Genomic DNA, 55,973 nt, shown 5'->3' on the forward strand with positions numbered 1-55,973 from the left:
CAGTCTTTGTCACTGGGGGGTCCTTGATCGATTGGGATGCGTTGACTTGGTCAGTATATGCATAAACGTAGTCACTACGTAAACGAATCAGGCGCAGTTTCGCTATTACTCCGTATTTGGTCTATTATGGCTTCATGGCAGTTACCGGTGGATTGCGGGAGCGCAAACGAGCACAGACCAGGCATGCGCTGCAGAGCGCAGCGACCAGACTCTTCCTCGAGCGTGGATTCGATCAGGTCACGGTTGCTGAGATCGCCGACGAAGCGAATGTCGCGCTGACGACACTCTTCACGTACTACCCCGACGGGAAAGTCGCCCTCGTCTTCGATCGCGAAGAAGACAGGGGCGCAGCACTCGTCCAGGCAATCGAGCAACGCCCTGCGGACACTGACCCATTGAGCGCCGTCGAAGCATTCATGATCAGTCGGTTGCCGTTCGCCACCGAGAGCGGCAAACGGAACGAGTTGTTGGAACTCATCTTCTCCACCCCGCAACTCCGCGCGCACGTTCGCCAGAAATGGACCGACTGCGAAGATTCACTAGCGGCCAAGCTGACTAAGCCCGGAGTGCTCGACGCCCCGGGCGCTCGGGCATTGGCCCGATTCATCCTTGAAAGCCCCGACGTCGCCGCCCGAGAAACCTCACCCAGCGCAGCGCTTCAAACGATCTTCGCCAACCTACGCCGGGGCTGGGGTCTCTAGAACGTTCCGGAGATGCGACCAAACTCGAGCATTTAATCGGCGCGCCTTTTACTTGCGATCCCCCCGCTGGAAATCAGTTTCGCGCCGTCAGCTCAGCCGTGCCAGACAGAACTTGCGTTGAACAACTCGACGTGTGGGTCGGCCGGCCTTCCAACATCCGGAACTGATTGTCTGGCCCGTCGCACGCATGGCCAATGACAACTGGAACCAGCAGCACTAGGCTCCGGAATATGCCAAAGCGAACGTTCCTCCGGAATGATTTTCCCCGCGTCACGTACGTGGTGCTCGGAGCTCTCATAGGAACGAATGCGTTGTTCAACCCTGTCTCACAACCGGTATGGGTGACGCTCAATGTGCTGGTTATTGTCGTCAGCTATGGCCTCGCCATCGCCAACGCAGTGGGATTAGTCCTACGTCGACGTCGCCGGACGCACACGGTCGATGAGTCTCCTGGCCAGTGAATACGTCCAGCTTTGCGCCCATTGTGGTGCGCTGCCAGTTTTCGGCCGGTGAGGGATCCCTCACCGGACGCTTGTCTGACGTCTCATCTTCGGGCGGCGGCTCGGACGCTCTCGAGCCGGCCTTTCGCTTCATCGAATTCAGCGCCAGCCAGGATTGAGACGTCGTCTGCGCAAAGGTACAGCTCAAGGCGATCCGAAAGGTAGCTTTCCCGGGCGTCCAACTCGAGAGTGAGCACCTTCGTTCCAGACTTGTCGCCCGATGCCCTGTTGGCGGGGATGTCACCGATGGACCGCACAAGGTCCCACGGCAACTGTCCGACGAGGACGTACCCCTTCAGGAATTGCGTCTTGTACACAGCTAAGTGCTGTTCATCTGCCACGAGAAGGAAGCCGATGTACCCGGCGTTTTTAATGGGCTTGTACGGCCATGAGCGCAGCGGTGGCACCATGAACCAGGCCCAGCCTGCTGGCAGGACAAGCAGGCCAGGAAAGGCTGCGCGCGTCCGCGCCATGTGCGACCTGTTGAAGCGCTTTGTCCCGACTGCCAGCGCCCAGCAAAGGACAGGGAGGAAGACGAACACTGCAATTCCGAAGATGTTCGACCCCGTCAGACCCTCGTGCAAGATGTCGTGTACGAGCCGGTAGAGCATGAACCCTGCATAGACCAAGAAGATGGCCCCGAACGTGACAATCTTTCCCCAGCTCTTCATCGTCCTCCCTTGCGGCCGACGAGAGCATCTCGTCGTACACGAGTCAGCCTATGAGAAACCAAGAAGGCGCCGTTCGTCTGCGGTGCAGACATGCGGTGGCGAGCTTCTGCCTGATTTGTCGCGGTGAAGGATCGGCGGATTCAGGCGGTCATTGCAACAGGAGTCCTTCGATCAATTCGATCGGCTTTCTGAACTCTAGTCTTTTGCGTGGCCGGTCGTTGAGTTCCTGTGCAACCCAGTCGAGGTCTTCGGCGCTGTGGATGCTCAGGTCCGTGCCTTTCGGGAAGTACTGGCGCAGCAGGCCATTCGTGTTTTCGTTGATGCCGCGCTGCCAGGGTGAGTGCGGGTCGCAGAAGTAGATGTCGATGCCGGCGTCTACTTTCACGCTCTTCCAGTCCTGCATTTCGATGCCCTGGTCCCAGGTGAGGGAATGCCTCAGCGCCTCGGGGAGCGTCTTGATCTTAGTGGCCAAGGCGTCGCGCATTTGTTCTGCCTTGTATCCATCCGGCAGATGAACGAGCATCGTGTAGTTGGTGGTTCTCTCCACGAGGGTCCCGATCGCGGACTGGTTGCCTTTGCCGATGATGAGGTCGCCTTCCCAGTGCCCTGGCACCGCACGGTCCTGAACCTCGGGGGGACGCTCGGAGATATTGATCATCCCGGGGATCCGGTTCTTCCGCTGGCCGGCCTTCCTGCAGGGCTGCCTGAGTGCACGTCCGGTGCGTAAACACGCGGCCAGATCGCGGTTCAGTGCTCCGCGGGACTGAACGTAGAGGGACTGGTAAATGGTCTCAGGTGACACCCGCATCTCCGGCTCATCGGGAAACTCAACCTGGAGGCGTCCTGTGATCTGCTCAGGCGAGTACTTCTTTTTCAGGTCCTCTTCCACCTTCGCACGCAGCACCGTGTTGGTGTGCAGTTTCGCCGGCTTCGGCCGCGAAGCCCGCTCATACGCCAGCGCGTGGGCCGACGTCGCCCGGTAGGGCAACCCGGCCACCGAATTCCGCCGAAGCTCCCTGGACACAGTCGAGGCAGACCGGTCGATCAGGGCCCCGATCCGGCGCAGCGAGTGTCCCTGGGCGCGCATCACCGCGATCTCTTCGCGCTGGTCGAAGGTCAGGCACCTGCCCTTCAGATCCCGGCCGCGGCGTGGCCTGACACCCCCGGCCTCGGCCAGGACCCGGCGCCCGGTCCGCCTGCTCGTATTGATCGGCACAACGGCATCAGTAATGAAATCACCGGCCTGCATCCCGGCCCAAAACAGCTGCAGAAGATCCGGTCTCACATAAATTGAATACCTCGACATGACAACACCCATCCGCTAAGTGTTGCAATCACCGCAAGAACCCAAGGATCCCTCAACGTGCATGCTGCACGTGGGCTGGTGTGAGCCAGGTGGAACGCAATGAGCCACCACTTACAGTTTGCGAGACTCGGCAGCGTGCGTCAGAGACTCTGGGGATTGCTGCCCGGAATCCGAGCTTCCGGGTTAGGCTCGCGGAATGAAGCTCCGGGGGGCTACTTCTGATCGTGTTTGGGGTGCTGGCCGTTGTCCTGGCCGTGGCCGTGTTTATCCGTGGGGGTGTCAGCACCGTCTGTCCCGCGGTCGGGCACATCTCCACAGGCGATGTGGAGTTGGTGTTTGCACACGAGCCGACGTCGGTTTCGGCATGCTTCGGGGAGGGCTGCACTCCGGCCCCGGTAACCAGGAACCCGGACGGCAGGTGGCTGGTGCCGCAGTCTGCGCCTTACCTGATGCCGCCCGTCAGCGTCACCTCTGTCTTTGTGGACGCGGTGGACTCTTCAGGTGTCCGTGTTGCTCGCGTGCTGCCGATAGAAACAGAGCCGACCGGGGAGCACCCTGACGGCCCCGAATGCGGCGGGCCGGTGCGGTTCAAGCCAGTACAGGTGCCGCCCGGGTGAAAACAAATGGCCCCACCGCCGCCCGACCTCAAGGCTTCCGGACCTGCAACGCGTTCTTCAGCAGGCTGGTCCTGGGTCGAGCAGCGAATACGTCCACTATGGGTCCGCAAAGAGGACCTCCGAACCGCCAATTTAACTTTCACTTATCCGCCAAGCAAGTTAACAGTCACAACTGTTAGGCCGACCGTTTTGCGAGCGGGCACCGCCTCAACTCGACGAAGGATTTCGTCCGCGACGCGCGCGAGCGGTGCGGTGGCGTCGATCCTGATGCCACCGTGTGGAATTTCTTCTCTTGTTCGGTGCAAGCGTTCGATCAGTTTCCGTTCCGCTTGTCGCCCTCCCCATTCGTCGTCCGGCCGCTCGCCAAGCCGTCGGTTCAACGTGTAGAGGTCGACCTCGAGAACGAAGACGCCATCAAACAGATCGATGAACTTCGCGAGGTTTCTCGAGCCACCGCAGAAGAACGTCACCGCCTCGCGCTTGTCTCCGATCAGGGCCTTCACTTTGTCCACGCTCCAGATGTGGTGATCGTGCACGGAGACGCCGGTGATGCCCGCCAGTGGTTCGCCAGTCTCCGGATCGCCCTGATAGGCCAGCTCACGGTCGCCGTTGATGGCGTGGTAACCGCGCCGCCGCAATTCGTCGCAGACCGAGGTTTTGCCGGTGCCGGAACCGCCTTCGACGAGGTAGTTCTTTCTGCCCATGCCTGATAGTACCGAAGCGATACGCGAGACGAGCGCTGCGGTGTAGGCGCCGTCGCCTGCTGCTGGGAACGGCAGCGGAGAAAAACGTTCGTTTTCGTGCACGGACACAGCCGGTTCCTGCAAGCTCCCAACTCCCTGTCTGTGAGTCGCAGAGTTATATGGCTCTCTTTTCGCAGCGCTATTTGGCGTGCTCGCCTATCCCAGCCGTCCCGTTGGCAGATCCTTCACAGGTCGGGGTCGCCGAGGATTCGGGCGAGGGTGCTGCGGCCGAGGGCGCTCATTCCCGGGTTGGTTCTCTGGTAGTACCAGACCAGTCCCATCGACTGCTCGAAAGCCCACGCAGCGCCCCGACGCCACTCCACGGGGTCGCAGTCGAGGTCGCGGCGCAGGGACTCTCGCGCGTCCTGGTCTAGGAGGTGCCAGGCCGCGACGAGATCAAGCGCAGGATCGGCGGGCGCGAAGCCCCCGCCGTCGAGGACTCCGGCGAGGCGATCGTCTTTCACGAGAAGATTTGCCGGGATGAGGTCCCCGTGGGTCATCAGCTCCCGTCCCGCGGGCGGGAGTTCGCAGAATCGCGCCCACAGGAGGCGGAGCGGGGCCACATCGAGGATGCCTTCGCTCTTGGTGAAGCAGACGTCCATCCATTCGCTGTGATCGGGGAGGTGACCTCCGCGGCCGGTGCCGGTGAAGAGTCGTCCGCGGGTGTCGGCTGTCCGAAGTGCCCGGATCAGTGAGGCGAGATCGTGAGCGAACGGGGTCGAGTCCGCGAGGCCGGTTGGCGTTGCGGCCTCCCCAGGAATCCACGTCTGCACTGCCCACGGGAGCGGGTAGCCGCGATCCGGCCGGCCGACGGCCACAGGCCTGGGCGTGGGGACGGGAATGTTCGCGCTCAGCTCGAGCATCGTGTCGGCCTCGGCTTTCAGTTTCGCCTCGGTCTCGTCGGGGTCGGCGGCGCGGAGAGGGAAGCGGGCAGCCAGTTCGGTGCCGATGCGGAAAATCGCATTGACAGTGCCATCGGACCTGACAGCGGTGACCGGCTCGCTTCGCCACTTCGGGAACTGGTCGTAGATGATCTGACAGGCGAGATCGGCATCGATAGCCAACTGGTCATCGTGCATGCTCAGCCTCCGTAAGCCGATCGCCCATCCGGCACAAGCCTGCCGGACGTTCGGCGCTCTCGCCGGCCAAGCACCGAATCCGCAATCTGCTGCGCGGCTTGGTCCGCTGTGATGTGTGTGGTGTCGATGACCTCGGCTTCATCGTGGAGCCAGGTATGAGCTGCCTCGGCGTACGGTTCCAAGTACGCGAAGCGGAACGTCGAGGGGCCGAGGTCTTTGTCGTTCTGTATGCGTTCGCGGAGCGTGGCCTGGTCGGCGTGGAGCACGAAATGCTGGATAGGTATGCCGTGTGCGGTAAGACCATCGCTGATCTCCCCCCCAGTAGCTCTCGACCAAGACCGTCATCGGCATCACGAGTGTGCCTCCGGTGTACTCGAGCACGCGCCGAGCGGTTTCGACAACGAGCGGTCGCCACGGCTCCCAGTGCTGGAAGTTGTCCGTTGCAGGAAGTCCCGGCCTGATGTCCATGAGCACCTCACCGACCTTCTCAGCGTCGAGGACGCGCGCGTCGGGCAGCAATTGCTGCAAGAGCGCGCTCGTCGTCGTCTTTCCCGCCCCGTGGGTGCCGTTGAGCCAAACGATCATGGACCGAACTCTAGCGCCAAGAAGTGTCCTTCATGGGGCGCCCGTAAGCCGGTCGTCCACCGGTCGGTCCAAGACTATCTGCGGGCTCTTCCAAATGCCGGTGGTCCCCTGTTTTCCAGATTCCCGTATGAGGCGCCCGCAAAACTGCCCGGTGAACGTGCCCTAAACGCTCCACTCCAAGTCGTCTCGCAACCCTAGAGATCGGTGGCGTCTCGTCGATCCGCGACGATTCCCGTACCTACGTCTCGAAATCTCTCGACTGAATCGGTGAGCTCACACTCAGTTACAGGACATATCGGAGCAGCCCACTACAAAACTGATCGGGCACGCACACTGTTCCTAGGCGACCCGCCCCATCACTGATGTCCCGGACTGTCCTGGCCTCCTGACGACAGGGACAGGTAGGGCCAGAAATCGCAATTGTTCACCATCGGCGGTGCGGCAGGGGAACTCTTCGGGAACGCGAGATGGCACCATCTTTGGATCAGAACTGGTCCCCGTCCACGTCGCCACTGCCAGGGATCGGGCTGTTTCAAACTCTTGGTCCTCGGCCATTCCTCAAGGACGTTCTATGGTTTCCGGGAGATCCTCAAGCCATTCCACCGGGTCCTTACCGAGCCCGGCCGCGATGGCTGCTGCAGTTTCACGCCAGGCCCTGAGCTCCGCAATGGCCAAATGTGGCTGGTTGGTGGCGAAAGACGCACGCGCGGCAGCCAGGACAGTTTTTGCACAGGCATCCTGATCAGCCGGGCTCAGAGCAAGCATCCAGGGAAAGCGGTCGCTCATGCGAGCGGCAAGCGTTCCATCCGTGCTTGACGTGACCGCGACAAGGTGTGCAGCCAGTTCCAACAGCGAGGCCCTCGCCCGATCGGCGCTCTCGGTCATCAGCACAAGGGACTCTCCGTCGCGGCGCGTGATCTGGACAGCGTGGTCCGCCGCTGCCGCAAAAACGTCAGCGGCAGAGCGGCTCAGTTCAGATGACTGAAACGTTGTCCGGGATCTGCTTGGCGGTTTCATGCACCAACACTAACTCAGAACGTGTTCTGAGTTAGTGTTGGCAGTCTTCTCGGGGAGGGCCGAACTTTGACTTCCACGCCCACAACATAACGGTCATTATGTTGTCGATTAGAGGGGCGTTCAGACACGGGGACGACGCCCGACAAACTTGATCGTTACCAGGGCTCTGAGCTGCTGCGGGGATTTCGGACAGCGGGCCCTCTTAAAATGAGGGTCTACCGAAAGTAGAGATCAGCATGACCGCATCACGCAGACGATTCACCCAGGAGTTCAAGGACGAGCTGTGCCGCGAGGTGATTAACACGTCCAGGCCGATCAAGGACGTGGCCACCTCGTACGGTGTCGGCCCCGAGACGCTCCGCAACTGGCTCATCAAGTACCGCGAGGCGAACGGTGGCACGGAGGCGGATCTGACGGTGACGGAACGGGCCCGGCTGAAGGAGCTCGAGCGTGAAGTTCAAGAGCTGCGGGCAGAGACTGCCTTCTTGAAAAAAGCCAGCGCTTACTTCGCGCGGGAGCAGCGGTAGTGAGCAAGTATGAATTCATCGATTCCCAAAAAGCCGAGCCTGCCAATCTGAATTCGGTGGTGAAAATGTGCCTGTGGTTGGCCGTCTCGACGTCCGGTTTCTATCACTGGGCCACGCGTCCGCAATCGGCCACGTCGGCGCGCCGCGAGGCTCTGACGGCCCGGATCCGGCACTACTTCGAGGAGTCCGAGGGCACCTACGGGTACCGGCGCATCCACGCTGATCTCGCCGTGGAAAAGACCGAGTGCTCTCCGGAGTTGGTGCGGCAGATCATGCGATACCAGGGCCTGGTGGCCTGTCAGCCACGCCCGTTCCGCATTACCACCGAGGCTGATGCTGAGGCAGCGGCGGGTATGCCCGACCTCGTCAGGCGGGACTTCACCGCTGACCGCCCCGGGGTGAAGTTCGTCGGCGACATCACCTACATCCACACCTGGCAAGGGTTCGTCTACCTCGCCACCGTCATCGACTGTTACTCGAAGAAGGTCGTCGGTTGGTCCATCGCCGATCACATGCGCACCGAGCTCGTCGCAGATGCGCTCAGGAACGCCGCCGCCACGACCCTGATCGAGCCTGCCGCGATCTGGCACTCCGATCGGGGCAGCGTCTACACCTCGACGGAGTTCAGGGCCCTGGTGACCGGTCTGGGCATGCGCTCCTCGATGGGACGCACGGGGGTGTGCTGGGACAACAGCATGGCCGAATCGTTCTTCTCAGCCCTGAAAAACGAGCGTGTCTATCGGACCGTTTACGCGACTAAATCACAGGCTCGGCGCGACGTCATTCGCTACATCGAGGGGTTTTACAGCCGGCGCCGTCACTCCGCGCTCGGTTACCGGCGTCCTAACGAAGTCCACTATGGTTATCAACAGCCAGCCTTGGCAGCGTAGAAGAATCCACTAATTCCGCTGTCCGAAATCCCCGCAGCAGCCCACTCTTGGCCCTCGTAAACTGGGGCCGCCACTGTATCGACAGGGCGTTTCGGGCGGGTGTCGTTGCCAGGATGGGCCCGCCGGCATAGACACTTGGTTCAGGCCACGAGGAGCGCGAAGGCGTTGGCATCGGATTCGCGACCTGCGCGGGACACAGCGGAGCTTCGGCCATTGGTTCAGCCGGGTTCAACCACCGCAGCTATGCCAAGCTATAGGAGTTATTGGATTTTTCCTATAACCGGGTATAACTACCAATAGATCGCAATAGTTGGACTTGTAATGTCTCCGCGCGGTGTCGGTTTCGCTGACGACGACAGGATTTGGACTGCCCGTCGGACGAGATGTGGAAGCTGAACAACGCGCGAGCCCGTCCAAGATCCGGTCGCCGAAGCCCCAGCGATCGGCTCCTTCGTGGCAAGCCTTAGGCGGCTTTGACGAGGGGTAGTTCGTCCCAGTGGGTGGTGTACCGGGGTGAGAGCATGTCGCGTTTCATGGTCCAGTCCGCGCCGCCCTTGATGCCAGCGTGCCCGAGCCCGATGGAGCCTCGCCCGTATTTCCCGGCCACTTGTTCCAGCAGCGGGCCGATGCCGCGTTCCTCGTGGACGTTCCCGAACAGCTCCAAGGGTTTTTGGTTCCCGCTGGGGCGCAGGTCGGTGACCATGATGCCGGCGCGGACGTATTTCACGCCGTCGTTGATCCTGGGAATGAGGGCGTGGGCCGCTTTGGTGAGGATCACCGGGTCGGCGGTGGGCATCGGGAGCGCGACGCACACGGACGGGTACGTGAAATCTGACGTGGGACGTGGTGGAACTTGGAACTATAAGGTTTCCATTGGGCTCTGGATGGATATCGGCGTCGACAAGACCCCAGAAGCCATTGAGGTTTTACATTCTCTCAAGGCCGTCCCCGAACGGAAGCGCCGACATTCGTGAACCTTAGAAATGGCCGCCGGGGGTCGGGGAATCCCGTTTGAACGGCATTCGAGGCGTAGTTTCCCGCGATAGATGCTCCAGCAAGGCTCCCGGTGATTGCAGCGAGAGCAGCGATGATCGCTGATCCGTGTCGCTTCCACTTCAGCGCTTTCGACCATCTTTCCCACGAGGAACTGCTTGCTAGATCGGGTAGGCGTGATCAATTCCGCGGTTTCGCTACCAGACAGAAGTTCGCTATCGAGAGGAGTTGCCGTTTCGTCCCCAGCCGAACTTACTCATCTGCATGTCTGGTTATCCTATCCGCATTCATTCTCGATCAACCACGCTGCGGCGTCTCCGTAAGATCCGCATCATGGTCCCGGTGACCACGGGCGCGGGCGCCCAGCACATTGTCGATTGGTATGGCATGGGCGGCTATGGGCGCTCGTTGAACGCCGTGCTGGACGCCACTCTGGAGGCCGTGGCGGGATGACTGAGAAGGCGCGCGTCTTTGAGCCTTACTTGACAAAGTGTCGATCAACCCTCAGCAGTCCCTTCTCCCCACTATCGGCCATGATGCACTCCTTCAACTCGCCGCCCGCCGGGGCAACCGAACCGGCTATGGCCACCCCAACCTCAACCGCGACGCTCAAACAGCTCGATTAGGACCAACGAGCCAAGAGGAAGCGATGGCGTGATCGTCGTTAGAGTTCTGATTCCCGGCCGATCGGGTTCCGCTGGTACGCGACAACGGTGTGATCGCCGCGGTATGTCCGAGCAGACGGCGGGGCCTTGAACGTGTTGTAGGCAGCCATATCGCTACGTCGAGCCACGAAAACACGGGTCCATTCGTTGGACTCGGCGGTGATCGCGCACACCTGCCGGCCAACTAGTCCTTTGTTGCGGAGGTGCACGCCGATGGCCGGTTGCGCGTCAACCCAGTCCTGGTAGCGCTCGAAGATGAAACTGAAGGTCACGAAGGGCGTGAAGTCATGAGCGTGGGTCAACCAGAACCGCCGGATGTTCTCGTTAACCGGATAGTTCACTGACGGTCTCGGCAGCGCAACGATGTGATTGGGAGGTGTCGACGGTCTCGTCACCGCGTGCGAGCCTTCCTCCACGTCCTGATCGTTTCGACAGCACGGAATGAGGCTGACCGCGTCCGACCGGACGACGTAACGGAACGTTGTGACCGAGGAACCACCATCCAGCAGCTCCAGGATGCCGTGAGCGGTTGTCCGGTGGATAGACGCTGCAATAATCACGATTACCTGAGACTCATTCACTGTCTCTGGTAGCGGGCGGCCGAAGTGCCGTTGGAAGGCCTCCACCAGGTCGAACCTAAGATCACCGGCAGCGACGACGCGAATGATCTCCGCTCGGTTCAGCCGCTTGATCGAGCTACGATAGCCGAGAACCTGGGCGATTATGGAGGGGCGGGCTTTGTCCCGTTTCAGCTCGATGATGTAGATGACACCAGTCGAATCGATCGCGAGCAGATCGATGATTCCTCCGACCACCTTCACCTGCCGGCCAATGATCAGCAGATCCTGCCCGGTAAGCAAGGGATGGGCCTCAAGGTAGTCCTCCAGGTCCTTCTCGGACCGGATCGGGAACTTGGGGGCTCTGGTTTCCGCGGTCACCGCCAGTCGTCCGTTCCTCCGATGAGTGCCGGGCCAAGTGCGGGTGTGGAGTGATTCATAAGCAACGAGAATCGGGGCAAGCGGTGTGCTGCTGGCGCCACCGACGATCCCCTTGAATGCCGGCGCTTGTAGAAGACCTGAAGCAAGCATTTCCCGGCGTGCGCATTAGGCACCCCAGTTCAATGCATTCAGGGGCCACAACCTCGTCCTCTTCTCCAATAAGGCCCAACATAGGGGCAGGCTACGACCTACAAAGTCGGAAGCTCCATCTCCGCCAGTCTCTTCACGGCTTCGGGAGTCGGCCGGCCCAGTTCCTCGTCCAGGACAACCCTCAATTGCGCGGCCCGAATGTTACGGCGCACATACAGAGCCATTTCTCTCCGTGATGCCGGATCCGTACGAAGCTTCCCGTCCGACGATCTCAAAGTATCAAACGGCGACGGCAGCTGCGGCATCGTCAGCTGCGCCAGTCGCACCACCGCCTCCGGCGTCGGTCGTGCCCGGGCCCCGTCCAGGACGACCCGGAGTTGGGCCGCCCGGATATTCCTTCGTATCCGTCGAATGGTTCGTTCCCTGGAGGTCTGGTTCTCGTCATCATCGGCGGACATTGGCTCGCCCCTCTCTGCACGTTGCGTTCATCATTTCAGAGCGTTCCGCAGCCGCCAAGGGCTCAACGACGACTCGCATTCGCTGCATCCGGCCACGACATCAGGGCCCGCCCGTGGTCCCGGCGCAGCGAACTCTTGGAGGAACTCGCCAGGAATTGGGTTCCCCGAGGCAGGGCCTTTCGTCATCCCCTGCGCCTGATTCGGGCAGGCCCGGAGTTGGACCCGGACGAGGTGCAGATTCCCGGCTTTCTCTCCCACGATTGACCTCTGCAATGTCCCCGCGGCTAGAGCTGCCTATCCAGGAACATGGGGATCGCTTCGTCGATCGCATGAGTGTCGAAATTTCCGACATTGAGGCGTCCGGGTACAGGCACAACCTTCTTTCCAAGGAGGCCTTGCATGATCGGCGCCCAACGCTCGCCCTGTGCTTTGTACTCATCTGCCAGAGCATTGTCAGGGCCGTTGTGCATGTGTCGGGGCTTCCAGGTGTAGCGGCTGTCCCACTTGCCAACACCATAGCGTCCTGCCTCGGCGGCTTCGACTTTGGCCACGCACGCCTTCAATGCAAGAAGTGCCTCTGCCTGGTCGAACCGCTCCTCGTAGTCTTCGTCGTCGGGGATCAGGTCGACGAACAGAGGCCTGAGTGTCGTGAAGAGGTAGGTGGGTACAGGCGTAAACCGAGGCATCTGCTGTCTGGTTCTGAAGCCTTCGATTACCGCAGACGTCACGGGCTGTCCCTCGGCCTTCATGGTGACGGCAGTGGGCACCCACGCCTCGGCGTGTTGGAACATGTAGTGAGGATGCAGCAGCGCGATCATCGGATCGGGCCCTTGAATGGTGCGGATGGGTGCATCCAAGAGCGCTTCCAGGCTGTAGAAATTCGACTTGTCCGTGGATGCAATCGCTGACACGTATGACAAGTACATGGGAACGAATTGCTGAAGGGCCACCAGCCTGGTGTGCCCGCCGTCGGAGTGCGCGTTGAGGATAAGTTTTGCCGCCCGGCGCCAGAGCTCTGCGTGCTTTTCCTCTCCCCATGCTCCGGCCACGACGAGGATTTTAGCGAACGGTTCCAGTACATGCTGGTAGGCGGTCAGGCGCTCCACGATCTGCTCGACGACACCTACACTGTCAGGTTCGGTTCCACTGACAACCACGGAGAACTGTGGATCATCGGTGAGCTCCTTACGGATCTTCGACGCGACCCCCATTACGAAGTCGTCGAGGTCGATGTCACGGCTCGGGTCACGGAGCATTCCTTTGACCACGCGCCCCGGATCCTCCTGGGAGGGCTCACTCCCTGTGCCTGACCCTGTCGTCAAGGAACGGGAGTCGCCTGGATGCGGGCCAAGCAGCCTGGCAACGGCGTTCGCTAACTTCACGAGCTCGCCCACGTGTTGGGGGCCGAAGTAGTCGGTTCTGTGGATGTCGTCGAGGGTCTTTCCACCGCCCAGACTGTACTCCGGCAGGGAGACGTCATCGAATCTAACAGGGAAAAGCCATGACTTGGCGGGCGGACGCTGTCGGTACTGGTCGACTGCTAGAACCAACTCTTCGAACTGATAGGAAATCTCACGAGCTGCACTCGCCTCTGAGAAACACGCGATGAAGGCCAAGCTACCCTGCGTGATGGCTTTCTGGATCTCGGTCTTCCAGTCAGCTCCGGGAAACAAGTCTTTCTTGTCGCGCCAGACCTTCACTCCCACTGCTTCGAGGACTTGCTGCAATTGGTCGACGCGCTCTGAATCCTCGTGCACATACGAAATGAAGGCGTGCTTCTCAACCTGCGAATGTGGTGCACCGTCAAATGTCATGTGCTCAGTATCCCGTCTCGCTCTCCTCTTCTCAGAAACACGCCAGCCTGGCCGCAAGAATCCGGCGGAATGACCTAAAGCATCCCTCGTCGAGATGTTGCGTGGGTCACAGTTCGTGCCTAAGCTTGCGTGGGCGGTCGCAGCGTCGCGGCCGCCCGTCAACGGCAGGAGCACGATGACAGACAAGCTCAACGTCCTGGTCCGTGTGGACATCGATTGCGCCCGCGCCAAGATCGCGCCCCAAGGCCGCATGACAACGCAAAGCCTCCAGGCCCTCTATGTGGTCGTGAAACGCGCCAACGCCCTGATGGAAGGCCTGAGCCTGGAGATCGACGTGACACGCGCCAGGGTCGAGCCCGAGGCTCTGGAGCAGCTGCGCGTCTGTTCGCAGTCCCATCACCTGCCCGCCCACATCGATCCGTTCCAGGCCGACTGCAGACTAAGCATCCTGGCACCCGAGGGTGCCTCCACAACCGTGAGGAAGGTAAGTCTGGCGGCCTGACCCGTCCATTTCCAGCCCCTGATCGGGCGCACGTGCACTGCAGACCTCTGCCGGCCACGACCTGTGCCGTTCCGGACGCACGTTCGAACGGATCTACATCCAGATCTACATCCAGATCGGATTCGCCCAGGAAAAACCTGACGAACTCACCGCACCGGGCGCTTCCCCGACCATGAATCTTGGTTGCCGGTCCCCCGTCAACTCAGGGTGACTTTGACCTGTCCACGGCGCTGGGAATTGGGAGCCGTTGGGGTAGCCCCCCGGTTCGGATGCGGCGCCGCATGGTCGTAAGAGCTGCCGTCCTATAAACTATTTGTTAGTATGTCAGGACAAATAGACGAAGGAGAATTCATGCCGCTTGTTCGTATCGATGTAAATGAAGGCCGCAGCCCGGAGCAGCTTGGCGAGCTTAGTCGCCGAATCCACGATGCGATCCTGGCTGAATATTGGATTCCCGAGCGCGACTACTTCCACATCATCACCGAGCATCCTTCCGGCCAGATTGTTGCCCAGGATGCCGGTCTTGGTTTTGAACGGAGTTCCGGCGTGGTCATGATCCAGATCTTCACCCAGGGCGGCCGCAGCCGCGAGGCCAAGCAGTCGCTGTTTGCTGCCATTGCCGCCCGGCTCGGCGAGATTGGGGTGGCCGGCGAAGATGTGTTCCTGGGCTACGTGGAAAACAGCGCCGAAGACTGGTCCTTCGGCTTCGGCCGGGCCCAGTATGTCACCGGCGAGCTGGACGTTCCCCGCAAGTAGAGGCAACCCTTTGGGGGTCCGAATCTGCCCGTGCTCAGGCCCGCAATCCGGGCAATTTCCACGGACTACGGTTTGTTGTAAATATGTCAGTACAAATCTTTGACAGGACATGAATTCTGGTGCCATAAGGACAAAGCAGGAGCGGCGGCGAAATCCCACAGCACGAAGGAGACCTTGTGAAACTTGGACTCGTTGGATACGGCTTCGGCGGCCGGATCTTCCACGCTCCGTACATCGCAGCCGCGGACGGGGTGGAGTTCGCGGGCATCGTCACCCGCTCCCCGGTCCGCCGCGCGGAGGCCGCGGCGGACTACCCGGGCATGCCGCTCTACGGCACCTTGACGGAACTGCTCGCCGCCGGAGTGGATGCTGTGGTCATCACGACGCCGCCTGAAACGCGCCGCGAGCTGGTGCTCGAGGCAATCGCGGCCGGGGTCCATGTGGTGGCGGACAAACCGTTCGCCCCGAGCGCCGCGGTGGGGCGAGAACTGGTCCAGGCAGCCGCGGACGCCGGCGTCATCCTCAACGTCTTCCACAACCGCCGCTGGGACACGGATATCCGCACGCTGCGCGCGGTGCTGGACTCCGGCCGGGTGGGGAAGGTGACCCGATTTGAGTCCCGCATGGATTTCGACGATCCGGAAACCCTCGAGGCCGGTCCGGCCGGTGGCCTGTTGCGGGACCTCGGCAGCCATCTGGTTGACCAGGCCCTGTGGCTCTTCGGCCCGGCCGCCAGCGTCTACGCCACCCTCGACTGGGCGGACCTGGACGCCGGCCGCACCGACTCCGGCTTCTTTCTCACCGTCACGCACCGCAGCGGCGTGCGGTCCCACCTCTCGGCCACCAAGATCAACCGGCTCACCGCGCGGGAGCTGCGGCTGCTCGGCGCCGGCGGAAGCTACGTCTCGCAACAAACTGACGTGCAGGCCCAGGCCGCCATTGCCGGCAGACGCCCCGTGGACGGTCCGGCTTCGTGGGGGTATGAGGAAGAATCCCGCTGGGGAACGCTGACGACGGCGGCCGGCGCCACCCGCGTGCCGTCCGAACAGGGCGCCTATCACCACTACTACGAGCAGTTCGCCCTGGCCGTTGCCGGGCACGGACCCCAGCCGGTCCCCGGCATCGAGGCGGTGCACACACTCGAAGTCCTGGACGCTGCCCGGCTCAGCGATGCCGAGTCCCGCACAGTGGACATCTCGGCCTAATCGCCTAAAAAACGTCCGGCGGGGAGCCGGCACCGTTTGCCGGCTCCCCGCCGACGTCCCTTAAGCGTCACCCCCGAATCGGAAGTGGTACCTATGTCCGGCATGCAAGACCCTGAACCCGTTCCGGACCGACCCAGCCCCCGCTTCGGAGGAACGCGAAATGATCGGGAATTCGGCGGTAGTGCCGGGTGCAGCCGAGCCCGGTGGGATACTGCCCGCCGGGCTCCTTCAGAATGCTTCTAGGCCGTGACGTTCAGCGACTCGGTGAGTGCGGCATCGGCATCGCGAAGGACCTTGGATGCCACTTCGAGCCCTTCGATCCGGCCGAGGGAGGTATCTTCGTGCTCGATGTTGACGAGCATGTTCGGGTCAGCTTCGTGCAGGGCGCGCAGGAACTCGGTCCAGTAAGCGGTGTCGTGCCCGCGGCCGAGGGCAACGAAGTCCCACGCCGAGTTCTTGGGCCACTCGTTGGCCCATTCGTCGCCGCCGAGGTTGGTCCGGTTTTCCTCGGCGGAGAGCCGGCGGAAGCTGTTGTCGAGGACACCGTAAAGGGCGGCGTTCTCCGTGTTCACGCGGACGTCCTTCGCGGCAGCCTGGAAAACCAGCGGGCCGAGTTCGCGGACCACGGCCACCGGATCCATCTGCTGCCAGAACAGGTGTGAAGCATCCAGTTCGACGCCCACGTGGGTGGCTCCCGTGAGTTCGATGAGCTTGTGGACATCGGCAGTGTTGAACACGATGTTCTGCGGGTGCAGTTCAAGGGCTACCTTGACGCCGTGGTCGGCGGCCAGACGGTCTGTCTCGCGCCAGAACTTCGCCGCGATGTCCCACTGGTAGTCGAGGACGTCGAGCGCGGCGGAGTTCCAGGCGTTCACGATCCAGTTGGTCACGGTCGCGCCGGGCTCACCGCCGGGCAGCCCCGACATGGTCACGACCCGGTTCTGCCCGAGGCGCTCCGCGAGCCGGATGGAGCGGCGGATGTCCTCGGCATGCTTCTCGCCGATTTCGCGCTTCGGGTGCAGCGGGTTGCCGTTGCAGTTCAGGCCTGCGATCGCAACGCCGGTCCCCTCGAAGATCCCGAGGTAGTCGTCGCGGGCCGCGTCGCTCTCCAGGATCTGGTCCATGGTGGGGACATGGACGGCGGGCAGGAATCCGCCCGTGTTGATTTCGATGCCGGTGAGCCCGAGGTCGGCGATGACCTTGAGCGCTTCGGGGAGCGGCCGGTCGTGCAGGATTGCGTTGTAGACGCCGAGTTTCATAGCTTGATTTTCTTTCCGTTGTTGTTAGTGGTGGATTCCTTGACCGTGGCCAAGGCCTCCGTGGTGTGGACCCGCTCGTCGAAGGCGAAACGGCGCTGCAGGGCCTCGGATTCAGGAAGGTCCGTGATTTCTTCCAGGAAATCGCGCGCAGGGGTTGATGAACAAAGCGAACCCTTTCATTTGCCTTCGTCGCCCGATACCCAATTTTCTACGACGACACTGCCGCTGCAGTGTCCAAGGAGCTGGCCGCCGATCACCGAATGAAGGTGCCACTCTTTTGGGTTCGGACCAGCATGCCTTTGTCCTCAAGGTATGACCAGGCACTGCGCACCGTCGAAACGGCGAGCCTGAGTTCGTGTGCCATTTCCGACTCGGGAAGGAGCCTGGCTCCGTGGGGGATTTCCCCGGAGGCGACCGCCTCCTCGACGCTCTGGGCGAGTTGGTAGTACAAGGGCTCGGGTCCGTACCGCCTGAACCGCAGTACCTGCGCGAAGGAAACCGCGGGCTCTGCGGGAGCCCCTTCCAGGTCTTGAGAGCTGCGCGGGTCCGGCGCCTTCCCATCCACGATTGAAACCACAATGCCTCCTTCCCGTTTGTAGAAGCGGGTCCCTTGGACTGATGCGCATGTCTGCAGGGGCATGCCGGTCCAAGAGACCTGCTTCAGCGATGCCGGGGCCATCCGTCCCCGGGTGGAGGGACAGTTGGCCCCGGGATTCAGTTCGAGGGTGTCGCGGCGGCTGTTTCCGCCAGCCATTCACCCATGTGTTCGAGTAGCGTTGGGCCCGATTCAAGGACCGCGACCCGTGGGTCGGGGCCGAAAACGCCCCACAGCGGGTTCTGGGGTTCGTGGCGATGCAGCCCGTAGGGGTCCCCGTCCGGATCCACGGCTGGGTGGGTGTCTGCCGGGGGCAGACGCTCCAGGTGCACCAGTTCGGGGGCTATTCCGGCCAGCAGGGTCGTCTCGAATTCTCCTGCGTGATCGGCAGGGAGCGGAGCGGTCGGGCACCTGTTCACCGCGGTCGCTGTGACTTTGAGGGTGCCGTTTTCGCGGTCATTCCATTTCGCTGAGACCTGGTCGATCATGTCCAGTTGTTCGGGGGCAAAGTGTCCACTGAATATCACTGCAGTGGTCACTCCGAAGTCCTCCAGCCGGGTCAATGTCGCATTCAGGTGCTTGCTGATCCCGTCTCCCCCGTTCATCATGATCGTCCACGGGTATTGGCCGTGACCGCCGCCGAACCCTTGGTAGACCGTCGGGAGCACGATCCCACCGCTGCGGTGGGCTGCGGAGACGCACACGCCGTGGGCGGTCAGGGCGTCCAGCCCGATCGGCAAGTGGGGTCCGTGGAACTCCAAGGTGCCCAACGGTAGGTAGGCGATCGAGTGGTCAGCCAAGCGCGCGTTAAGTTCCTCCGGGCTGAGAAGCTCGGCCTGAACCTGATCGGTGCGGCTCATTTGTAGTAGTTCCTGATCCATCCGTGCTCGGCAAGCTGCCCACGCAGCTCCTCCGGGAACGCTTGTCCGTCGGAGTAGCCGACGTTCCGGGCGATGTTGCGGGAGCTGCTCATGCCGGCGATCACGGTGGAAACCTCCGGGGAGGCCAACACGTATTTGATCGCTGCTTCTGCAAGCGTGGAGTAATAGGGGGCGACAAGCTTCTTCAACGCCTCTACCCGGCGAAGAGTCTCGCCGAACCGCTCTCCGCGGAACATCTCCCGCTGCTGCGATCCTTCCTCCCAGCCGTCGTAGGTCTCGGGTGTCCAGAGACCTGACAAAGATCCCGAGTCGAAGGCGACCCTGTCGATGATTGCGGTATCGGTTTTCGCTGCCGCGGGGAACAAGGTGTCCACGGGGCGCTGCTCGAACATGTTGAAGATCACCTGGATTGAATCGACCAGCCCAAGCTCCGCAAGCTGAACACCTTCATCGGGACGATAGTCGCGGATGGAGACGCCGATCTTGTCGATCTTTCCCTCGGCACGCAGCTCGTTGAGCGTTTCAAGCCAGTCCAGCTCGCCGATTCCTGATCGCAGCCAGCAATGAAGCTGAAGCAGGTCCAGGCGTTCGACCCCGAGACGCTTCAGGGAAGCTTCGACGTTTTCACGCAGGTACCAAGCCGGATAGCGGCCGCGCATCTGCGGATCGTCCTGATCCGGGTTCGGCCACTGGATTGGCCGGGTCTTGGTCCCGACATAGATTTTGTCCCCGTCCCACCGACGAAGCGATTCCCCGATGACCTCCTCGCTGTGCCCGAACCCGTAGAATTCGGCGGTGTCGACGAAGTTAATGCCCTGCTCGTAGGCCGTCAGCAGTGCACGGACGGATTGTTCGTCGTCCACCGTGCCCCATTGCCCTCCAAGCTGCCAGGCGCCGAAGGAAATCTCACTGACCTTCCAGCCGGTGCGACCGAAGTTGCGATACTGCATGTTGTCCTCTCTGGTTCCACGCGTCAGGGCGCGGAACGGATCGTCAGGGGCGCAAGTGAAGCGCCCAGGGTGTAGACGCCGCCGAGGACGGCGGCACCATCGTCAGTAAGGCTCACGAACTCTGAGTGAAGGACGGCGCCGTCGCGGACTTCCACGTTCATCAGCTCCGCAATGGGAATACTTACGCCGGATACCTCGGCGGACAGAACCAGCCGCCGAGCGGAGCTTTCGAGTCTGAACTCATCGAGGGTCACGTCCAGAACACCGTGATGCCCGTAGAAATGGATGGTTCCGATAAATCGGAAGCTGTCCACGTCCACCCGCTGGCCAGGAAGAACGAAGACACCTGCGCGTCGCGCGGCCCCATTGCGTGCTTCGATGAGTCCGTCAGGGAGCGCCTCAACGTAGGCGATGAAGCTCTCCTTGACGCCCCACTCGAGGGCAAGGTGTCCGGCGGTCATCGGCCGAACGCGACCGGCAGCTTGGCGAAGCCGCGGATGAGCTGCTTCGAGAAGCGCTCCGGCAGGCCGACGATCCGCACGGATGGACCCTCCACGAGCTCCTCGACGAGCACGCGCGCGCACAGCCGGAGGAAGGGAGCCCCCATGCAGGCGTGCGCACCCTCGCCAAACGACATGATGCGGCTCGCCGGTGTGATCTCACGGGTGATGTCGAACACGTCGGGATTCTCGTACACCCGTTCGTCGCGGTTGGCCGATCCCTGCAGGAACGTCACCCGCGAGTTCGCGGGGATCACGGTACCCGCGATCTCGACGTCCTCGGTCGTTTGTCGCGAGACATTCTGGCCCGGGGTGTCGTAGCGCAGGCACTCCTCGATGAACGCCGGGATCATCGAGGGGTTCTCGCGCAGGAACGGCTGCAGATTCGGGAAGCGGTCGAGCACCATGATGACCTGGCTCAGAAACGCGGCGGGTGCGTCGCTCGCCGCGGCGAGCACGAGGTGGGCCAGGCCGACCTGTTCCTCCGGCTTCACTTTGCCGGCGTGCACAGCGAGCGTGATCTGGGTCATGGCATCGGTCGCGGCGGGATCGACGCCGGCCTCGATCTCCGCCTTGCGCGCTTCGAAACGCTCGGCGATCATCTCCTCTGTCTCAACGACCGCTACGTTGGCGTCCTCTGGCACGCCGGGGGCACCGACGACGCGCACAAGTTCTCGCTCGATATGGTCGACGAACGCCGGCACGTCGCTCATCGGCCGGCCGAGCAGCATCACGGCCATGCCAACGCCGGTGGGGAAGCCAACCTCGCCAGTGAAGTCTCCGCCGCCCTGCTCCCAGAAGGGCTTGAGCAGCGCACGGATGTACTCGCGCATTCCGTCCTCCTTCGCCAGGATCTCGCGCACAGAGAAGGTACGGCGGATGGCTGCACGCAACGCGGTATGGCGCGGAGGGTCGATCGTTACAAGGAATCCCTCGCCGAACGAGTCGTGCGTGCCGTCTATGTCGTTGCCCCGCGCGCTTGAGAAGCGCTTGGTGTCGGCGAGGCCGGCGCGAACGTCAGCGTACCTGGAGACGAAGTAGACGTCCCGCTCCACGTTGTAGTACACCGGCGCCTCATCACGCAAACGCTTGAACAGGTCATACGGGTAGTCGTAGTCGGCGTACGAGAAAGGATCGTAGTGAAGTGTCAGGCCCCTCGGCGTCAGGCTGCTGTCGACATGCACCGCCGTCGTGATGCCGACGGTTTTCGCGGGCTCCGCCGCGGTCACCGCTTCGGAGACCGCTTGCAATGTAGCCGCCTGGGCCCCGGCGGGCGCGCCGGCGCTTGATCCGGTCGAGGCACCCGCGATCGTCGCGCGCGCCCACTCGAGGGCGTCTTCGTTTGGGAGCGTGCCGTCGACTGCGTCATGGCGCCCGTACTCGCCGACGCGTGTCGCGCCGAGCGCCGCGAGGCGGGCATCGATGTGCTCGCTGCCGCGGCTGTAGAACTCGTACGAGCTGTCGCCGAGGCCGAACATCGCGTACCTGATCCCCGTGAGGTCCGGCTTCCTGGCATCGAGCAGTTCGGCGAACGGCACGGCGCTCGACGGCATGGCGCCCTCACCGTGGGTCGAACAGATGACCAGCGTCAAGTTCTCGGGCCGCAGGTCGGCGATCGTCGCGTCGGTCATGTCGATGGCGCGGATCCCGAGTTCGTCCGACAACTCGTCGACCAGCATGTCGACGACCGTCTCGGCGTTGCCCGACTCGGTTCCGTACAGCACGACGACTTCTCCCGGCCCGCTCGCACCCTCCTGCTGACCGGTCAAGGTCTCGTCCGATCCGGGTTCGGTCCGGCCTTCGACGTCCGCGATGATGGCGTCGGCTACGGTTCGCGCGTCGCTGCGGTTCGCGGGGATGGTCCCGACGGGGCCCCGCCGGAACCAACCGACGCAGTAGATCCCGTTGCCCAGCAGGCCGCGGTCGAGGTCTGTGGTTTCGGACTCCAGGGTGCTGCGGAGAAGAACGTCGTCGGCGGCCTCGGTGAACCCGACGGCGGTACACACCGAGTCGGTGTCCAGCATCAGCTGCTCACGGCGGCCCGCGGTGTCGCGGAATACCGCGCGGTCGACGCGCTCCTCGCCTTCCAGGTGCGAAGGTGTCCAACCGAAGTGGAAACGTACCTCGCGGGTTGCGGCCACTGGGGAGCCATCGACCAAGTCGGTGATCGCGCCGGTCTTTTCGTCGCTGTCTTCCGCGCGGTCTATGTCCGTGGTGAACCTGACATCGGCGAGCTTTCCCAGCTCGCGCACCATGGCGGGATCGAACTTTGCATGGGCGACACCAGAACGCCCGACGACGTCGATGTGTTCCACTGGTCCGCTGGACACAGCTTCGATGGCGTCATAGGGAACTCCGAGTTCGACCAACTCTGCCGGCGGGGTGAGCATCAGCCGCACGAGATCAATGGCGACGTTGCCGTTCCCGACGATCACCGGGCGGCGGCCGATGCTGATGCGGGTGGAGTCCCGGTCCGGGTGACCGTTGATCATTCGGGTCAGTTCGCCCGATCCATAGACTCCGGCGTGGGTGGCGTGCCCTCCTGCCCGGTGGAACCCGTCGATCGTCCGGTCTGCCCACAGACCTGTAGCGAGTACCACGACGTCGAAGTCGGCACGCAGGTCTTCGATCGAAATATCCCGGCCGACTTCCACTCCGCCGATGAACTGGACCCGATCCCGGGTAAATAGCCGCTCGAACTGCTTCGCGATCGCCTTGGTTCCCAGGTGATCCGGGGCGACACCGTAGCGGATCAGCCCATACGGGGTGTCCAGACGATCGAATATCACAATGTCCGATTCTGCCCAGTGCTTGCGAAGGAACTGCGCCGTATAGCATCCTGACGGCCCGCTTCCGACGATCGCGATTCGTGGATGCCCGACCTGAACTGGCTCTGCGCGCTCCATTGGTACCGTGCTCCTTTGCGACCAGATGATTCTTACGCTTCGAGACTACGAGCCGAACACCAGGCTGGCGTCGCCAGGCGAGGAATATCCGTCCTGCTGTTCGTCAAGACAGTCGGGTCTACCAGAATTGGTCTACTGAACTAGACAAGTCGCTCCGGCCACGAAACTGTAGCGGTCCCCCTTCGATGAAAAATGGGGCCTCCCGAGCATGGGCTTTACGTCCGCCAGGCGATAGCAACCACATGCCGGGATGACATACTTGGGGATATGGAGCCGTTCGTCGTGGAGCAGGATTCGCCGCTGAGCGTATGGGGACAGATCGAGAGGGATCTCCATCGTCGAATCGAACTCCTCGAGTTTCGCCCCGGGATGCGTCTGCCATCAGAGAACGAACTTGCTGCCCACTACGGGGTGAGCCGGATGACGGTGCGCCGGGCCATCGAGAGCCTGGTGACAGACGGGTATCTGCGCTCCAAACGCGGTTCCGGTACTTTCGTGACCGAAAGCACCGGCACTTTCGATGTGGACTTGCTCCGGCCGTGGCGCGAACAACTTCTCGCAACCGGGCATGTGGCCCGTTCCCGCCTCACGGAATACTCAAAGGACACAGGGGTCGCCATCGAGCTTCTCGGCCTCATCGAGCACGACGAGGCGCAACGGTTCGTTTTCGGCCTCCATATTCAGGAGGTCGACGGCGTCGCAATCGCGATGACGGAATCATGGCTTCCCGCGACGAACCGGGCGATTCTTTCGCAGAAACCGCGCTCGGCACTGGCCACCGCCTCCGGTTCCATCCGCATCTCGTTCGCCAGTCGCCGCCAGGCGGGTCTTCTGAACTCACCAAAAGACGTCCCGCTGCTTGAAGTCACGACTTGCAGCAGATTGCGGGAAACGGGGGAGTTGGTTGAGCTTGCCCGCACGTCCTGGATCGCCGGCCGGGTGCGGCTCAATTACGGTCGAACCCTCACGATCGGCCAGATAGATATGTCGGAACTGATGTCGCCTGAACTGCAGCGCGAAGGACTCAAATCCCGCTGACTGCTGGCCCTGCAGATTCCGTCGGGCCCCGACCGCCGCAAGGCATGACGGGCAGCACCTCACTGGATGCGTCAGGGTGGTCTTCCGCATCGGACGACGACCCCGCCAAGGGCTGGAGGTTCGGAGGACGCGCTAGGGTCAAAAGGCGGGCGGCGCCGGGATGCTCATCAACGTGCCAGCGCCGCCCGCCTTTTGACCCTAAGGACGCATCTATTTCTTGTGGACGAGGTAGATGGCCCCCGTTGTCACATCCTCTTCGAGCGCCTCGAGGGTGCGGCCGCGTGTCTCCGGCACTTGGGTGATGGCGAAGATCAATGCCACGACGTTGATGGCGGCGAAGAGGAAGAACGAGCCGGTGATGCCCACGGCACTGACGAGCGATGGGAAGAAGAGCGAGAGGAACCCGTTCGTCACCCACAGGACGAACACCGAGATTCCGATGCCGATGCCGCGCATGTGCAGCGGGAACACCTCGGAGAGATACACCCAGACGGCGATGTTGAGGAACAGTTGTACCGATCCGACGAATACGACGACGAGTGCAAGGATCACGAAGGGACGTGCGGGGTTGCCAACCGGAAGCGCCATCGATGCGACGCCGATGAGCAGGTGCGAGACGGTCGTCAGGGCGAGGCCGAGGATGAAGTTCTTGCGCCGGTCGATGCGGTCCATGAGGAGGAGGGCGGCCGAGCCGGCTACGACGGCGATAATGCCGGGAGCGATGTTGGCGATGAGCGCGCCGCTCTCGCTGAACCCGGACTCGACGAGTACGGTCTGGCCGTAGTACATGATCGAGTTGATGCCTGTGAGCTGCTGAGCCATTCCAAGGCCGATGGCCACGAGCAGGATGCGGAGCAGGTTCTTGTTGGAGAAGATTGCGCGCCAGCCGATCTGGTGGCTCTCCAGTTCTTCCTTGGCGATGTGTTCGACGTCCGCGAGCTCAGCGGACGCGCGGTCCTCGGAGCGGACAGTCCGCAGGACCGTGAGTGCCTCCTCATGCCGGCCCTTCTCCACCAGCCAGCGCGGGGACTCGGGCATCCGTAGCATGCCGAAGAACAGGGCGACCGCGGGCAGGGCGCAGATCGCGAACATGACGCGCCAGACGCCCTCGATGTGGCCGAAGACGCTGCCGATGACCGCGTTGACGACGAACGCGGCCAGCTGGCCGATCACGATCGCGAGCTCATTCCGACCGGCGAGGGAGCCGCGGATCTCGTATGGGGCGAGTTCCGCGAGGAACACGGGCACGACGGTCGAGGCGCCGCCGACCGCCAGGCCGAGGAGGACGCGGCCGACTACGAGGACCTCGAAGTTCGGTGTGAACACGACTGCCAGGGTTCCGGCGAAGAAGAGAACGGCGAGCAGGATGATCGTCTTTCGGCGGCCCCACCCGTCCGAGAGGCGCCCTCCGATCAGCGCACCGATTGCGGCAGCGAAGACGAGGGAGCTCGTAACAACGCCTTGAGTGATCGCGGTGAGACCGAGCTCGGCGGACATCGGGCGGAGGGCGCCGTTGATGACGCCGGTGTCGTAGCCGAAGAGAAGGCCGCCGAATGTGGCGACCAGGGCGACAAGGCCAAGGCGCCTGCGGTGAGGGCCATTGGTCAGTGGCGGCAGTGAGGTTTTGCCGTGAAGATGTGCGGTTTCCATGGGACTCCTTTGTCGTACAGGCGCGGATCCCTCGGTGATCCGCGTCACTTACCCTAACACGCGAAAGTTAGTATGTTCGGTCAAACTGACAACACGACCAGGCAGTAAAAGGCTCGGTAACGCCGAATATTCCAGACTCCGGCTGGTGGATCGGCAAAGTATTTTCCAAAATGTCAGAACAAACTCTTGACAGATCTATCGCGCGATATGTCTACTGGTTGTGATGGACGCCACAGGGCGTTCGTGCAGGAAACCCGTCACCGCCCCATCGGCAGGCGGATTTGCGGGTCCATGAAAGGACTTGGACGTGTCAATGAAGACCACCACTCGACAGAAGGCGACCCGTGTCGGCCTGGCCGCCGCCGGGGCTGCCGTTCTTCTGTTCGCCAGCGCATGCAGCAGCAATAGCTCCGCCAGCAGTTCATCCAGTACCGCACTTAAGGACGGCTTCGGTAGCCACGCTCAGAACCGGTCAGTATTTTTCTTGACTTACTACGACCCTGCCGGGGACGCCTTCTGGAACCAGATGGCCACAGGCGCCAAGGACGCAGCCCAGCTGGGCAATCTGGAGATGACTGAGCAGACCGCGGGAGGGGACGCGGCCAAGATGGGCGACCTCATCAATTCCGCCATCGCCAACAAGCCCGCGGCGATCTTCGTGCCCTTCAATGACCCGTCCTGGGAAGGCGCGGCCTGCGAGGCCTCCAAGGCCGGTATTTCCGTGTACGCCTTCAACGTTCCCCCGTCTGCCAACGCGAAGTCCTGCATCAAGGCGTTTGTCGGTCAGGACTTCCGGCAGGTCGGCCAGCTTGTCGGCCAGCGCCTGCTGAAGGAAGTCAAGATTGGCGCTGGGGACAAGGTGCTGTGCCCCGCCGAAGAGCCCACGCAGCAGTACGCCATCCAGCGCGGCGGCGGCGTGGAAGACGCGCTCAAGTCCGTAGGCGCCAAATGCACCTACCTGCGCACCTCGGCTGAGGACGCGGCCGCCCTCGACTCGATGACTTCATGGTTGACGGCCAACAAGGACGTCAAGGCGGTTGTCCCGCTGGGTGGCACTCCGCACCGCAATGCCGTGCCGGCCGAGGACGCCGCAGGCGTGAAGGTCCCGATCATCGGCTTCGACACTTCCCCCCAGGTGATCGACGGCATCACCTCAGGCCGCATCATCGCCACCGCCGACCAACAGGGCTATGTCCAAGGCTTCCAGACCGTCCTCCAGGCCAGCCTCCAGCTGGACTTCGGACTCTCACCGGCAGACATCAACTCCGGCGGTAACGGCCTCATCGACAAGACCAACGTGGACAACCTCAAGGCCAAGGACCTGCAAGGCGTCCGCTGGTAACGAAACGCCGCGAGGTATGCGGGGCTCGACTCCGGGCCCCGCATACCAACACCAAACCCGCGTCACATGAACAGCAACACCAGGGCCTGCTAGATGGCCCGAACACAGAGAATTGAGAGAGCCGAAATGGCCAACATCAAGAATCCGACGGAACCCGTCGCGAGCGGGCAGCTCCCGACTCCGGCGCTTGCCATGGACGAGACGCCGACAAGGCGGCGCCTCGCCGACAGCAGGCCCACTACTTTGTCGGGCAAGCTGAAGGAAAACCTGTACTACCTGCGGGGCCGAGGCGCCCTCGAGATCGGCGTTGTTTTCGTCGTCATCCTTGTCGCATTCTCGGTTTACAGCGCCGTGAGCCCGGGCTCGTTCCCGTTCCTGTCCAAGGACAACATGTCCGGCGTCCTGTCCCAGAGCATCCCTGCGCTGGCGATCCTCGGCATCGGCGTCGGCGTCCTGATGATCTGCGGCGAGTTCGACCTCTCGGTCGGGGCGATGATCGGCTTCGCCGGCGTCGTGTTCATCCGCGTTTCCAACCAGACCGACTGGGTTGTCGGCCTGCTTGCAGCCGTGGCCAGCACGATCGTGATCGGTATCATAAACGGCCTGATCGTGGTCTACACGAGGATCCCTTCCTTCATCGCGACGCTCGGCATGAGCTTCTTCTGGACCGGCGCGTCGATCTTCATCAACGGCCTCACCCCGGCAACGTTCCTCCCGGGCGTCCGCACGCCGGAAGCGGTGAACATCCTCGCAGGTGACTACGGCTACTTCCGCTCACAGGTCGTATGGATGGTCGTCATCGGTATTGTCGCCTGGTTCTACCTGCACCGACACAAGGCCGGCAACAAAATCTACGCGGTCGGCGGCAATGCAGCCGCCGCGGCCGCCGTGTCGATCAAGCCCCGCGCGGTCAGGCTCCAGGCCTTCGCATTCCTTGGGCTCATGGTCGGTCTGGCCTCGGTCCTTATCGTGGGCCGCACCTCGGGCATGCAGCCGGGGACGACCGCTGACTACACGCTTCTTGCGGTGGCAGCAGCAGTTGTCGGCGGATGCTCACTCACCGGAGGCCGCGGCTCGATCATCGGCATGATCGTGGGCGCCGCCCTGATCCAGACGATCCAGAACGGCCTCATCCTGGCCAAGGCGCCAGGTTTCTATGTCCAGCTCTTCCTCGGCGTCGCCATTGTCATCGCCGCGGTATTCAACAAGTTCATGGAAGGCAAAGCATCATGACTGCCCAAGCCTCAGAGATGGCATCAAGCATGACGACGAACGGCGGACCTCTCCTCCGGATCGACAAGATCGTCAAGAGCTACGGCCCCAACACAGTTCTCAAAGACGTCTCGTTCGAGATCGGCAAGGGAGAAGTAGTAGGCCTTCTCGGTGATAACGGCGCAGGCAAATCGACGTTGGTGAAGATCATGTCCGGCGTCGTGCCAATGACCAGCGGACAGTACTTCTGGGACGGCGAGGAAGTCGCCAAGGTTACCCGGCCTGAGACGGAACGCCGCGGCGTGGAGACCATCTTCCAGGACTCGGCCCTCATACCAACGATGTCCATCACCCGCAACATCTTCGCCGGCCGGGAGATCACCAACCGGTTCGGCTTCATGAAGATCAAGGAGATGGACGACATCACCACCGAGATCCTCGACTCGGTGGTCCACATCGAGGGCATCAAGAGCGCGAAGCAGCTCGTCGGATCCCTCTCCGGCGGGCAGGCCCAGGCCGTGGCGATCGCTCGAGCCGTCCACTTCAAGAGATCACTCCTCATCCTCGACGAGCCGACATCGGCACTCGCTGTCAGGGCCACCGAAGCCCTGCTGAACTATCTCCTGCAGCTCAAGAGCGAAGGCGTCAGCTCAGTTCTCGTGACACACAACCTCCACCACGCCTACAAGGTTTGCGACCGCCACATCGTCATGAACCACGGCCGTAAAATCCTCGACATCCGCCGGGAAGACACTTCCGTTGAAGAGCTCACCGCCGCCGTCGTTGAAGGGGCCGAAGGCATCAAACGATTCCGCGAGGGCCAGGCACTCGCCTGAGCTGGCCCCGCCGGTCAGAGTTATTCGGCCCCCTGCGGCGGTTGATGATGCGGAGCAAAGACAAGCGGCCGCAGGAAAGGTGCACCTCATGCAGCTGAACGGAGAACAAGACACAGTGCAAAGCAATTGGGACTTCAGGTACAAGCGCGCCCTGGTCACCGGGGCGGCAGATGGAATCGGCCTCGCCATCGCTTCATCCTTCGCCCAGGCAGGGGCCGACGTCATCATGCTCGGCCGCGACGCGGAAGCCTTGAAAAAGGGCGTCGACGCGGCCGACTCAGCCGGTCCCGGCAGCGCCACCTCCCTCGTCTGCGATCTGAGCAAGCCCGCGGACATCCAAGCGGCCGCCGCCGAGGCGATAGCCCGCCTCGGCGGCATCGACATCCTCGTCAACAACGCAGGAGTCGGCGGATCCAGCAACTTGGTCCAGCTCAGCGACCGGGAGCTCGACCTCAATCTGGACATCAACTTGCGGGCCCCGATCCTGCTCACCAGGGCCGTCCTGCCAGGGATGCTGGAACGGGGCCAGGGAGTTGTCATCAACATCTCGTCCCAGGCCGCAAAGATGGGCTACGCAGGCATCAGCCACTACAGCGCGAGCAAGGCCGGGCTCCTCGGGTTCACCATCTCCCTCGCGGTTGAAGTGGCACCGGCAGTGCGCGTCAACGCCATCTGCCCCGGGGCCATCATGACCAAGATGATGGAGGACAACGTCCGCCGGCTCCAGGAAGAAAAAGGAGTCACCCGCGCTCAGGCCGAGGCCAACTGGACTGAGCACATGCCCATGGGAAGAATGCAGCAGCCCCGGGACATTGCGAACGCAGTTCTCTTCCTCGCCTCCGACGCCGCCAGCGAAATCACCGGTGAGGCCCTGAACGTCAGCGGCGGTCAGGTAATGCATTAGCCCTTGTTTGTTGAATCCTCGAAACCTCTGGTGCCGACTCGAGGTGAGTTAGACACCCTCCCGTTTATTTGTTAGCAAAATGTAAGGTAGAAAAGACTCCATGTTCTCGGCACCATTTGGCAGTGCAGGTTGTGCGCGTGCCTCGCACTAAGCCTTCAGGGCGGCTTCACTCAATCACTCAGGAAGATGTTGCGCGCGAGGTGGGTGTGTCTCGGACACTCGTGTCGTTTGCCTTCCGCGGGGCACCTGGCGTGAGCGATGAGACCAAGCAGGCAATCTTCGACGCGGCAAAACTTCTGGGCTATCGGCACAATGCAGCCGCTGCGGACCTGGCAAGAAAACGCCCGTCTACCGTCGGTCTTTTCCTTCTAGACCTCAGCAATGAGGTCTACGTTGATATTTTCAGCGGAGTGCGCGAGGCCCTCTCCCCTATGAAGAAACGCCTCATCCTCAGCGTTTCCCACTCCAGAGGCAGCGTCGACGAAGGATCGGTTGGTTCGCTCATCGAAGCGCGGGTAGGGGTCGTCATCGCGGCGACGCTCCTCGAGCCTGACGCGGACGTGCAGGAACTCGCCAGGAACGTGCCCCTCGTGAACGTCACGCGACGCGTGGAAGGCGTTGACAGCGTGTATTCAAACAACATTGCGGGCGCGCAGGCCGCTATGGAGCATCTGCTCAGGCTCGGACACACCCGAATTGCCCATGTTACCGGACCAACGCACCAAGGTCATGAAGAGCGTCGGCAGACCTACGAAAAGGTCATGCGCGAAGCCGGCCTCGTACCGCAAGTGGTGTTCGCTCACGACTACACCCATGAAGCGGCGAGGCAAGCCTCCGATCAACTCTTCGGATCATTGGACCGGCCGACCGCCGTCTTCGCGCACAACGACGAGATGGCGCTCGGCGTCCGCGAGAGCGCCTACGTACACGGCCTTGAAGTCCCACGGGACCTCTCCCTCGTCGGCTACGACAACTCGAGAACCTCCAGACTCCATGGAATCGATCTGACCTCTGTAGATATCCACGCGCTTGAGCTTGGACGGACCGCCGGAATCACAGCCCTCGAAAGGCTTGCCAACCCCGCCCATCCCGTCATCGAGCGCATGCTCGAGCCACGTCTGGTCGTGCGCAGCTCAACAGCGGCGCCCCCCTAAGAGGTTCACACGTCCTGGCCATGTCAATGCCCGAGCCAGGAGACGCTCTTAAGCCACGGTCACATGATCGCAGTCGTGCCCAGCTGGAGACGGCAATGTCCGCACCGTCCGAACCCCCAATGATTGATAGACCCTATAGTTCCAATTCTCCAAGGATCCGATAGGTCAAATGATCCAGGGATCCGACAGCTCCATGAGGAAGAGAATGATCGCATCAGCTTCATACCCCTACGGAAACACCACTGTCCTGGTAACCGGGGCCGGGTCGGGCATAGGCGCAGCTATCGCCAAAGCGTTCCTGGAGCAAGGCGCTTCGGTAGGTCTTGTGGGACGCACTGAAGCAACACTAAAGTCCGTAGCCAAAGCGTTTCCTCCGGACAGAACGGAAATCATTTCGGCCGACATAGCCGACTCCCATGCCATCAGCGATGCCGTTCAACGAATCCACGCGCGCTTCGGACACCTCGATGTCGTCGTCAACAGTGCAGGCGTCTTTGAAGGTGGCCCAATCGAGGACTTCGACGACAAAAAATGGGAACGCCTGCGCTCGACCAATCTGGACGGCACGTTCTACTTGGCCCGCGCAGCTGCTCCATATCTGAAGCAATCACAGGGCACGATCATCGCTATCTCTTCTGTCTCAGGCCTCCGGGGCGACTGGGGCCAATTCGCCTATAACGCCACCAAAGGCGCCACCAATGCCATGATGCAGTCACTGGCCCTCGATCTGGGTCCGTTCGGCGTGCGAGTCAACGCCGTAGCCCCGTCCTTCACAGCGACCCGACTCACCCAGGATCGTCTCGACGACCCAGCCTTTGCCGCCGCTCTGCACAACAGACTTGCACTCCCCCGGGCTGCCAGTCCCGACGACATTGCCCGGGCAGTCCTGTTTCTGGCAAGCCCTGATGCCGCCTACATCACTGGAGTCGTACTACCCGTCGACGGCGGTATCACTGCATCAACAGGACAGCCACACTTCACGGTCTAGACAGCAGCTACCGCCACGAGGACGTGGCATGGTCCGGCCGCTCGTTCCGCCATCCAGTGCGCCTCCCGCGGATCCGTCCGGAGTTGGACCCGGACGAGGTGCAGGTTCCCGGCTTTCTCTCCCAGGACTGACAACCGTGTGGCCCTCGGGACCCTTCAACACAGCTCACGCCGGGAATACCATGAGGAAAAGGCTCGCACTAACTCACAGCCCGAGGCAGATCATGCCACCACGCAGCAACATCGAAGACACCCACGGCAGCCATTCGTCAGCTGGTGAACCCCGCGTTGGCCACCGGATCCGGGAAATCCGGCGGGAACTTCACCACCGACACCCGGGCTCTGACCGATACCAGGTCGCGGATGCTCATGCCGCCCCGCATTCGCCCTTAGCGAAAACGTCGTTGCTGGATGTGACCTCCGATCTCTACCAGGAACGCCTCTACAGCAGGTCCCGCAGCCACAACGCCAGAGACAGACTCTCCGCGGTACGCGAGGCCATCGCGACATCGCCTTATACGTGGGAAGATCTGGCAGCCGACGGCGTCAAGGAATGGGTCGAGGAGTCCATCGAGGATGATGTACTCCTGGCTTCCGCACTTGAGTCCTTGGGAGACCTGACCGGGGAGGAGCGCCCCTATCTGGGGAAGTTCACCGTGGAGAGGATCTACGAGATCCTCACGACTGCGGAAGCCGCTTACTGGCGGCGATACTTCCGTCCCTAGAGACCGATCACCGTGTGGGTTCAACGAGGCGGGTTGGACCGCGCCCTCTCTCTCGCGTGGGCCAGTAAACCTCGCGTATCCCCAAGTTCCCTTCGCGCTACTTCCGCTTCGCGGGCCAGGACAGCAAAGTTAGCCTGGTGTTCCCTGTTCCCGCTTCTGACGCCCGGCCTTAGGGCGTCCAGTTCCTTCTGGAGCGCCTTGTACCGGGTGGTGCGGGATTTGACGTCTGCGGCGAGTTTGGTGACCTTCTCCCCCCAGTAGAGGTCCGGGTGCTCGTACCGGAAGGTGCTTCGAATTAGTTCGGCCCGGTACTCGTCCGGAGTGTACGTGTCGGGCGGCATTTCGCGGCGGAGGGAATTGCATTGGAAGTGCGCGAGATGCACGTTGTCCCGCACGAGTTTCCCGCCTGTGACTTTCGGTTCCACGTGATCGATGACTCCGGAGCCCGGGTGCGGATGTGGCTTGTCGACATCGACGGCATCGCCGCACAGCCAGCAGATGCCGTTCTCCCATTCGTGCAGTGCACGTATCGCGGGGCGCCGGTCTCCTGCAAGGACAAGGTTGTCTTCAAACGCCTGTTTGAATCCTGGCGGCAGGGACACTTTGGTGAATTCGAAAGGCGGTCGGGGGCCTGTCATGGAGTCATTGTGCCATCAGTGGCCATCTGGTTCTGCGCAAGTGTGTTCCAGGACTTCGGCGTCCACCGTCAGCTGGCATGCTTTCGGATGACGATCCGCCGGTACCCTTCCGGCACGAGCGCTGTGGCATTGGCGAGGGCGTCTTCGTAGGTGGTGCCAGACGCGCTGACATGGCTCTGCTCGCCGTCCGGGCTTTCGATGGTCAGTTCAACTTCCACGGTACAAGTGTGCCTTCTTCATCAGCAGTGTGCAGAGCGGACGATTGACGCGGTAGTACAAACAGCCGGTACGCGGCCTAGTCTTTTGGTCTCGTACCGGCTGTTGGTTGCACGAGTGGAGCCTAAGCCTTGATCCACCGATCCGCGGTCGGTCCTGATTTCGTTTCGGGGCTGGCCGCGGTTTGTGTTTTTGGGCATGGCCCACGGACCGGCCTTGCCGCCGGGGTGTTCCACAGGAAGATCTGAATTGGGCCGTTGCCGGCTGGTGGGCGGGGGTATTTATGCTGCCGTGGGTGGTGCGTGGACGGTGGTGAAAAGTTGTTCCCACGCGGGTTGCCAGGGCCAGGCTTCCGGGAGGTGGAGCCGTATTTTCCGGGCGCTGGAGGCGATCCTGGCCGGAACATGGATGAGTTTGCGACGCAAGGTCCCGGTTCTGGCTTTTCTGAAGGGTCCTGCGGCAAGGATCCCGGCGGTGCGTGTGAGGTTGTAGGCGATGACGGCGGCGACCAGCCAGGCCGAGTTCGCGGCGAAAACCCCCGAAGGCAAGTGGGCCAGAGCGCTGTCTTTGAGGTCGGCGTTGACCTGCTCAATGATGGCGTGTTGGCGGTGGGTTTTGTCCGCAGCGACCGTGTCCAGGACCCCGGCCGAAACGGTGGTGAAGAACGCGTGGAAGCGGTGGGTGTCGAACAAGGTTGGCTGCCCGTCGCCGGCTTTCCGGTTCAGTTCCGGGATGCGGCGAACCACCAGCCGGCCGGTGATTTGCTCGGCCTTCTTGCGGGAGCTGAACGCGGTGAACACCGTCTCGGCGACCTCGGCCCGGGACACCCACGTGTTGTTTTCCTCCTCGAAGATCGCATCGGTGTATTCGATGGTTTCCCACGCCGCCTCCGGGATCTCGGTGATGGCGCGTTTGACGGCCGGGTCCATCCGCACGGTCACGGACACCTCGGCGCCGCCTGCCAGTGCGGCGGCAAACGTGGCATGGCCGTAGTACGCCGAGTCGGCACGAACGATCACCTTCCCTCCAACACCGGTGCGCTTCAGGGTCGAGAGCGCATCGGTGAGAAGGCGCTTGGAACCGCGGGCCGAGTTCGCCGCGCCCTTGCGCAGGCGTTGGGCCAGGATGACCGGGGCCGTGTCCTTCGCGGAGACGGTGGCCAGCAGGGCGTTCATGCCGCGGACACCGGAATATCCGTACCCTGATCCCTGCTTCCGGTAGCCGTGGACCTCGATGATTGTGTCATCGAGGTCCACAAATACGGGTTCCTCCGGCGATGGTGATCCCAGCAGCGGGACACGGGCCGCGAGATTGGCCAGGAACCGGGAAGCGACCGCGTCCAGTTGCCTCACGTGCCCGAACGTGAAAGCCCGCAGGAACGAGCCCAGCGTCGAGGGCGCGTAACAGGCGTCGAAGATCCGCTTCATCCCGCCATGGCGCAGCAGGGCCAGGTCATCGATCGAGTCGGCACCGGCCACCATCCCGGCCACCAATGAGGCAACTTTCAGCCCAGCGTTCGCGCCTTTGTCCGTCGGGATGGAAAGCCACTTATCGGCCAGCTCATGCAGACCGGCATCCCGGGCCAACATCATCACCGGGACGAGCCCGGCCGCCGACACGAGGTTCGGCTCGTCAAAGGAAACTGACACCGCGGCACGCCTGTGGGAAACTTGCATCTACGAGATGCCTCTCTTTTCGGTGGTCAATGTGCTCTAGACAAGCCACATTTTCCTTGAAAAGACAGGCATTCTCGGTTTAAACCGCCGTTAGTGCCCAGATCAACATCGGTGGATCAAGGCTAAGCCCCTGTTACGGCAGACGCCGATTCCACTGTCTCAGTGGCAGAGAACAGCGGCATGACCACGTAGATATACGAACCGTTGGGGCCGTTGCTCAGCAGACCAGAAAACACCTTGGGACTCGGGTCGCCAAGCTGCAACCCGCCATCGGAGTCAAAGTTGAATTGCTGCTGATCGGACTTGTCACCGACCGTTATGGAAGCTATGAACTGCCCCTGCCGTCCGTTGCAGCCGTGACCGTCCGTGCGGCAGTAATCGAGTTCAACCTTCTTCAAGTAGTTGGCGGGACCATAGGTATCGCCCGGTTTCGGCTGATCGCAGCAATTAAAACCATCCCCCAGGATGGACACATTCAGGGTCGACCCGGGGACCTGGTTCAAAATCCATACTCTGTTACCGTTCGCCAAGGTATTTCCTCTCGGTTGGTTGGTGTGCGCGAAGCTCGCGACACGAGCCATGCTCTCAGAAGTGGACTATTTAGTCATCCGTTTTGATAAAAGGATTGAAACTTTCCACAAAAACACCAAGAAAGCCCCTCCGGGTCATCGGGAGGGGCTTTCTTTTTTGTGTCTGCGCCTACTGAGCCGCCATGGGCCGGGCCCGCGGCATCGACCGAACGCCAGCTACCGCGCCTCGGTGACCCGGTCGGCTATGTCCTTTATTTGCTTGGCGTTCAGAGACCCTCGTCCAGGATTTTGGCTATGGCCCGGAGTGCTTCAGGGTCCACCGGCCCCAGCGCACGGGCAGCAAAGTTGCGCACTTCGGCGCGGCGCATGCTGCGCAGCAAAGTCAGCTCGGCGTCAACCTGTTCGGGAACCGGACCGTCATCCTGGAGCAAGTACTCCGGGTTTACCCCGAACACACCGGCTATGGCTCGCAGGCAGTCGTCCGGGACAACCTGTTCCTTGCCGGACTTCAGGAGAGACCAGCGGGTCCGTGAGATGTAGTAGTTGCTCTGCTCTTGTGCCGCCGCGCTGATCGTCGGATAGTCGAACGGCTTCCCCGAGTCAGACGGGATAGTGTCCAGGAGAAGCTTGATCTTCCGGGCGAGCGTTTCCGCACGGCGCACGCCGGCGGCCCGGTCCGAGGGCAGTTCAAAATCTTCCACTTACTCAACTCCAAGTTATGTCGGCGAAACAGCCGCAGACGGCAACCTCTTGATCTTCAAGATACCGGCTTCGCAATGTGTGCTCTGGAAGTCACACATGTTTGAGAAGCCCGATGGGTAACAGTATCAACAAACCCTCCGTGCGGTCTTCATAGAGGGTGATCGCCCCGTTATTGCGGAGGAGAAGGGCTAGCCGCGAGGGCCGATCATGTCCAGGGAGTAACCGTTCGGGTAGACGGAGCTTCCGGATGTCCCCGGGATGAAGGAGGGCTTGGTGGGGACCGGGAGGGCGCGGGTTATGACAGCGCGGACTTTCAGGAGTGCATGGAACCCCCGGCGCAGCCAGGCCGGTGCGGGTTTGAGGCCCAGCGCCGGGACGATTTCCGGTTTGTCCATGAGCAGGGCAATGACGGTCGTCGTCCTGTCCTTCAGCGGTCCCGGGAGGCGGACCGCGAGGGCCGCGGCAGTTGCTTTGAGCAGTGCGGCGCCTTCCGGGCTGGACGCCATGTGCCGGGATTCGTAGTCATCCATGAGAGCCGCCGCGTCGGCGAACGTCTCGGGTACCGGCTCCAGCCCCATCCGGGCGGCCAGCTCCGTGTAGAACTCCAGGGCGGCGTCCCGCTCCCTGTCGGTCAGCGGTCGCCATCCATGGGCGTCAATCCAACGGATCGGGATGACCAGCAAGGTCAGCAAGGGGTAGAGGAAGTCTTCCCCGCTACCGGGCACGCCCTGATGGACCCTGCGGAGCAGAGCCAGCATCTTTTGGCCGCGGTCGCTGTCGAAGTCGTTCACGATGAGTTCGTGGATGACGATGCCGGTGTCGTAGGAGCGCTTCATCGGCCGCGCGGCAGTTTCACCGCGGGCGGCCAGGGTCCTGGCGATGGAGGGGATGGCGAAGTTCCGGTAGTAGGCGATGAAGAAGCCAGCCCGAATTTCGGTCGCAAAGGTGTACAGGACCATATCCCGATAGAGCTGTGCGCTGTCAGTGGCCGGCGCGGCAGCGCCTTCTCGGCGTGAGCGATGGGTGAGCATGGAAAGTCTTTCTGCCGAGAACCTCAAGATGTCCGTTCCAGGTCAAGTTTATGTTCCACGGCGAGCAGGTAGGCGCGCTCGTCGGGGGTGAGGGCGGAGGCTCCGCCCATGGCCAGCTCAGCGTCCCAGATTTCCACGATCAGACGATGGAGCCTGTCATGAGCCGGAGCACCGGTATCGGTCTCCAACGTCCGGTCCATACCCGCCGTCTGGAGTGCGCGTTCCTGGAGAGGCTGCACCCTGGCAAGGGTTTCCTGTTCCCACCGCTCGGTGCGTTTGCGTTCGGCGCGACCGGCCCAGGCAGGAATGGACAGGCCGGGCCCAATGAGGACGATCGGGATCAGCTGCACGACCTGGTACAGCGGCGTGGAATGGAAGTTCCACGTTGCCATGGCGGGCACCGCGTTGGCGAGCACATCAAGGGTCATGAAGACGGCCGACAGCACCCCGACGGCGCCACCAATGCCGACCATGGTGAACCCGACCCTGAAAAGTCCGTGCATGCGAGGGACGAAACGGCGGCACACCAGAGCGAGTTCGCCGCAGACGAAGCCGGTGTAAAAAAGGGTCATCGCTGAGAAGAGCGCCCCCGCAGGGTGGATATTGTAGATGTCGCCGAAATGCGTCGTCGTGGTGCCGACGTTGGCGGCGAAGAAAAAGACGGCCTGAAGGACCAGCGTCAGATACATGGGGACGGCACGGTATTTGCTGCGCAGCCGTGGGGATTCCTTGGCGACGGCACGAAGGACGCCGACCCGCAGCTGCCACAGCCCGAACACCAGGAGCGTGTGCAGGGTGAGCTTGGCGAAGTTGTGCCCGCCTACCAGCGGGTCCACAAAGAGGTAGACCGCCGGGGACGTCAGGAGCGCCGCGGTGCCGGTGAGCATTGCGGAAACGAAGACCGTGTCCTTGCCGAATCGGAGCATCGCAGGGATGCGGGAAACAGCGAGCAGGTACAGGGCCGCAGCGATGATAAGTTGCATCATCCGAAGACCGAGCCGAAATTCCCGGGCTGTCCGCCGGCGCGCCGCTGTGCCCTTCGGATCCGGGAAGCAAGCCGGTCAGCGAGGAGTTCGGCAGTGATCTCGAATTCGTTCAGGAAATCGGTGCGTTTCAGGGCCATGACAACACTGTCCGGGTCCACACCCTCGAAGAAGGTTTGCGCATACTCCGGGGAAACCCTCTCCTGTTCATGCCGCAGGATCATGTGCGCAAACTCGTGGAGGATGATCTGCTGCCGGTGAACGGCGGACGCGCCTGGAGCGTGGAGGATCACGTCGAGGTTATCCAGGCCAAACCAGAGGCCACAGACTGTGTCAGTCGGGGTACCTTCCATGGATTTGATCTTGATAGTGCGGCCACGAAGCTTTTCCAAATGGCAGTGAATGGATCCGAGCGATACAGGATCTGAGAGATTCAGGCTCTCCTCAGCCTCTCGGGCTTTCGCCCGTGCTTCAACGTAAATCATGATGTCCGCGGGTGTCCGAATTTGTGGACCCGCTCCCCGGCGGCTGACCCCATAAAACGCACTGCATCAATTCCCAAAATCGTGTCACAGGCGCGCCTCGCCTGTACGGTCGGACCACCCCGTGACCAGTGTCACCGGGACCCCATGTCCGTTTGCGCCGCGGTTGGCCTGAATTCCCAGACACGAACGTGGTGCGCGCGAGCCAATGATACCCACATAACTTGAACAACCTTTTGTCACATGAGCCACAGGAGCCTCATGGCCCAACGTTGGGACAATACCGGCCCTGAACTGGGCCGATGCCGCCAGCTTCCCTCCGCCACGGTCAGAACGGCACGGTTTCGGCCAATTTCAACCCATTCCCTGGGTCCGATTTTGGCCCGGAATTGGTCAGCAAAGGCAAGGAAACCAAGCCTGGGCCACTCTTGGTTAATCTCTAGCCATCTTGGGGCCAATTGAAGGGCCTCTGCGCATTTCTTGGGCCGGAACATGCCAGGCGGCGATAATTTCGCCTACTGGGCCCGAAAGCCCTGTCTGAGACGGCCATTCTCCGCCCGTTTCTGGTCCTTTCTGGCCCAGAAACGGGACGGCTTTGTCCACCACACCGCAGCCTTCGGGCTGCAATTTTTTACCTCGCCAACGCTCTGACGAGCGCCATGCAGTGGTGGATGGCACGGTGCTAAAAGGCGGGGAGGGCGGGGGTGGGTGGCGATGCACTGACCCGTGCGCCCACTGCTCGCCAGGCCGTCCGGGAGTCCGGTTGCCTCGAGGAAAAGTAGTGCCGCCGAGGGAGTTCAGCCCACTACTTTTCCTCGTGACAACCGTGTGTCAGAGACCCCCGGACAACCAGGCGAGCGAAGAGTAAGGGGGTGATAGTTGGGGCGCAAAAGCATCAGGGGTCAGTCGGATGACGGCCGCCACCCACCCCCCCTTGAGGACACTCTCGGGGCTCATGGAGCTGCGCTGGATAAGCCCGTTGATGCAGCGTTGGATGGCACACTGCGGATGCTGTGTCAGAGCCCGTGCCGGTCCCTGGGCAAACAGTGCTTGTCCCGGACTGGATGAACAAGTTCCCCAGTCCCGGAAGGTAGGAAGACGAGAAAGGAACGCCGGAGCTGACGCCGCCCAGGCACCGGGCTGGCTGCGTCTCTGTGGCTGTGATGCAGCACCGCGGCGGCGGAAGTCCTGGCGAGGAGAGAGTCAGGCCGCCGCGACACTGGAGCAGCTCTTCTGGAACGGCTCTGTGACCCTCTGGAGGTGGCCGCATCCACCGACGGAGCGGTGGCTGCAACGGTCCCCGGAGGGACCTCTGGAGCCGTCCTGCGACGGTGCTGCGACGGCCGCTGGAGCGACCACTGTCGCCGCGTTGCAACGACTGGGACAGAGGCGTGTGAACGAGTCCCTGGCGGGCCGGGAACCCCCATAGAGCAAAGCGCCAACAACAGCTGCTGCGCAGCGCCTCCGGCACCCCTGGTGCGACGTCTTCGTCCCTCAGCCGGCGCCCCTGTGGCACCTCGTATGGGACCGATGCTCCTGCGTCACAGCGCCTGCTGGTACGAGTATCAAATTTGGGCTCCTACCCGTTCCTACTCCTTCGTCGCAGGCCCGTGACGCTGCGTTGCAGCACTGTTCCTACCGGGTGCCATGCACCATCAATCCCGGTAGGAACCAAAACGCCCTCAACCCGCGGAAACTAGCGCCACTCCTCCCCTCCCTCCTACGAGTAGGAACCATAAATGGTCGGGTAGGAACGATGTGGTAGGCGCTACTTTCCGCTGAAATACCAGCAGAAACCCCGTCGATCTTCCGCTAAAGCTCCAGATGCGACGGAATGAGTGAAAGGGCATAAGGGGGGATGGCACCTCGCTTCGCTTCGGTGGTCGGCACAGCCGACATCCCTTCGGTCGCTGCGCTCCCTCACCCATCGCTGCGCTCCGGGCCCTTATGCGGTCGCTTCGCTCCCTTCCCCACCAACGCTGTCGCGTCGTTGGGGTGCCCCTGGAGCCATCGCTGCGCGAGTGGCACCAGCAACCCGGTGACCGCTGTCGCGGCCTCCGGACAGAGCCGCTGTGACTTCGTCCCAGGCGTCTCTGAGAAAAGCCGAAAGACAGTGCAGACGCCTCGCGGACCCCTGGCGACAAGGGCAGCGTGAGGGTGCCGTTTGGCACTGGTCGGCTGTCGCCGAACCGGGGGTTGCGCGTCAGTCAGCACCCTGCAACCCCTCTACAGATCATCGAACGAGGGCTCCAGAGGTCCGTCTCATCCAACCCGAAACAAACTCGGAGAAAGGAATCCCAGAGCCATTCATATGAGGGGCCGCGGAGATTTCGGACAGCGGATTGGTGGTTTTCTCTACGCTGCCGCGGACGCCTGCTGGTAACCGTAGTGGACCTGGTTGGGGTAGCGGTAATCCGGCGCGGAGTGCCGGCGCCAGCTGTTGTAGAAGCCTTCGATGTAGTGGATGACGTCCCGCCTGGTCTGGGCCTTGGTGGCGTAGACCGTGCGGTGGACGCGCTCGTTCTTCAAGGCCGAGAAGAAGGTTTCGGCGGCGGCGTTGCCTCAACACCCCGGTGCGGCCCATCGAGGAACGCATGCCCAGATGCTGGACCAGGGCCCGGAAGGACGCAAAGGTGTATTGGACCCCCGGTCCGAATGCCAAATTGCGCCCGGACGGCTGACCGTAGATTCCGCGGCGTTCTTCAGTGCGATCTCGACCAGCTCGGAGCGCATGTGCTCGGTCATGGACCACCCCACGGCTTTCTTCGAGTAACAGTCGATGACCGTGGCCAGATAGATGAAGCCCTGCCATGTGTGGATGTAGGTGATGTCGCCGACGAACCGCTCCCGGGGACGGTCCGCAGTGAAGTCCCGCTTGACGAGGTCGGGGATCTTCGCCGCGCCTTCCGCGTCCGCTTCGGTGGTGGTGCGGAACGGTCGCGGCTGGCACGGTACCAGGTTCTGATCCCGCATGATCTTCCGCACCAGCTCCGGGGAGCATTCGGTGCCCTCCGCGGCCAGGTCCGCGTGGATCCGGCGGTAGCCACAGGGCCGTCGGAGGCGGCGAAGAAGTGCTTCACCCGGTCCGTGAGCACGGCCCTGCGGGCCGCGGTGGCCGAGAGGGGCGGGGGCGCCAGTGATAGAACCCGGAGCGGGATACCCGAGCCAGCGGCACATCTTCAGCAACGGCGGCGCGTCCGGCAACCGGGTCTGGGAATCGACGAATTCATACTTCGCCACTACCGTGGCTCCCGCGCGAAGTATGAAGCGGCTTTTTCAGGAACGCGGCTCCGCACGCAGTTCCTGGTTCTCCCGCTCCAGCTCCTTCAACCGGGCCCGCTCCGAGCCCGTCAAAGAGAAGACCAAAGCCGTCTAGGAATGCAGACAGGAACTCGGTGCCCATTCAGGACGCAGTAGCCCGCTTCCGGGCGGCGCGCCCGCGCCGCGTTCTCTAGAGCGGAAACCGGCTGAGTTCCGGAAGGTTCCGTAAGGGTTCCGGAAATATCATTTGATTCGGACTTCAGTTTCTGCTCATATCTGAGCAATTTTAAGCCCCATCGAAGGCTCGTTCCGGAAGTTCCGGAACATTCGGAAGCCCCGTTGATGCAAAGGATTGACTTCCCTAGATACTTTGTGAGATCTTTCGGAACTTCCGGAACCGGACCTTTAGGGTGCAAGATTCCGCTGATAAATCAGCGAAAGTGGGCGGTTCCGAAAGTAGTTCCGCTCGGCACCGACCGACGGATCTTCGGAACCTTTCGGAACTAAAGTTGATTCCTCCCCACCCTGAACGTCTTCTGACTGAGCCATCATCGTCTCCGGAATACTCTGGCCGGAGACCGACACTGCCCAGCAAGATGAGCTCTCAGCTGGGAATGGACCAGATACAGGAAGTGCCGGAACGGGGTCCCTGCACCGTTCCGGCACTATTGTGTGATCCTGCGCCTCGGGGCGTCAGCCCAGGCCGTAGTCATCAGCGGCTGAGCTTTGGTCCATCATTGCGGCCCACCGTTTCTGCTCGACACTCTGGACTACACGACGTTTCCGAACGGACATATCCGGCGGCGGGGCAGCGGCCTCCACGAGGTCATGGCCCGACCTGGAATCGGTGCAATCGAGTCAGGGTCGTAAGCCTCAGCCGGAGCCGGAATGTCGGCACCACGGTTCACGTCCGTAGATTTAGCACTTTCGTCAGTTGCTCCGTCCGACCACGACCGTTCTCTGTCGTGTACTGCCGGAAACTTAGAGGCTGTCGTGGCTGTCGTGGCTTCCGCGGGTTTCCCCTGCCCGTGAACTTCGCCGGGAAGAGCAACGTGTGCCGACGCCGTCGGCTTAGCCTTCACACTCTGGTCTTGTTGCAGCATGGGCACCGTTGCTTCCCGCCCGAAGGACGCTCCGAGACCACGTACCCCCAGCGACCTGGCCTGGCGCGACTTTCCGACGGCGTCGATGAACCCGTGGGAGAAGTGCTTCTCCTTGCCCCGCTCACGCAACTCCTCGCGGCGGGCTGCGAGGCGGTCCCGGAAGTCATCCGTGTGCGAGTGATCGCGAATGCTTGTACCGCAATTGGCGCGAAACAACCCAAGCCCGACGCGAATACATAGCGGCGGTCGCCGCTGCCGTCATGTGCCGCACCATTAAGGACGTAGTGGCACAACCGCGAGGAACTCGTCGTGGCGGTGATGGACGTTACAGCCATGAGTCTGACTCTTCCCAGATCCGGCTCAGCCTCAGCCTCAGCCGGCTCATTATCTGCCCAGGCTTCCTTTCGAGCGCCCACTGTGCAAGAAAGAATTCATGCTGACATGTGCGAAGTGCTCGGCCCGCTTCGGCATCCACGGCCGCGCCGGCGTTTATCTTCCGAGCAATTTGGTTGAGCAGCACACCCTGTCTGTCGAGCGAACGCGACAGCAGACCGAACGCCCGCGCGGCGTCGTCCAGCTCGTCGCGCAACTCCTCGTTGACCGGCGCGGCATTCGCCGCCGCCGCCGCACCGCCGTCGGCGTGCCGAAGCATGAGCCGGACCGCCTTCGATTCAGAGACGCCAAGCGCGTCAGCGACATGCAGGACCAGCCTCCCGATCCGTGTCCGTCAGGCGCAAAGACATCACGTGTTGCGCCCGCTCCTTCGGTACCTTCGTTTCCTTCGTCATCTCATCTCCTTCGTAGCGGCCTCCACCCGCCATGTGTCCAGTTGCCACTCACTGCACCCTGGCCGATAGAAGGTGAGTGGAAACTGGACTGGCAAGCCCAACCCCGGTGTACTAGAGGTCATAAGCAGTGATCAGCGCATCAAAGATCACGCTGCGGTTCTTCGCTGACCAATCGCTTTCCAGACGTTCCGCCGCAAGCCTTCGTAGCACCATGAGCTCCTGCTCCACACGAAGCTTGGCGTCGCGCTTACGCAGCAGTTCTTCGGCCTCAGCCACTCGCTTCGCCGTGGAACTCGCGGCGTTCCTCGCCCTCTGCTTTTCCTGGCCCGGAGCGCCTGTCTCGGCGCGACCTGTGCTGCCATGCGGTGATGCTGCTGCTGCGGTGTCCTCAAACGTGTCCACGCTGTGCCTCCTCGGCATCGTTTTGTTGTTGTCAGTCTCCGTTTGGAAGACGCGGGTTGGTTGTCGTCAGGCCTCGTCATGGCCTGCTGCGACGGCCACGACAGTTCCGGCACTTTGGCGACGCACGAGGCCGCGCAGCTTCTGAGTAGGTGCTTGTACGAGCTCCCTGTTAGTGCTGGTCCCGGCGAAGTTGTATGTGCGGTTCGACCACCGTTTGAGCTCGTACTCCGGCACCAGAGGTTCACGGCATCCGTTGATGTGCGAGGCATCGTAGCGTTTGGTGTCAACACCGTTAAGCTCGTACTCGCGAACCCAGCGTTCGGAAGATTTGGCGAGCACGTCGATCTGCTTCATGAACGGCCGCTGCTTCATCTTTGTGCCCGACGCGTTGGTTCGATCAGACCCCGCAACATAGAGGTCGTATATGAAATCAACCGGCAATATGTCGATCTCGAACCTGTCCTCGAACTCCTCCCAGAACTCGCGCACTGGGTCATTGTTTACCTTGTGCTCAGCGAGGAGCCTTTTGCAGGCATCGGGTTCGGAGAGCTCGTAGTAGTCCGGCATATCCAGCAGAACTCTCTTTAACACATAGCGAAGCACATCCTGGCGGCGCAGGTAGTCGTTCTTGATGTACTTCCGTTCGGCGCCGCCGAACCACTTCTCAAACGGAATGAACAGCTGCCTGCGATAGATGCTCTCGGATTTGTCCTTTGAGCGCGGGAGGTCGTTGATGCACTGCACCATGAATCCCCGGAACTGGCAGGTGACGGGCCTCAGGTGCTTACGGTTTATCATGATCGCGTCGTTCGTGATCACGGCTTTGAAGTTTGCAGAGTCCTGGTTGAAACTGCCGACGGGGTTCTCATCCGTGAGGATTGCTTGCGCATCAATCAGGGGCTCAAGCATAAACTCCTTGTCGAACTTGTTCATCGGCAGGTTCACCCATTTGCCCGAAAGATTCCGCTCCAACTGCAGCTCCGTCCCCTTGCCGTTGTTTCCTTTCTCGGAGTAGAAGAACGCTGCTTTGTGCCATCTGACCCCCGGGCGGACTACAGCCCCCCTGACCTCCCAGAGCAACTTCACGACCTGGGGATCATCGGAGAGGCTCCCGGTCCATTCCTCGACCTCCCATGGTTCGCCGTCGGGCATGACGATGACTGGACTCTGGGCATCAGGGTCGAAGGGGACCGGAGTCTTGACGAGGAAGACGTAGTTGGGGCTGAACTCAAGCAACTTCTTGGTCTTGTAGTCGAAGATGCCGTTGTCGACGGCAACGAGGTCGCGGTCACCACAGCCAGTCACCCACGGCGCCTCGCCGCGAAGGTGGTCAAGTACTTCTTTGGCCCCGTTGATCGTCAGCTCGCCGTTGTACCGGCGGGCCAACGACCTGATGGAAGATTCACTCGTTTCGTAGAGGCCGGTGGCCGGGTTGTAGATCCCAAGTAGCGGACGGTCCTCATCCCGGTCCGCGCCTACCGGAGCAATGCGTCGGGCGTGATGCAGTGTGATGAGCACTTTCGCGATCTGCGAATAGGTGAGCTCCTGGAGCAGCGAGAACTGGTTGCCACGAATTCGGGCCAGATTCTCGATAGTGAATTCCTTGTTCACGTTGTCGATCAAGTTGTGTGCCATCTCGAGACGCTCAGGAGGCTTCCCCACGTCCAGCTTGGATAGATAGTCCCCGGTCACCTGCGAGATGATGTCACTTGGCGTCCTGGCCATTACAGACCCCCTCCTGGCGCGAAGGAGCCCGAGTAGTTAAAGTTAGTCTCAGAGCCCGTCCAGAGCTTCTTGGCCGCCTCAGTGTTACCAGCGCTGGGGCGGCGTTTTCGTTCACTCATCGCGATTGACCTCCCCACTCCGGCTCCAACTGCTCCTCGATCCACGCGTCGACGTCGGCCTGACGCCACCGCACCGCGTGCCCCCCGATCTTGACGGCACGGGGCAGCGACTCTCCGAGTGAGCGCTTGCGGTAGATCGTCGATACCGACATACCTGTCTGAGCAGACAGGTCCTTTGCTGTGAGAAGCGCTGTTAAACGCACTTCGCTTTGTAGGGTCATTGCAACTTTCTCCAATCTACAGGTTCCAAAACTTGTTATGCGATGCTAACAGCTTGCATTAGCTTCTACAAGTTTTGTAATCTGTATAAGTGACCGAACCCAAGACCATCCCTGCTGCCGTCGGAGCGTACGTATCGCGCGTACGCCGAGAGCACCGCCTCACTCTTGACCAGATTGCCGGTGCCGCCCGTTCCTGCGGGGCGAGCTGGAGCGCAAGCAGCGTCAGTAACATCGAGCGCGGGCAGGCATCGCTAACCTTGCCTAACCTGCTGCTCCTGGCACTCGCCCTGGGAAACCTCACGGGTCGGCCGCTCACGCTCTCGAACCTGCTGGGCGATGCCGAGGTCCTCGCCCTATCGGCCGACGACCGGTATCCGGTTAAGCGCTCCTGGATCGACGCCGCACTCAGAGGTGAGGAGGTGACCGAGAGTCACGACAAAGGCGTCGACATCCTTGATACAGAGAGTGACGACGGACGGGACGAAACTTTCGAGGACGAGGTCCTAGCCAAGATGAGCGAGATGCGTGGTCGAGAGATAACGCCTGCTGAGCAGGCCGGCCAGGTCAATCAACTTATCGAGCAGTCCCAGATGCCGCCTGAGCCAACGCGCCGAATCTCGAACAGGAGCGCTGCAGGCAGCTTGGCGGAGGAGCGCGCGGCGAAGAAGCTTGGAATTACCACGGCCCGACTGCGTCAACTGGCTCACGAGCTATGGGCGCGCACTCTAGAGGACGAGTCGTCCAGGAGAGTCGGTCCTGGTAGCACACCGCAGGCACGCGGTCGCGTAACTCGCGTGCTCGTTGACGAGATTCGCGCCGCGATGGAGGGGCACCAATGACTCGGCCGAGATTGGGAATCGGAACCTACGGCACCATAAACACAGCCGAAGTTCAGCCCGGCAAATGGCGGGCTCGTACGCGCTACAGGTACGCCGATGGCAAGGCCCGGCAGGTCGAACGATTCGGAACGAGCAAGTCCAGAGCCGAGTCCGCCTTGAAGCAGGCGCTTCTAACCGTCGAGGCCAGCCGAGGCGGCGAACTGAAGCCGACAACGACGCTCCGCATGCTGGGGCAGATGTTCCTCGCCCATAAGCGCGATCTGCAGCGCTCCGAAGGAACACTCGAGACGTATGGATACGCCGTCACCGCACACATCACTCCGCGGATCGGCGATCTCAGCGTCGCCGAGGCGAAGCCCGACCGACTACAGAAGTTTCTCAACACGGTGCACAAGGAGTCGGGGCACGGGGCAGCGAAGAACTGTCGCTCGACCCTGAGCGGCATGATGGCTCTCGCTGTAAGCAACGGCGCGACTCCCCGGAATCCCGTGCGGGATATCGAGCGCATCTCGAAGCCGAAGGGTAAGAAGGGTGCGTCAGCCATCAGTCCCGCTGACCTTCCCGAACTCATGGCCAAACTCAGGTCATCGCCGAGTCTGATTGAGCAGGACACCGTCGAGCTACTCGACTTTATGGTTGCCTCAGGCTGGCGGGTCGGAGAGGCCTGCGCCCTTGACGTCTCCTCTGTCGACTTTCTGGGCGGCACCGCCGAGGTGGAGGCAACCAACGTCAGAGTGAATGGCATGGGCATCCTCCGGCAGCCGGTGGCGAAGACAGCTGCCTCTCATCGTGTCACCCCGTTGCCGGGTCCGACGGTGGATCTGTTGCGCCGCCGGCATGAACGACTGAAGGAGTGCACAAGTCTGCTATTCCCGACGGTACTGACGCATCTCCGAGACCCATCCAACACTCAGCGGGAACTCCGCGACATCCGCGACACTCTCGGCTACCCGGAGCTCTCGACCCACACATTCCGCAAGACCGCAGCGACGATACTCGATCGAGCCGGAATGTCGGCGGCAGAGATCGCGGCATTCCTCGGGCACGCGAACCCTTCGATGACCCAGGACGTCTACATGAACACACTCAAGGGAGACACCAGGGCGGGTGCCGTCATGCAGGAACAGCTCAAGGGCCTGATTTGAATGTGCGGGGTTTATGCGGGGTGGCTGACTCTTAGACACAAAAAACCCCCGAATTACCGGGGGTTAAGTGGCTCCGACCGGCGTCGATCCGGTGACCTTTCGATTTTCAGTCGAACGCTCTACCAACTGAGCTACAGAGCCTTAGGTGACAATGTCACCATGATTGCCGGAATTTCTTCCGGCAATCAGAGCGACCCTGACGGGACTTGAACCCGCGACCTCCGCCGTGACAGGGCGGCGCGCTAACCAACTGCGCTACAGGGCCTTGCTTGTTTGCAGTATCTCTACCGCTTTTTTCAAGGCTTCCAGCCTACCAGACTTCTCAGCCTGGTTTGACCAGTTCCTTGCGTACCCCCAACGGGATTCGAACCCGTGCCGCCGCCGTGAAAGGGCGGTGTCCTAGGCCGCTAGACGATGGGGGCCTGGAACAATCCGAATTCGCGACAGTCAACAACACCATGTGTTTTACCGCTTCTCGCTCGTCCGAACTGGACTCTAAAACTTTAGAGCATAGTCACGGTTATTCCCAAATCGCGCCCCGATGGTCTCAAACCAGGACGCAAACCAGGACGCAAACCGGTATCAAACCAGCGTTCAAATCCGCTCCGTCAGAGTTGGCGGTTTCTTGATGCAAGACGTCCGAATTCCGCCAGTCCGTCCCGCCCTTCGCGGACTAGATTGGCATCATGGCCACAAGCACCCCAACCTCTCCGGCGACCACCAACTCCCGGACCATCAGCAAGCTCGGCATCGCTGCCGTCGTTGTCACCGTTGTCCTTTGGGCGTCCGCCTTCGTAGGCATCCGCGCCGTGGGCCCTAGCTTCTCCCCCGGCTCCTTGACGCTCGGGCGGCTGGCGGTTGCCGCCGTCGCGCTCGGCATTGTCGCCCTGCCAAGGCTCAAGCGCTGGCCGAAGGGTCGCGAATGGTGGCCCATCCTCTCCTACGGTGTCATGTGGTTCGCGGGTTACAACGTGGCCCTGAACGCCGCCGAGCACATGCTGGACGCCGGAACCAGCGCCATGCTCATCAACGTCTCACCCATCCTGATCGCGGTCCTCGCCGGCGTCATCTTGAAAGAAGGCTTTCCGCGCTGGCTGATCATCGGCAGCCTGGTGGCGTTCGGCGGGGTTGCGCTGATCGCGCTCGGATCGGGACAGCGCTCGACGGCGGACGTCGCCGGAGTGCTGTTGTGCCTCCTCGCCGCCGTGCTCGCCGCGGTGAGCGTGATTGTCCAGAAGCCCGTGCTGCGGACGTTCTCCGCGGCGCAGGCCACGTGGTTCGGCATCATGGTAGGCGCCGTCTGCTGCCTGCCGTGGGCAGGCCAACTGGTGGCTGAGGTGCAGGCCGCTCCCCTTCCGGCCACGCTTGGCCTGGTGTACCTAGGTATCTTCCCCACGGCCATCGCCTTCACCACCTGGGCCTATGCGCTGTCCCTCATCGAGGCCGGAAAGCTCGCCGCCACGACGTACCTGGTTCCGGGCACCACAATTCTGATTTCCTGGGCGGTGCTCAACGAGATCCCCACCATCTGGGGACTTGTGGGCGGCGTGATCTGCCTGGTCGGCGTCGGGCTCACGCGGCGCCGCACCCGCTAGAGCCACCACCCGCTAGGGCCGCCTCCCGCAAAGGTGCACCGCCGTCGTCGAAGTACCCGGCCCTACCTGGCCATTCCCGCAAGAAGCTCGCGGTGCGTGGGCGGGTTGGCTCCCGGGCGCCCCACGGTAATAGAGGCGGCCATGGAGGCGGTCTGTCCAATACGCTCGAGCACGGTGGGCGCAAGCCCCTGGCTACCGCGCAGCAGCAGTCCGAGGATCAGTGCCGACATGTACGAATCGCCGGCGCCTATAGTGTCCGCCACCACCGAGGTCACCGCGGGGACCGTCAGCTGGGTGTGGGGCGTCGCCATCAGCGAGCCTTCCGCGCCTCGCGTGACCACGGCGAGGCCTGCACCGAGGCCCAGGATGTGCTTGGCGGTCTCCTCCAGGGACTTGCCCGGGTAGAGCCAGAACGCGTCGTCGTCGCTGAGCTTCACGACGCTTGTCAGCGGTACCAGCTCCTCGAAAATGCGGAGCGCCTCACTGTGGCTGCCCAGAAGGTCCGGGCGGATGTTGGGGTCGTACGTGACAATGCATCCGCCTTGCGCCTGCTCCAGGAGTTTCCTGACGACGCCGGCACCGGGCTCAAGGAACGTCGCGATCGAGCCCGTGTGGAGGACCTTCGGGGCGTAGGGGAGCGCGGCCGGAGCCAGTTTCCATTCGATGTCGAACGTGTACTCGGCCGAACCGTCCGCGGCGATCTCCGCCGTCGCCGTCGCGGTCTTCGCGAGCGATTGCGAGCCCGGCAGCACAACTACACCGGCGCTTGCCAGGTGTGCCGCGATGGCCTCACCGCGGGAGTCGCGCCCGACGGCGGTCAGCAGCCCGGCCTTCACGTCAAGCCGCCCGAGGCCGTAGGCGACGTTTGCCGGCGAGCCCCCAGGGTATTCGGTCTGCCCTTCGGGCGAGTTGACGATGTCGATGAGCGCTTCACCGACCACGACGACGTCGAGCGGCTCGGACGCAAGGGGCGAGTGGTTCATGCGTTTCCTATTCCTTGGTTGGGGAGTTTCAGTAGCTACAAGTGGATTTCAGTGGCGCGGCCACGGAATGGCGTTCGACGAGGGGACATTCAAAGTATTCGGTTCTGCCGTTGCTGTCAGCGCCGGCCAGCAGCAGTTCTACGGCGCGCCGGCCCATCTTTAGGAAGGGCAGCTCGAGCGTCGTCAGTCCGGGCCGCAAGTGCGGGGCGAGCGTTTCCTGATTGTCGAAACCGACCAGGGAGACATCGCGCGGGATGGACAATCCGAGCTGGGCCAACGCCTGGTAGGCACCCCAGGCGGTGCGATCATTGGCGCAGAAGATGGCCGTCGGCGGGTGCGGACCGGCCATGAGTGCAAGGGCGTTGTCGAAACCACCCGATTCGTGCCCGTCGCCTGCGCGGTGCAGCCCGGAATCGGGGTTGAGGCCCGCCTCCTCGAGCGCCCGGACATAGCCCGCATAGCGCCCGACGGCGGCCGGAAGCTCACCGTCCAGGTCACCGATGTTGATCATCGCGATCCGGCGATGTCCGGCGTCGAGCAGTCGTTTGGTGGCGGTGTAGCCGCCCAGCTCTTCTTGCGGAGCGATGCTGGGAAAGCGTCCGGATCGGTCACGAGAATTAAGCACGACAGCGGGCACCTCCGCCAGGACGTCGGGCACGTCAAGGACCCGGTGGTACATGGCGGCGTAGACCACTCCGGCGACTTTGTAGGACAGCATGGCCTCCAGCGAAGCGGCCTCGAGGGCCTTGTCCCCGCCCGTGTTGACGGTCAGGAGCAGCAGCCCGGCCTCCCACGCCTTCGCCTGCGCACCCTCGATGATCTTGCCGGCGAAAGACGCGGTGGCCACGAAGTCGCCGACGAAGCCGATCATCCCGGCAACGCCGTCGCGGAGCACTTTGGCGTGGGCGTTGGTCCGGTAGCCCAAGTCATGGGCGGCAGCATGGACCTTGCGCCGGGTTTCCTCCGAGAACCTGGTGCCCGCGGCGTCGTTGAGCACCAGCGAAACCGTGGCCTGGGAAACGCCGGCAGCGGCAGCGACGTCGTTCATCGTCGTGCCGGATCTGCTACCGGGGCGGTTCATGGAGAGGCCTGTCTGTCGCGAGCTTTGAAGGGGCTTGCCGCAGGATCCGCACGGGCTGGGTGGGCTTAACCTGGGGCTGGGTTATACGAATTACCAGCCCGAAAAACTGTAGCTGCCATCACATCCTGCGTCAACGGCCTGGCCACGGACTAGAGTCAGAGCATGCCCGCGAATTTGCCTCCTGGCCTGCCGATCGTTCCCGACGGCGATGCCCCCGGCGGCCAGCGCATTTCCTCCCCGCTTCCAGGTACCAGTGCGACCTCGTTCAATACCACCCCGTTCAATATGTCGCCGGAAGACTTCGAGGCGGCGGTGGGCGACGCCCTGCTCCTCATTCCGGACAAGGCGGCCCGTGCCATGGACAATGTGGCGATCTTCATCGAGGACGACTACACGCCGCAGCCCGGCGACGCCCCGGGGACGGTGTTGCTGGGCCTGTACGAGGGCGTGCCGCTGACGGAACGGGACTCCTGGTGGGACGCCGGTTCGCTCCCGGACCGGATCACCATCTTCCGGCAACCAATCCTGGACATCTGTTCATCGCGCCAGGAAGTGATCGACGAGGTCGCCATTACCGTGATCCACGAGATCGCCCACCACTTCGGAATCGGCGACGACCGCTTGCACGAACTCGGCTGGGGATAGCCTTGTAGGCATGGGGCACGATCACAACCACTCACACGGCGTCACCGCAACCGGCAAGCATCGGAAGCGGCTCATCGCTGTCCTGGCCATCACCCTCGCGGTGGTCCTCGTCCAGGTGACGGGCGCCGTCGTCTCCGGTTCGCTGGCGCTGCTCGCCGACGCAGGCCACATGCTGTCCGATGCAGCTGGCGTCTTCATTGCCTTGCTTGCCGCGTGGATAGCCACCCGGCCGCCGAGCGATCAACGCACCTACGGGTACCAGCGCGCCGAGGTCCTGGCCGCCCTGGCCAACGCCCTCATCTTGATCGTGATTTCGGTAGTGATCTTCATCGAGGCAATCCGCCGCTTCGGGGAGACGCCGGAGATCCGCACAGACGTCATGCTCTTTGCCGCCATCCTGGGCGCCGTGGCCAACCTGGTCTCGCTCCTCATCCTGCGCGGGGCCCAGAAGGAAAGCCTCAACGTCCGGGGCGCCTACCTCGAGGTCCTGGGCGACCTTCTGGGTTCGTTTGCCGTCATCGTCGCCGCGATTATCATCGTGACCACCGGTTTACGGGTCGCCGACCCGATCGCATCCATCCTGATCTCGCTGATGATCCTGCCCCGTGCCTGGCACCTGCTGCGCGACGTGGTTGATGTGCTGCTGGAGGCCACGCCCAAGGGCGTCGAGGTCCAGATGATCCGCGAGCACATCCTCTCTGTCGAGGGCGTGGTGGCCGTTCATGACATCCACATTTGGACCATCACGTCCGGAGTTCCGGTCTTCTCGGCCCACGTGGTGGTGGAGGACCGGATCCTGGACGCCACGGGTGCGGACCGGCTCTTGGACCAACTCGGATCCTGCCTCGGCTCGCACTTCGACACCGAGCACTGCACCTTCCAACTGGAACCTTCCGGCCACTCGGCGCACGAAACCCACCAACACGCCTAGCTCTCCGGGACCACCGTCCCGGTGGCGCTGGGCCCCGCTAGATGACCACCATCCCGGTGGCGCCGTCCACCGTGATCGTTTGGCCTGAGCTGATCCGGGACGTGGCATCCGGGACGCCCACGACTGCCGGAATCCCGTACTCACGGGCAACGACGGCGCCATGGGAGTTGGGCCCACCCATCTCCATCACTAGTCCCCCGGCAGTCAGGAAGAGCGGCGTCCAGCCGGGATCGGTGGAGGGAGCCACCAGGATTTCCCCGGGTTCGAGGTGAGCACCCACCGGGTCCATGATCACCCGGGCTACCGCAGTCACGGTTCCCGCCGAAGCCGGGGTTCCCAGCAGCGCGCCATCCGGCATCAGTGCGCCCGCCGCCGGAGCCCCAGTGCGGCCGCGCAGCCCGGCGGGCAGGGCTTCCGGCTCTGTGCCGTCCGAGAGCAGGACGCGTGGCACATGCCGGCGCTTCAGCTCAAGCTCGTAATCTTCCCGTCGCTGCGCTACTAGGTCACGGAGATCCGCGCCGTCCAGGCCGAGGCGGGCGTCATCGAAATCCAGGAAGAAAACATCTTCGGCGTGATCAATGCTTCCTGCGTCCGCGAGAGTCTCTCCCACCTTCGAAATCTGAGCGCGGATCGCGGCCAGGCCTGTCACAAGGTTGTATTTGGGGAGCTCCCGTAGCCCCGCGAACATCCTTGTCCGCGCGAGTGCCATTTTCACGATCCTGGCGTGAAGCGGACTCTTGGACCGCGCACGCGCCACGAGCACGGCGGCCTGCTCCTCGGCGTCGTGGGCGGCTTTCTCGAACTGTTTGTCCGGCGCCAGGCGGGGATCATCCAGGCGAAGGTAGTTGACCAGCACTCCGATGATGTGGGTGGGGTCGTCGGACCAGCGGGGCATGCCCAGATCGATTTCCGCGATGGCCCGGTGCCCATAGTCGTGCAGGAACCCTGCCAAACCCGCTTGCGCGACGCCGGGCAGTCTGCCGTCACGATAGCTCTCCGCGAGCGCGGCGGGCTCGCCGCGCTCGAAGGCCTCAGAGGAAGCCGCGTCATTGCGGATGGTGGTCGCGAGCCGCCACAGCGCAAGGTCCATTTCCGTGGTGACGTTGTTGGGCAAGCCGCGGATGATGGTCTGGAGTTCACCCCAGGAGGCCTGTTCACCAAGTAGTTTGTGAACCAACCCCATCATCGCGAAGCCGAGTGCGACCGGGGGCAAGGTCTTGGGCACCAATGGGAACATTTCCTCGCCCAGTATCCGCTCGACCTGGTCAAGCCTTTCACGGGGAGTGGCATTGCCAAGGATTTCGAGCTCAGCCCGCAGGTCCTCTCCGAGTCGCTGCGCCCTGTCGAGGGCAGCGTTCGGCCGGAAAAGGGCGCGCAACAAGGTTTCAGGGACACGGAGGCGGAACGCGATCGGGGCTATGTGCCTGATCGGCTTGAGGGGCGTCCTGCTGGTGACAGCGAAACGCGGGTCCTCGAACAAGGCGCGCATGATGACCGCAGAACGCGACTCCATGACGTCGAAGAGCTTGGGCACGATGGCCCGGCCTGTGGTGCTCCGGAGCACCGCAGTGAGGTCAAAGTAGATGCGTTGCCCGGCCTCGTAGTAGGGCGAGGGACCTTTCCTCGGTTCAGGGACCCGGAATCCCGCGGCCCCGGCCACAGAGGATGCAATGAGCCTGATGCCCGCGAGGCCCATGGGAGTCAGCGGACGCGTCAGGCCTTGGGCGAGGCTGAAGCAAAGGTACGCGTGCGGACCGGGGACTGCCGGTTGGCGGGTCATTTGCGGGTAGAGCGTGGTGATGGGACGGGCTTGGGTGAGCC

At 62.3% G+C, this 55,973-nt stretch carries 53 protein-coding genes, 3 tRNA genes and 2 pseudogenes (2 of these 58 cut by a window edge); 21 read left to right on the forward strand and 37 right to left on the reverse strand.

All coding sequences use genetic code 11. The annotated features are described in order from the left end of the window. Nucleotides 1-13, reverse strand: partial view of an amidohydrolase family protein gene (locus AC3ANQ_RS21585; protein ID WP_488302927.1) — the beginning only. It extends 1,244 nt beyond the left edge of the window; only the first 13 of its 1,257 coding nucleotides appear in the window; its start codon is at nt 11-13; its stop codon lies off the left edge, out of view. 121 nt (nt 14-134) lie between these two features. On the opposite strand from AC3ANQ_RS21585, the gene AC3ANQ_RS21590 reads away from it, so the two are divergent. Together AC3ANQ_RS21590 and AC3ANQ_RS21595 are read left to right on the forward strand one after the other, a co-directional pair. Further along, nucleotides 135-701: a TetR/AcrR family transcriptional regulator gene (locus tag AC3ANQ_RS21590; RefSeq protein WP_488302928.1), complete on the forward strand. Its 567-nt coding sequence runs from the start codon at nt 135-137 to the stop codon at nt 699-701. A gap of 230 nt (nt 702-931) precedes the next feature. Further along, nucleotides 932-1,162, forward strand: a complete 231-nt coding sequence (locus AC3ANQ_RS21595; RefSeq protein WP_488302929.1) for a hypothetical protein — start codon at nt 932-934, stop codon at nt 1,160-1,162. Between the two features lie 83 nt (nt 1,163-1,245). On the opposite strand, the gene AC3ANQ_RS21600 is transcribed toward AC3ANQ_RS21595, so the two are convergent. Both AC3ANQ_RS21600 and AC3ANQ_RS21605 read right to left on the reverse strand, forming a co-directional pair. Then, nucleotides 1,246-1,872, reverse strand: coding sequence for a hypothetical protein (locus AC3ANQ_RS21600; protein ID WP_488302930.1), 627 nt, complete (start codon nt 1,870-1,872; stop codon nt 1,246-1,248). Between the two features lie 148 nt (nt 1,873-2,020). Further along, nucleotides 2,021-3,190 carry an IS30 family transposase gene (locus AC3ANQ_RS21605; RefSeq protein WP_488302931.1) on the reverse strand — a complete coding sequence of 390 codons (1,170 nt, stop codon included), beginning with the start codon at nt 3,188-3,190 and terminating at the stop codon, nt 2,021-2,023. Between the two features lie 212 nt (nt 3,191-3,402). Between AC3ANQ_RS21605 and AC3ANQ_RS21610 the strand changes: the two genes are divergently transcribed. Continuing rightward, nucleotides 3,403-3,795 (forward strand): hypothetical protein, encoded by a 393-nt coding sequence (locus AC3ANQ_RS21610; protein WP_488302932.1) that lies wholly within the window; start codon nt 3,403-3,405, stop codon nt 3,793-3,795. 143 nt (nt 3,796-3,938) lie between these two features. On the opposite strand, the gene AC3ANQ_RS21615 is transcribed toward AC3ANQ_RS21610, so the two are convergent. From AC3ANQ_RS21615 to AC3ANQ_RS21630, 4 genes are all read right to left on the reverse strand, one after another. Then, on the reverse strand, nt 3,939-4,607 hold the full coding sequence (locus AC3ANQ_RS21615) for a DEAD/DEAH box helicase family protein (protein ID WP_488302933.1): 669 nt from the start codon (nt 4,605-4,607) through the stop codon (nt 3,939-3,941). A 116-nt stretch (nt 4,608-4,723) separates the two neighbouring features. Next, nucleotides 4,724-5,617: an aminoglycoside phosphotransferase family protein gene (locus AC3ANQ_RS21620; RefSeq protein ID WP_488302934.1), complete on the reverse strand. Its 894-nt coding sequence runs from the start codon at nt 5,615-5,617 to the stop codon at nt 4,724-4,726. Between the two features lie 2 nt (nt 5,618-5,619). Beyond that, on the reverse strand, nt 5,620-5,883 hold the full coding sequence (locus AC3ANQ_RS21625) for a hypothetical protein (protein WP_488302935.1): 264 nt from the start codon (nt 5,881-5,883) through the stop codon (nt 5,620-5,622). An 877-nt stretch (nt 5,884-6,760) separates the two neighbouring features. After that, nucleotides 6,761-7,219 (reverse strand): prevent-host-death protein, encoded by a 459-nt coding sequence (locus AC3ANQ_RS21630; RefSeq protein WP_488302936.1) that lies wholly within the window; start codon nt 7,217-7,219, stop codon nt 6,761-6,763. A 236-nt stretch (nt 7,220-7,455) separates the two neighbouring features. On the opposite strand from AC3ANQ_RS21630, the gene AC3ANQ_RS21635 reads away from it, so the two are divergent. Further along, nucleotides 7,456-8,636 (forward strand): IS3 family transposase gene (locus AC3ANQ_RS21635; protein WP_488302937.1). Its coding sequence is split into 2 segments (ribosomal slippage): nt 7,456-7,717 and nt 7,717-8,636, totalling 1,182 coding nucleotides; the frame shifts between segments, so codons are not numbered across the junction. A 463-nt stretch (nt 8,637-9,099) separates the two neighbouring features. Here the strand turns inward: AC3ANQ_RS21635 and AC3ANQ_RS21640 are convergent. Then, nucleotides 9,100-9,468, reverse strand: a pseudogene (locus AC3ANQ_RS21640) (DUF4113 domain-containing protein); the annotation flags it as partial. Between the two features lie 425 nt (nt 9,469-9,893). Here AC3ANQ_RS21640 and AC3ANQ_RS21645 point away from each other — a divergent pair. After that, nucleotides 9,894-10,082 carry a hypothetical protein gene (locus AC3ANQ_RS21645; protein ID WP_488302938.1) on the forward strand — a complete coding sequence of 63 codons (189 nt, stop codon included), beginning with the start codon at nt 9,894-9,896 and terminating at the stop codon, nt 10,080-10,082. Nucleotides 10,083-10,293: 211 nt separating this feature from the next. Here the strand turns inward: AC3ANQ_RS21645 and AC3ANQ_RS21650 are convergent, their stop codons facing one another. From AC3ANQ_RS21650 to AC3ANQ_RS21660, 3 genes are all read right to left on the reverse strand, one after another. Beyond that, nucleotides 10,294-11,232, reverse strand: a complete 939-nt coding sequence (locus tag AC3ANQ_RS21650) for an endonuclease NucS domain-containing protein (protein WP_488302939.1) — start codon at nt 11,230-11,232, stop codon at nt 10,294-10,296. Nucleotides 11,233-11,480: 248 nt separating this feature from the next. Beyond that, entirely contained in the window at nt 11,481-11,840 is a 360-nt protein-coding gene (locus AC3ANQ_RS21655) for a hypothetical protein (protein ID WP_488302940.1), read from the reverse strand. A 284-nt stretch (nt 11,841-12,124) separates the two neighbouring features. Further along, the gene (locus AC3ANQ_RS21660; RefSeq protein ID WP_488302941.1) at nt 12,125-13,654 is read right to left on the reverse strand and encodes a toll/interleukin-1 receptor domain-containing protein; all 1,530 of its coding nucleotides are present in this window, start codon (nt 13,652-13,654) and stop codon (nt 12,125-12,127) included. 175 nt (nt 13,655-13,829) lie between these two features. On the opposite strand from AC3ANQ_RS21660, the gene AC3ANQ_RS21665 reads away from it, so the two are divergent. From AC3ANQ_RS21665 to AC3ANQ_RS21675, 3 genes are all read left to right on the forward strand, one after another. After that, entirely contained in the window at nt 13,830-14,156 is a 327-nt protein-coding gene (locus tag AC3ANQ_RS21665) for a hypothetical protein (protein WP_488302942.1), read from the forward strand. 351 nt (nt 14,157-14,507) lie between these two features. Then, nucleotides 14,508-14,912 carry a tautomerase family protein gene (locus AC3ANQ_RS21670; protein ID WP_488302943.1) on the forward strand — a complete coding sequence of 135 codons (405 nt, stop codon included), beginning with the start codon at nt 14,508-14,510 and terminating at the stop codon, nt 14,910-14,912. 176 nt (nt 14,913-15,088) lie between these two features. Next, entirely contained in the window at nt 15,089-16,117 is a 1,029-nt protein-coding gene (locus tag AC3ANQ_RS21675) for a Gfo/Idh/MocA family oxidoreductase (protein WP_488302944.1), read from the forward strand. Nucleotides 16,118-16,356: 239 nt separating this feature from the next. On the opposite strand, the gene AC3ANQ_RS21680 is transcribed toward AC3ANQ_RS21675, so the two are convergent. From AC3ANQ_RS21680 to AC3ANQ_RS21705, 6 genes are all read right to left on the reverse strand, one after another. Then, on the reverse strand, nt 16,357-17,376 hold the full coding sequence (locus AC3ANQ_RS21680) for a sugar phosphate isomerase/epimerase family protein (protein ID WP_488302945.1): 1,020 nt from the start codon (nt 17,374-17,376) through the stop codon (nt 16,357-16,359). Between the two features lie 253 nt (nt 17,377-17,629). Continuing rightward, complete coding sequence (locus AC3ANQ_RS21685; RefSeq protein WP_488302946.1) at nt 17,630-18,130, reverse strand: GntR family transcriptional regulator; 501 nt, start codon at nt 18,128-18,130, stop codon at nt 17,630-17,632. Next, nucleotides 18,091-18,831, reverse strand: a complete 741-nt coding sequence (locus tag AC3ANQ_RS21690) for a creatininase family protein (RefSeq protein WP_488302947.1) — start codon at nt 18,829-18,831, stop codon at nt 18,091-18,093. The genes AC3ANQ_RS21685 and AC3ANQ_RS21690 overlap by 40 nt, the downstream gene beginning before the upstream one ends. Further along, nucleotides 18,828-19,802, reverse strand: a complete 975-nt coding sequence (locus AC3ANQ_RS21695; RefSeq protein WP_488302948.1) for an aldo/keto reductase — start codon at nt 19,800-19,802, stop codon at nt 18,828-18,830. Before AC3ANQ_RS21695 ends, AC3ANQ_RS21690 begins: the two co-directional genes overlap by 4 nt. A 23-nt stretch (nt 19,803-19,825) precedes the next feature. After that, nucleotides 19,826-20,263 (reverse strand): HtaA domain-containing protein, encoded by a 438-nt coding sequence (locus tag AC3ANQ_RS21700; protein WP_488302949.1) that lies wholly within the window; start codon nt 20,261-20,263, stop codon nt 19,826-19,828. After that, entirely contained in the window at nt 20,260-23,208 is a 2,949-nt protein-coding gene (locus AC3ANQ_RS21705; protein ID WP_488302950.1) for a cytochrome P450, read from the reverse strand. The genes AC3ANQ_RS21700 and AC3ANQ_RS21705 overlap by 4 nt, the downstream gene beginning before the upstream one ends. A gap of 267 nt (nt 23,209-23,475) precedes the next feature. On the opposite strand from AC3ANQ_RS21705, the gene AC3ANQ_RS21710 reads away from it, so the two are divergent. Further along, nucleotides 23,476-24,246, forward strand: coding sequence for a GntR family transcriptional regulator (locus AC3ANQ_RS21710; RefSeq protein WP_488302951.1), 771 nt, complete (start codon nt 23,476-23,478; stop codon nt 24,244-24,246). A 210-nt stretch (nt 24,247-24,456) separates the two neighbouring features. Here the strand turns inward: AC3ANQ_RS21710 and AC3ANQ_RS21715 are convergent, their stop codons facing one another. Beyond that, nucleotides 24,457-25,896, reverse strand: a complete 1,440-nt coding sequence (locus tag AC3ANQ_RS21715; RefSeq protein WP_488302952.1) for a sugar porter family MFS transporter — start codon at nt 25,894-25,896, stop codon at nt 24,457-24,459. Nucleotides 25,897-26,209: 313 nt separating this feature from the next. Here AC3ANQ_RS21715 and AC3ANQ_RS21720 point away from each other — a divergent pair, with 313 nt between their 5' ends. The 7 genes from AC3ANQ_RS21720 to AC3ANQ_RS21750 all read left to right on the forward strand — a co-directional run bounded on the left by AC3ANQ_RS21720 (nt 26,210) and on the right by AC3ANQ_RS21750 (nt 33,056). Then, the gene (locus AC3ANQ_RS21720) at nt 26,210-27,238 is read left to right on the forward strand and encodes a substrate-binding domain-containing protein (RefSeq protein WP_488305391.1); all 1,029 of its coding nucleotides are present in this window, start codon (nt 26,210-26,212) and stop codon (nt 27,236-27,238) included. 126 nt (nt 27,239-27,364) lie between these two features. Next, on the forward strand, nt 27,365-28,471 hold the full coding sequence (locus AC3ANQ_RS21725; RefSeq protein WP_488302953.1) for an ABC transporter permease: 1,107 nt from the start codon (nt 27,365-27,367) through the stop codon (nt 28,469-28,471). After that, entirely contained in the window at nt 28,468-29,286 is an 819-nt protein-coding gene (locus AC3ANQ_RS21730; protein WP_488302954.1) for an ATP-binding cassette domain-containing protein, read from the forward strand. Before AC3ANQ_RS21725 ends, AC3ANQ_RS21730 begins: the two co-directional genes overlap by 4 nt. 88 nt (nt 29,287-29,374) lie before the next feature. Beyond that, complete coding sequence (locus AC3ANQ_RS21735; protein WP_488302955.1) at nt 29,375-30,190, forward strand: SDR family NAD(P)-dependent oxidoreductase; 816 nt, start codon at nt 29,375-29,377, stop codon at nt 30,188-30,190. A gap of 137 nt (nt 30,191-30,327) precedes the next feature. Further along, nucleotides 30,328-31,344 carry a LacI family DNA-binding transcriptional regulator gene (locus AC3ANQ_RS21740; RefSeq protein WP_488302956.1) on the forward strand — a complete coding sequence of 339 codons (1,017 nt, stop codon included), beginning with the start codon at nt 30,328-30,330 and terminating at the stop codon, nt 31,342-31,344. Nucleotides 31,345-31,549: 205 nt separating this feature from the next. Then, nucleotides 31,550-32,332 (forward strand): meso-2,3-butanediol dehydrogenase, encoded by a 783-nt coding sequence (budC, locus tag AC3ANQ_RS21745; protein WP_488302957.1) that lies wholly within the window; start codon nt 31,550-31,552, stop codon nt 32,330-32,332. Nucleotides 32,333-32,555: 223 nt separating this feature from the next. Beyond that, complete coding sequence (locus AC3ANQ_RS21750) at nt 32,556-33,056, forward strand: hypothetical protein (protein WP_488302958.1); 501 nt, start codon at nt 32,556-32,558, stop codon at nt 33,054-33,056. Nucleotides 33,057-33,076: 20 nt separating this feature from the next. Here AC3ANQ_RS21750 and AC3ANQ_RS21755 read toward each other — a convergent pair whose 3' ends face one another. From AC3ANQ_RS21755 to AC3ANQ_RS21815, 13 genes and pseudogenes are all read right to left on the reverse strand, one after another. Then, nucleotides 33,077-33,694 (reverse strand): HNH endonuclease, encoded by a 618-nt coding sequence (locus AC3ANQ_RS21755; RefSeq protein ID WP_488302959.1) that lies wholly within the window; start codon nt 33,692-33,694, stop codon nt 33,077-33,079. A gap of 68 nt (nt 33,695-33,762) precedes the next feature. Beyond that, on the reverse strand, nt 33,763-33,912 hold the full coding sequence (locus tag AC3ANQ_RS21760) for a hypothetical protein (protein ID WP_488302960.1): 150 nt from the start codon (nt 33,910-33,912) through the stop codon (nt 33,763-33,765). 279 nt (nt 33,913-34,191) lie between these two features. Next, on the reverse strand, nt 34,192-35,586 hold the full coding sequence (locus AC3ANQ_RS21765; RefSeq protein ID WP_488302961.1) for an IS1380 family transposase: 1,395 nt from the start codon (nt 35,584-35,586) through the stop codon (nt 34,192-34,194). A gap of 122 nt (nt 35,587-35,708) precedes the next feature. Continuing rightward, the gene (locus tag AC3ANQ_RS21770) at nt 35,709-36,089 is read right to left on the reverse strand and encodes a hypothetical protein (RefSeq protein WP_488302962.1); all 381 of its coding nucleotides are present in this window, start codon (nt 36,087-36,089) and stop codon (nt 35,709-35,711) included. 293 nt (nt 36,090-36,382) lie between these two features. Beyond that, on the reverse strand, nt 36,383-36,817 hold the full coding sequence (locus AC3ANQ_RS21775) for a hypothetical protein (protein WP_488302963.1): 435 nt from the start codon (nt 36,815-36,817) through the stop codon (nt 36,383-36,385). 189 nt (nt 36,818-37,006) lie between these two features. Next, on the reverse strand, nt 37,007-37,849 hold the full coding sequence (locus tag AC3ANQ_RS21780) for an oxygenase MpaB family protein (protein ID WP_488302964.1): 843 nt from the start codon (nt 37,847-37,849) through the stop codon (nt 37,007-37,009). A gap of 23 nt (nt 37,850-37,872) precedes the next feature. Next, nucleotides 37,873-38,835, reverse strand: coding sequence for a hypothetical protein (locus AC3ANQ_RS21785; protein WP_488302965.1), 963 nt, complete (start codon nt 38,833-38,835; stop codon nt 37,873-37,875). Continuing rightward, a complete protein-coding gene (locus AC3ANQ_RS21790; protein WP_488302966.1) occupies nt 38,832-39,185 on the reverse strand; it encodes a hypothetical protein in 354 nt (117 codons plus the stop codon). Before AC3ANQ_RS21790 ends, AC3ANQ_RS21785 begins: the two co-directional genes overlap by 4 nt. A gap of 2,484 nt (nt 39,186-41,669) precedes the next feature. Continuing rightward, nucleotides 41,670-42,668: pseudogene (locus AC3ANQ_RS21795) on the reverse strand (IS3 family transposase); the annotation flags it as partial. Between the two features lie 1,335 nt (nt 42,669-44,003). Then, complete coding sequence (locus tag AC3ANQ_RS21800) at nt 44,004-44,330, reverse strand: hypothetical protein (RefSeq protein ID WP_488302967.1); 327 nt, start codon at nt 44,328-44,330, stop codon at nt 44,004-44,006. A gap of 247 nt (nt 44,331-44,577) precedes the next feature. Then, nucleotides 44,578-44,868: a hypothetical protein gene (locus AC3ANQ_RS21805; protein WP_488302968.1), complete on the reverse strand. Its 291-nt coding sequence runs from the start codon at nt 44,866-44,868 to the stop codon at nt 44,578-44,580. Between the two features lie 66 nt (nt 44,869-44,934). Further along, nucleotides 44,935-46,593 (reverse strand): DNA primase family protein, encoded by a 1,659-nt coding sequence (locus AC3ANQ_RS21810; RefSeq protein WP_488302969.1) that lies wholly within the window; start codon nt 46,591-46,593, stop codon nt 44,935-44,937. A gap of 115 nt (nt 46,594-46,708) precedes the next feature. After that, nucleotides 46,709-46,933, reverse strand: coding sequence for a helix-turn-helix transcriptional regulator (locus AC3ANQ_RS21815; protein ID WP_488302970.1), 225 nt, complete (start codon nt 46,931-46,933; stop codon nt 46,709-46,711). Nucleotides 46,934-47,022: 89 nt separating this feature from the next. Here AC3ANQ_RS21815 and AC3ANQ_RS21820 point away from each other — a divergent pair, with 89 nt between their 5' ends. Continuing rightward, entirely contained in the window at nt 47,023-47,772 is a 750-nt protein-coding gene (locus AC3ANQ_RS21820; RefSeq protein ID WP_488302971.1) for a hypothetical protein, read from the forward strand. Continuing rightward, nucleotides 47,769-48,917, forward strand: coding sequence for a tyrosine-type recombinase/integrase (locus tag AC3ANQ_RS21825; protein WP_488302972.1), 1,149 nt, complete (start codon nt 47,769-47,771; stop codon nt 48,915-48,917). The genes AC3ANQ_RS21820 and AC3ANQ_RS21825 overlap by 4 nt, the downstream gene beginning before the upstream one ends. 68 nt (nt 48,918-48,985) lie before the next feature. Here the strand turns inward: AC3ANQ_RS21825 and AC3ANQ_RS21830 are convergent. The 3 genes from AC3ANQ_RS21830 to AC3ANQ_RS21840 all read right to left on the reverse strand — a co-directional run bounded on the left by AC3ANQ_RS21830 (nt 48,986) and on the right by AC3ANQ_RS21840 (nt 49,339). After that, nucleotides 48,986-49,058: transfer RNA gene (locus AC3ANQ_RS21830), tRNA-Phe, on the reverse strand. Nucleotides 49,059-49,108: 50 nt separating this feature from the next. Then, nucleotides 49,109-49,182 (reverse strand) — tRNA-Asp (locus AC3ANQ_RS21835). 84 nt (nt 49,183-49,266) lie between these two features. Then, nucleotides 49,267-49,339 (reverse strand) — tRNA-Glu (locus AC3ANQ_RS21840). Between the two features lie 264 nt (nt 49,340-49,603). Between AC3ANQ_RS21840 and AC3ANQ_RS21845 the strand changes: the two genes are divergently transcribed. Continuing rightward, nucleotides 49,604-50,512 (forward strand): DMT family transporter, encoded by a 909-nt coding sequence (locus tag AC3ANQ_RS21845; RefSeq protein WP_488302973.1) that lies wholly within the window; start codon nt 49,604-49,606, stop codon nt 50,510-50,512. 62 nt (nt 50,513-50,574) lie between these two features. Here the strand turns inward: AC3ANQ_RS21845 and AC3ANQ_RS21850 are convergent, their stop codons facing one another. Together AC3ANQ_RS21850 and AC3ANQ_RS21855 are read right to left on the reverse strand one after the other, a co-directional pair. Continuing rightward, the gene (locus tag AC3ANQ_RS21850) at nt 50,575-51,495 is read right to left on the reverse strand and encodes a carbohydrate kinase family protein (protein WP_488302974.1); all 921 of its coding nucleotides are present in this window, start codon (nt 51,493-51,495) and stop codon (nt 50,575-50,577) included. A gap of 28 nt (nt 51,496-51,523) precedes the next feature. Continuing rightward, nucleotides 51,524-52,576, reverse strand: a complete 1,053-nt coding sequence (locus AC3ANQ_RS21855) for a LacI family DNA-binding transcriptional regulator (protein WP_488302975.1) — start codon at nt 52,574-52,576, stop codon at nt 51,524-51,526. 162 nt (nt 52,577-52,738) lie between these two features. Between AC3ANQ_RS21855 and AC3ANQ_RS21860 the strand changes: the two genes are divergently transcribed. After that, nucleotides 52,739-53,221, forward strand: coding sequence for a metallopeptidase family protein (locus tag AC3ANQ_RS21860; protein ID WP_488302976.1), 483 nt, complete (start codon nt 52,739-52,741; stop codon nt 53,219-53,221). Nucleotides 53,222-53,231: 10 nt separating this feature from the next. Then, nucleotides 53,232-54,152 carry a cation diffusion facilitator family transporter gene (locus tag AC3ANQ_RS21865; RefSeq protein WP_488302977.1) on the forward strand — a complete coding sequence of 307 codons (921 nt, stop codon included), beginning with the start codon at nt 53,232-53,234 and terminating at the stop codon, nt 54,150-54,152. A 37-nt stretch (nt 54,153-54,189) separates the two neighbouring features. Here AC3ANQ_RS21865 and AC3ANQ_RS21870 read toward each other — a convergent pair whose 3' ends face one another. Beyond that, nucleotides 54,190-55,973, reverse strand: the 3' portion of a protein-coding gene (locus AC3ANQ_RS21870) for a PEP/pyruvate-binding domain-containing protein (RefSeq protein WP_488302978.1). 991 nt of this gene lie beyond the right edge of the window; 1,784 of the gene's 2,775 nt are visible here — the last part of the coding sequence; its start codon lies beyond the right edge, outside the window; it ends in the stop codon at nt 54,190-54,192.

It is taken from the genome of Arthrobacter sp. DMZ02-1R, from assembly GCF_057747935.1.

Bases quoted from the DNA above. Each gene is read 5' to 3' on its own strand.
- AC3ANQ_RS21590 (WP_488302928.1), top strand. From the start codon at position 135: ATGGCAGTTACCGGTGGATTGCGGGAGCGCAAACGAGCACAGACCAGG.
- AC3ANQ_RS21595 (WP_488302929.1), top strand. From the start codon at position 932: ATGCCAAAGCGAACGTTCCTCCGGAATGATTTTCCCCGCGTCACGTAC.
- AC3ANQ_RS21600 (WP_488302930.1), bottom strand. From the start codon at position 1,872: ATGAAGAGCTGGGGAAAGATTGTCACGTTCGGGGCCATCTTCTTGGTC.
- AC3ANQ_RS21605 (WP_488302931.1), bottom strand. From the start codon at position 3,190: ATGGGTGTTGTCATGTCGAGGTATTCAATTTATGTGAGACCGGATCTT.
- AC3ANQ_RS21620 (WP_488302934.1), bottom strand. From the start codon at position 5,617: ATGCACGATGACCAGTTGGCTATCGATGCCGATCTCGCCTGTCAGATC.
- AC3ANQ_RS21630 (WP_488302936.1), bottom strand. From the start codon at position 7,219: ATGAAACCGCCAAGCAGATCCCGGACAACGTTTCAGTCATCTGAACTG.
- AC3ANQ_RS21645 (WP_488302938.1), top strand. From the start codon at position 9,894: ATGTCTGGTTATCCTATCCGCATTCATTCTCGATCAACCACGCTGCGG.
- AC3ANQ_RS21655 (WP_488302940.1), bottom strand. From the start codon at position 11,840: ATGTCCGCCGATGATGACGAGAACCAGACCTCCAGGGAACGAACCATT.
- AC3ANQ_RS21660 (WP_488302941.1), bottom strand. From the start codon at position 13,654: ATGACATTTGACGGTGCACCACATTCGCAGGTTGAGAAGCACGCCTTC.
- AC3ANQ_RS21665 (WP_488302942.1), top strand. From the start codon at position 13,830: ATGACAGACAAGCTCAACGTCCTGGTCCGTGTGGACATCGATTGCGCC.
- AC3ANQ_RS21670 (WP_488302943.1), top strand. From the start codon at position 14,508: ATGCCGCTTGTTCGTATCGATGTAAATGAAGGCCGCAGCCCGGAGCAG.
- AC3ANQ_RS21680 (WP_488302945.1), bottom strand. From the start codon at position 17,376: ATGAAACTCGGCGTCTACAACGCAATCCTGCACGACCGGCCGCTCCCC.
- AC3ANQ_RS21685 (WP_488302946.1), bottom strand. From the start codon at position 18,130: ATGGCTGGCGGAAACAGCCGCCGCGACACCCTCGAACTGAATCCCGGG.
- AC3ANQ_RS21690 (WP_488302947.1), bottom strand. From the start codon at position 18,831: ATGAGCCGCACCGATCAGGTTCAGGCCGAGCTTCTCAGCCCGGAGGAA.
- AC3ANQ_RS21695 (WP_488302948.1), bottom strand. From the start codon at position 19,802: ATGCAGTATCGCAACTTCGGTCGCACCGGCTGGAAGGTCAGTGAGATT.
- AC3ANQ_RS21700 (WP_488302949.1), bottom strand. From the start codon at position 20,263: ATGACCGCCGGACACCTTGCCCTCGAGTGGGGCGTCAAGGAGAGCTTC.
- AC3ANQ_RS21705 (WP_488302950.1), bottom strand. From the start codon at position 23,208: ATGGAGCGCGCAGAGCCAGTTCAGGTCGGGCATCCACGAATCGCGATC.
- AC3ANQ_RS21710 (WP_488302951.1), top strand. From the start codon at position 23,476: ATGGAGCCGTTCGTCGTGGAGCAGGATTCGCCGCTGAGCGTATGGGGA.
- AC3ANQ_RS21715 (WP_488302952.1), bottom strand. From the start codon at position 25,896: ATGGAAACCGCACATCTTCACGGCAAAACCTCACTGCCGCCACTGACC.
- AC3ANQ_RS21720 (WP_488305391.1), top strand. From the start codon at position 26,210: ATGAAGACCACCACTCGACAGAAGGCGACCCGTGTCGGCCTGGCCGCC.
- AC3ANQ_RS21725 (WP_488302953.1), top strand. From the start codon at position 27,365: ATGGCCAACATCAAGAATCCGACGGAACCCGTCGCGAGCGGGCAGCTC.
- AC3ANQ_RS21730 (WP_488302954.1), top strand. From the start codon at position 28,468: ATGACTGCCCAAGCCTCAGAGATGGCATCAAGCATGACGACGAACGGC.
- AC3ANQ_RS21735 (WP_488302955.1), top strand. From the start codon at position 29,375: ATGCAGCTGAACGGAGAACAAGACACAGTGCAAAGCAATTGGGACTTC.
- budC (WP_488302957.1), top strand. From the start codon at position 31,550: ATGATCGCATCAGCTTCATACCCCTACGGAAACACCACTGTCCTGGTA.
- AC3ANQ_RS21750 (WP_488302958.1), top strand. From the start codon at position 32,556: ATGCCACCACGCAGCAACATCGAAGACACCCACGGCAGCCATTCGTCA.
- AC3ANQ_RS21755 (WP_488302959.1), bottom strand. From the start codon at position 33,694: ATGACAGGCCCCCGACCGCCTTTCGAATTCACCAAAGTGTCCCTGCCG.
- AC3ANQ_RS21765 (WP_488302961.1), bottom strand. From the start codon at position 35,586: ATGCAAGTTTCCCACAGGCGTGCCGCGGTGTCAGTTTCCTTTGACGAG.
- AC3ANQ_RS21780 (WP_488302964.1), bottom strand. From the start codon at position 37,849: ATGCTCACCCATCGCTCACGCCGAGAAGGCGCTGCCGCGCCGGCCACT.
- AC3ANQ_RS21785 (WP_488302965.1), bottom strand. From the start codon at position 38,835: ATGATGCAACTTATCATCGCTGCGGCCCTGTACCTGCTCGCTGTTTCC.
- AC3ANQ_RS21790 (WP_488302966.1), bottom strand. From the start codon at position 39,185: ATGGAAGGTACCCCGACTGACACAGTCTGTGGCCTCTGGTTTGGCCTG.
- AC3ANQ_RS21800 (WP_488302967.1), bottom strand. From the start codon at position 44,330: ATGCTTCGGCACGCCGACGGCGGTGCGGCGGCGGCGGCGAATGCCGCG.
- AC3ANQ_RS21810 (WP_488302969.1), bottom strand. From the start codon at position 46,593: ATGGCCAGGACGCCAAGTGACATCATCTCGCAGGTGACCGGGGACTAT.
- AC3ANQ_RS21815 (WP_488302970.1), bottom strand. From the start codon at position 46,933: ATGACCCTACAAAGCGAAGTGCGTTTAACAGCGCTTCTCACAGCAAAG.
- AC3ANQ_RS21825 (WP_488302972.1), top strand. From the start codon at position 47,769: ATGACTCGGCCGAGATTGGGAATCGGAACCTACGGCACCATAAACACA.
- AC3ANQ_RS21845 (WP_488302973.1), top strand. From the start codon at position 49,604: ATGGCCACAAGCACCCCAACCTCTCCGGCGACCACCAACTCCCGGACC.
- AC3ANQ_RS21850 (WP_488302974.1), bottom strand. From the start codon at position 51,495: ATGAACCACTCGCCCCTTGCGTCCGAGCCGCTCGACGTCGTCGTGGTC.
- AC3ANQ_RS21855 (WP_488302975.1), bottom strand. From the start codon at position 52,576: ATGAACCGCCCCGGTAGCAGATCCGGCACGACGATGAACGACGTCGCT.
- AC3ANQ_RS21860 (WP_488302976.1), top strand. From the start codon at position 52,739: ATGCCCGCGAATTTGCCTCCTGGCCTGCCGATCGTTCCCGACGGCGAT.
- AC3ANQ_RS21865 (WP_488302977.1), top strand. From the start codon at position 53,232: ATGGGGCACGATCACAACCACTCACACGGCGTCACCGCAACCGGCAAG.